The 57,671-nt window shown below is 27.0% G+C and carries 56 protein-coding genes (1 of these 56 running past the window's edge); 43 read left to right on the top strand and 13 right to left on the bottom strand.

What is annotated here, in order from left to right:
* Positions 1–6: the 3' end of a group II intron reverse transcriptase/maturase gene (ltrA, locus tag B0174_RS07850; protein ID WP_165790402.1), read on the top strand. The gene continues 1,461 nt to the left of window position 1, outside the view; 6 of the gene's 1,467 nt are visible here — the last part of the coding sequence; its start codon lies off the left edge, out of view; it ends in the stop codon at positions 4–6.
* Between the two features lie 99 nt (positions 7–105).
* Here the strand turns inward: ltrA and B0174_RS07845 are convergent, their stop codons facing one another.
* Positions 106–708, bottom strand: a complete 603-nt coding sequence (locus tag B0174_RS07845) for an RraA family protein (protein WP_108559401.1) — start codon at positions 706–708, stop codon at positions 106–108.
* 67 nt (positions 709–775) lie between these two features.
* Positions 776–1,165 (bottom strand): hypothetical protein, encoded by a 390-nt coding sequence (locus B0174_RS07840; RefSeq protein ID WP_108559399.1) that lies wholly within the window; start codon positions 1,163–1,165, stop codon positions 776–778.
* Between the two features lie 103 nt (positions 1,166–1,268).
* On the opposite strand from B0174_RS07840, the gene B0174_RS07835 reads away from it, so the two are divergent.
* The 8 genes from B0174_RS07835 (at position 1,269) to B0174_RS07800 (ending at position 11,273) form a co-directional block, all read left to right on the top strand.
* Positions 1,269–1,532: a hypothetical protein gene (locus B0174_RS07835; protein ID WP_108559397.1), complete on the top strand. Its 264-nt coding sequence runs from the start codon at positions 1,269–1,271 to the stop codon at positions 1,530–1,532.
* A 50-nt stretch (positions 1,533–1,582) separates the two neighbouring features.
* Positions 1,583–3,424 (top strand): TonB-dependent receptor plug domain-containing protein, encoded by a 1,842-nt coding sequence (locus tag B0174_RS07830; protein ID WP_108559395.1) that lies wholly within the window; start codon positions 1,583–1,585, stop codon positions 3,422–3,424.
* The gene (locus B0174_RS07825; RefSeq protein WP_108559393.1) at positions 3,424–3,882 is read left to right on the top strand and encodes a hypothetical protein; all 459 of its coding nucleotides are present in this window, start codon (positions 3,424–3,426) and stop codon (positions 3,880–3,882) included. The genes B0174_RS07830 and B0174_RS07825 overlap by 1 nt, the downstream gene beginning before the upstream one ends.
* Complete coding sequence (locus B0174_RS07820) at positions 3,882–5,789, top strand: EAL domain-containing protein (RefSeq protein ID WP_108559391.1); 1,908 nt, start codon at positions 3,882–3,884, stop codon at positions 5,787–5,789. The genes B0174_RS07825 and B0174_RS07820 overlap by 1 nt, the downstream gene beginning before the upstream one ends.
* Before the next feature lie 81 nt (positions 5,790–5,870).
* Positions 5,871–7,574: an acetolactate synthase large subunit gene (locus B0174_RS07815; protein ID WP_108559389.1), complete on the top strand. Its 1,704-nt coding sequence runs from the start codon at positions 5,871–5,873 to the stop codon at positions 7,572–7,574.
* A complete protein-coding gene (gene ilvN / locus B0174_RS07810) occupies positions 7,574–8,071 on the top strand; it encodes an acetolactate synthase small subunit (protein ID WP_108559387.1) in 498 nt (165 codons plus the stop codon). The genes B0174_RS07815 and ilvN overlap by 1 nt, the downstream gene beginning before the upstream one ends.
* Positions 8,072–8,110: 39 nt before the next feature.
* Positions 8,111–9,058: a UDP-3-O-(3-hydroxymyristoyl)glucosamine N-acyltransferase gene (gene lpxD / locus B0174_RS07805; RefSeq protein WP_108559385.1), complete on the top strand. Its 948-nt coding sequence runs from the start codon at positions 8,111–8,113 to the stop codon at positions 9,056–9,058.
* Positions 9,059–9,092: 34 nt separating this feature from the next.
* Positions 9,093–11,273 carry an FtsK/SpoIIIE family DNA translocase gene (locus B0174_RS07800; RefSeq protein WP_407641251.1) on the top strand — a complete coding sequence of 727 codons (2,181 nt, stop codon included), beginning with the start codon at positions 9,093–9,095 and terminating at the stop codon, positions 11,271–11,273.
* An 89-nt stretch (positions 11,274–11,362) separates the two neighbouring features.
* Here B0174_RS07800 and B0174_RS07795 read toward each other — a convergent pair whose 3' ends face one another.
* Positions 11,363–12,592 carry a benzoate/H(+) symporter BenE family transporter gene (locus tag B0174_RS07795; RefSeq protein WP_108559380.1) on the bottom strand — a complete coding sequence of 410 codons (1,230 nt, stop codon included), beginning with the start codon at positions 12,590–12,592 and terminating at the stop codon, positions 11,363–11,365.
* Between the two features lie 185 nt (positions 12,593–12,777).
* Between B0174_RS07795 and hpf the strand changes: the two genes are divergently transcribed.
* From hpf to B0174_RS07715, 16 genes are all read left to right on the top strand, one after another.
* A complete protein-coding gene (gene hpf, locus B0174_RS07790; RefSeq protein ID WP_108559378.1) occupies positions 12,778–13,320 on the top strand; it encodes a ribosome hibernation-promoting factor, HPF/YfiA family in 543 nt (180 codons plus the stop codon).
* An 87-nt stretch (positions 13,321–13,407) separates the two neighbouring features.
* Positions 13,408–14,886 carry a ribosome biogenesis GTPase Der gene (der, locus tag B0174_RS07785; RefSeq protein WP_108559471.1) on the top strand — a complete coding sequence of 493 codons (1,479 nt, stop codon included), beginning with the start codon at positions 13,408–13,410 and terminating at the stop codon, positions 14,884–14,886.
* 23 nt (positions 14,887–14,909) lie between these two features.
* Positions 14,910–16,481 carry a SulP family inorganic anion transporter gene (locus tag B0174_RS07780; RefSeq protein WP_108559376.1) on the top strand — a complete coding sequence of 524 codons (1,572 nt, stop codon included), beginning with the start codon at positions 14,910–14,912 and terminating at the stop codon, positions 16,479–16,481.
* Complete coding sequence (locus tag B0174_RS07775) at positions 16,474–17,106, top strand: uroporphyrinogen-III synthase (RefSeq protein WP_108559374.1); 633 nt, start codon at positions 16,474–16,476, stop codon at positions 17,104–17,106. Before B0174_RS07780 ends, B0174_RS07775 begins: the two co-directional genes overlap by 8 nt.
* A gap of 231 nt (positions 17,107–17,337) precedes the next feature.
* Positions 17,338–18,603, top strand: a complete 1,266-nt coding sequence (purD, locus tag B0174_RS07770; RefSeq protein ID WP_108559372.1) for a phosphoribosylamine--glycine ligase — start codon at positions 17,338–17,340, stop codon at positions 18,601–18,603.
* 6 nt (positions 18,604–18,609) lie between these two features.
* A complete protein-coding gene (locus B0174_RS07765) occupies positions 18,610–19,047 on the top strand; it encodes an RDD family protein (RefSeq protein ID WP_108559370.1) in 438 nt (145 codons plus the stop codon).
* Positions 19,040–21,160, top strand: coding sequence for an LPS-assembly protein LptD (locus tag B0174_RS07760; RefSeq protein WP_108559367.1), 2,121 nt, complete (start codon positions 19,040–19,042; stop codon positions 21,158–21,160). The genes B0174_RS07765 and B0174_RS07760 overlap by 8 nt, the downstream gene beginning before the upstream one ends.
* Positions 21,160–21,810, top strand: a complete 651-nt coding sequence (locus B0174_RS07755) for a phosphoribosyltransferase (protein ID WP_108559365.1) — start codon at positions 21,160–21,162, stop codon at positions 21,808–21,810. The genes B0174_RS07760 and B0174_RS07755 overlap by 1 nt, the downstream gene beginning before the upstream one ends.
* Positions 21,811–21,815: 5 nt before the next feature.
* Entirely contained in the window at positions 21,816–23,990 is a 2,175-nt protein-coding gene (locus B0174_RS07750; protein ID WP_108559363.1) for a polyribonucleotide nucleotidyltransferase, read from the top strand.
* Positions 23,991–24,180: 190 nt separating this feature from the next.
* Complete coding sequence (locus B0174_RS07745; protein ID WP_108559361.1) at positions 24,181–24,549, top strand: response regulator; 369 nt, start codon at positions 24,181–24,183, stop codon at positions 24,547–24,549.
* A 14-nt stretch (positions 24,550–24,563) separates the two neighbouring features.
* Positions 24,564–26,654: a chemotaxis protein CheA gene (locus B0174_RS07740; protein WP_108559359.1), complete on the top strand. Its 2,091-nt coding sequence runs from the start codon at positions 24,564–24,566 to the stop codon at positions 26,652–26,654.
* A gap of 3 nt (positions 26,655–26,657) precedes the next feature.
* Complete coding sequence (locus B0174_RS07735) at positions 26,658–27,503, top strand: CheR family methyltransferase (RefSeq protein ID WP_108559357.1); 846 nt, start codon at positions 26,658–26,660, stop codon at positions 27,501–27,503.
* Entirely contained in the window at positions 27,500–28,177 is a 678-nt protein-coding gene (locus B0174_RS07730; RefSeq protein ID WP_108559355.1) for a chemotaxis protein CheD, read from the top strand. Before B0174_RS07735 ends, B0174_RS07730 begins: the two co-directional genes overlap by 4 nt.
* 25 nt (positions 28,178–28,202) lie before the next feature.
* Positions 28,203–29,276 carry a protein-glutamate methylesterase/protein-glutamine glutaminase gene (locus B0174_RS07725; protein ID WP_108559352.1) on the top strand — a complete coding sequence of 358 codons (1,074 nt, stop codon included), beginning with the start codon at positions 28,203–28,205 and terminating at the stop codon, positions 29,274–29,276.
* Positions 29,277–29,391: 115 nt separating this feature from the next.
* Complete coding sequence (locus tag B0174_RS07720) at positions 29,392–30,444, top strand: tyrosine-type recombinase/integrase (protein WP_108559350.1); 1,053 nt, start codon at positions 29,392–29,394, stop codon at positions 30,442–30,444.
* A gap of 69 nt (positions 30,445–30,513) precedes the next feature.
* A complete protein-coding gene (locus tag B0174_RS07715) occupies positions 30,514–30,867 on the top strand; it encodes a sirohydrochlorin chelatase (protein WP_108559348.1) in 354 nt (117 codons plus the stop codon).
* Positions 30,868–30,881: 14 nt separating this feature from the next.
* On the opposite strand, the gene B0174_RS07710 is transcribed toward B0174_RS07715, so the two are convergent.
* Genes B0174_RS07710 through prmC form a run of 4 tightly spaced genes read right to left on the bottom strand, consistent with a single transcriptional unit; the run spans position 30,882 to position 34,502 of the window.
* Positions 30,882–31,151, bottom strand: a complete 270-nt coding sequence (locus B0174_RS07710) for a hypothetical protein (protein ID WP_108559346.1) — start codon at positions 31,149–31,151, stop codon at positions 30,882–30,884.
* Between the two features lie 16 nt (positions 31,152–31,167).
* The gene (locus tag B0174_RS07705; RefSeq protein WP_108559344.1) at positions 31,168–31,641 is read right to left on the bottom strand and encodes a hypothetical protein; all 474 of its coding nucleotides are present in this window, start codon (positions 31,639–31,641) and stop codon (positions 31,168–31,170) included.
* 51 nt (positions 31,642–31,692) lie between these two features.
* Positions 31,693–33,660 (bottom strand): M3 family metallopeptidase, encoded by a 1,968-nt coding sequence (locus B0174_RS07700; protein WP_108559342.1) that lies wholly within the window; start codon positions 33,658–33,660, stop codon positions 31,693–31,695.
* A 14-nt stretch (positions 33,661–33,674) separates the two neighbouring features.
* On the bottom strand, positions 33,675–34,502 hold the full coding sequence (prmC, locus tag B0174_RS07695; protein WP_108559340.1) for a peptide chain release factor N(5)-glutamine methyltransferase: 828 nt from the start codon (positions 34,500–34,502) through the stop codon (positions 33,675–33,677).
* Positions 34,503–34,835: 333 nt separating this feature from the next.
* Here prmC and B0174_RS07690 point away from each other — a divergent pair, with 333 nt between their 5' ends.
* Complete coding sequence (locus B0174_RS07690; protein WP_108559338.1) at positions 34,836–35,963, top strand: Fic family protein; 1,128 nt, start codon at positions 34,836–34,838, stop codon at positions 35,961–35,963.
* Positions 35,964–36,163: 200 nt separating this feature from the next.
* Here the strand turns inward: B0174_RS07690 and B0174_RS07685 are convergent, their stop codons facing one another.
* From B0174_RS07685 to hemW, 4 genes are all read right to left on the bottom strand, one after another.
* Positions 36,164–37,471: an ATP-binding protein gene (locus B0174_RS07685; RefSeq protein WP_108559336.1), complete on the bottom strand. Its 1,308-nt coding sequence runs from the start codon at positions 37,469–37,471 to the stop codon at positions 36,164–36,166.
* 51 nt (positions 37,472–37,522) lie between these two features.
* On the bottom strand, positions 37,523–38,170 hold the full coding sequence (locus B0174_RS07680) for a WYL domain-containing protein (protein WP_228156436.1): 648 nt from the start codon (positions 38,168–38,170) through the stop codon (positions 37,523–37,525).
* Between the two features lie 72 nt (positions 38,171–38,242).
* On the bottom strand, positions 38,243–38,422 hold the full coding sequence (locus B0174_RS12380) for an HTH domain-containing protein (RefSeq protein ID WP_228156435.1): 180 nt from the start codon (positions 38,420–38,422) through the stop codon (positions 38,243–38,245).
* A 696-nt stretch (positions 38,423–39,118) separates the two neighbouring features.
* Positions 39,119–40,186 (bottom strand): radical SAM family heme chaperone HemW, encoded by a 1,068-nt coding sequence (gene hemW, locus B0174_RS07675; protein ID WP_108559334.1) that lies wholly within the window; start codon positions 40,184–40,186, stop codon positions 39,119–39,121.
* Positions 40,187–40,241: 55 nt separating this feature from the next.
* Here hemW and B0174_RS07670 point away from each other — a divergent pair, with 55 nt between their 5' ends.
* Genes B0174_RS07670 through folP form a run of 5 tightly spaced genes read left to right on the top strand, consistent with a single transcriptional unit; the run spans position 40,242 to position 44,303 of the window.
* A complete protein-coding gene (locus tag B0174_RS07670; RefSeq protein ID WP_108559332.1) occupies positions 40,242–40,739 on the top strand; it encodes an RNA pyrophosphohydrolase in 498 nt (165 codons plus the stop codon).
* A gap of 16 nt (positions 40,740–40,755) precedes the next feature.
* Complete coding sequence (locus B0174_RS07665; RefSeq protein WP_108559330.1) at positions 40,756–41,967, top strand: aspartate kinase; 1,212 nt, start codon at positions 40,756–40,758, stop codon at positions 41,965–41,967.
* 2 nt (positions 41,968–41,969) lie between these two features.
* Complete coding sequence (locus tag B0174_RS07660) at positions 41,970–42,521, top strand: HobA family DNA replication regulator (RefSeq protein ID WP_108559328.1); 552 nt, start codon at positions 41,970–41,972, stop codon at positions 42,519–42,521.
* A gap of 4 nt (positions 42,522–42,525) precedes the next feature.
* Positions 42,526–43,152: a DNA polymerase III subunit delta' gene (locus B0174_RS07655; protein WP_205663510.1), complete on the top strand. Its 627-nt coding sequence runs from the start codon at positions 42,526–42,528 to the stop codon at positions 43,150–43,152.
* An 11-nt stretch (positions 43,153–43,163) separates the two neighbouring features.
* Positions 43,164–44,303 carry a dihydropteroate synthase gene (gene folP, locus B0174_RS07650; protein WP_108559324.1) on the top strand — a complete coding sequence of 380 codons (1,140 nt, stop codon included), beginning with the start codon at positions 43,164–43,166 and terminating at the stop codon, positions 44,301–44,303.
* A 14-nt stretch (positions 44,304–44,317) separates the two neighbouring features.
* Here the strand turns inward: folP and B0174_RS07645 are convergent, their stop codons facing one another.
* Positions 44,318–45,148, bottom strand: a complete 831-nt coding sequence (locus B0174_RS07645) for a prephenate dehydrogenase (protein WP_108559322.1) — start codon at positions 45,146–45,148, stop codon at positions 44,318–44,320.
* A 100-nt stretch (positions 45,149–45,248) separates the two neighbouring features.
* On the opposite strand from B0174_RS07645, the gene bamA reads away from it, so the two are divergent.
* The 6 genes from bamA to B0174_RS07615 are packed head-to-tail and all read left to right on the top strand — an operon-like array spanning position 45,249 to position 53,122.
* Positions 45,249–47,504 carry an outer membrane protein assembly factor BamA gene (gene bamA, locus B0174_RS07640; RefSeq protein WP_228156434.1) on the top strand — a complete coding sequence of 752 codons (2,256 nt, stop codon included), beginning with the start codon at positions 45,249–45,251 and terminating at the stop codon, positions 47,502–47,504.
* The gene (locus B0174_RS07635; protein ID WP_108559318.1) at positions 47,504–48,577 is read left to right on the top strand and encodes a dehypoxanthine futalosine cyclase; all 1,074 of its coding nucleotides are present in this window, start codon (positions 47,504–47,506) and stop codon (positions 48,575–48,577) included. Before bamA ends, B0174_RS07635 begins: the two co-directional genes overlap by 1 nt.
* Before the next feature lie 59 nt (positions 48,578–48,636).
* Complete coding sequence (locus B0174_RS07630; RefSeq protein WP_205663509.1) at positions 48,637–49,875, top strand: M16 family metallopeptidase; 1,239 nt, start codon at positions 48,637–48,639, stop codon at positions 49,873–49,875.
* A gap of 2 nt (positions 49,876–49,877) precedes the next feature.
* Positions 49,878–51,179 (top strand): glutamate--tRNA ligase, encoded by a 1,302-nt coding sequence (gltX, locus tag B0174_RS07625; RefSeq protein WP_108559314.1) that lies wholly within the window; start codon positions 49,878–49,880, stop codon positions 51,177–51,179.
* On the top strand, positions 51,176–51,448 hold the full coding sequence (locus tag B0174_RS07620; RefSeq protein WP_108559312.1) for a YggT family protein: 273 nt from the start codon (positions 51,176–51,178) through the stop codon (positions 51,446–51,448). Before gltX ends, B0174_RS07620 begins: the two co-directional genes overlap by 4 nt.
* Before the next feature lie 15 nt (positions 51,449–51,463).
* Entirely contained in the window at positions 51,464–53,122 is a 1,659-nt protein-coding gene (locus tag B0174_RS07615; RefSeq protein ID WP_108559310.1) for a lytic transglycosylase domain-containing protein, read from the top strand.
* Here the strand turns inward: B0174_RS07615 and B0174_RS07610 are convergent.
* The gene (locus tag B0174_RS07610; RefSeq protein WP_108559308.1) at positions 53,091–53,570 is read right to left on the bottom strand and encodes a hypothetical protein; all 480 of its coding nucleotides are present in this window, start codon (positions 53,568–53,570) and stop codon (positions 53,091–53,093) included. The two genes, B0174_RS07615 and B0174_RS07610, sit on opposite strands and share 32 nt — an antisense overlap.
* A gap of 370 nt (positions 53,571–53,940) precedes the next feature.
* Between B0174_RS07610 and B0174_RS07605 the strand changes: the two genes are divergently transcribed.
* From B0174_RS07605 to B0174_RS07580, 6 genes are all read left to right on the top strand, one after another.
* The gene (locus B0174_RS07605; RefSeq protein ID WP_108559306.1) at positions 53,941–55,224 is read left to right on the top strand and encodes a type II toxin-antitoxin system HipA family toxin; all 1,284 of its coding nucleotides are present in this window, start codon (positions 53,941–53,943) and stop codon (positions 55,222–55,224) included.
* Positions 55,221–55,616: a hypothetical protein gene (locus B0174_RS07600; protein ID WP_108559303.1), complete on the top strand. Its 396-nt coding sequence runs from the start codon at positions 55,221–55,223 to the stop codon at positions 55,614–55,616. Before B0174_RS07605 ends, B0174_RS07600 begins: the two co-directional genes overlap by 4 nt.
* Positions 55,617–55,894: 278 nt before the next feature.
* Entirely contained in the window at positions 55,895–56,200 is a 306-nt protein-coding gene (locus tag B0174_RS07595; RefSeq protein ID WP_108559301.1) for a type II toxin-antitoxin system Phd/YefM family antitoxin, read from the top strand.
* Positions 56,201–56,302: 102 nt separating this feature from the next.
* On the top strand, positions 56,303–56,539 hold the full coding sequence (locus tag B0174_RS12450) for an HNH endonuclease signature motif containing protein (protein WP_407641250.1): 237 nt from the start codon (positions 56,303–56,305) through the stop codon (positions 56,537–56,539).
* Positions 56,539–56,829 (top strand): hypothetical protein, encoded by a 291-nt coding sequence (locus B0174_RS07585; RefSeq protein ID WP_108559299.1) that lies wholly within the window; start codon positions 56,539–56,541, stop codon positions 56,827–56,829. The genes B0174_RS12450 and B0174_RS07585 overlap by 1 nt, the downstream gene beginning before the upstream one ends.
* Positions 56,830–57,204: 375 nt before the next feature.
* Entirely contained in the window at positions 57,205–57,555 is a 351-nt protein-coding gene (locus B0174_RS07580; protein ID WP_108559297.1) for a hypothetical protein, read from the top strand.
* The last annotated feature ends 116 nt before the right edge of the window (positions 57,556–57,671 follow it).

Raw genomic sequence — 57,671 nt, 5'->3', positions numbered from 1 at the left:
GTTTAGTTCAGTGCTTGAGCCGTATGCGGGGAAAGTCGCAAGTACGGTTCTTAGGAGAGAATGTCACTGTGAAGTGATGTTCTTATCCGACATTTTATTAAAAACCTACTCATAAAAAGAGTCTATATTTTTCTTATGTCTATCCGCCCATTCTTCAAAACTCATGGCAGCTTCTTTTTGAACTTTTTCTTTGCACTCTTTATATATTTCTTCGGCTCTATCTTTTGGAATAACTGCGATTCCTTCTTCATCTGCAACTATAATATCACCTGGATTTACTTTTATTCCACCTGCTGTTATTGTGGTATTTACAGCAACTGCTTCTTTTTTTGTTCCTGGCATTGCTAAAACACCACGGGCAAACATTGGAATTTTTCCTTCTCTGATTTCTGCAATATCACGCACAACTCCATCTATTACAAAACCTACAATTCCTCGCTTAAAAGCAATGGTAGCTACATTTCCACCTATAACTGCGTAATCCATTGTATTTGATTGTGCAACGATTATAGAACCAGCTGGCGCTTCATATATTGCTCTATGAAGTGCTAAGTTTTCACCTGCAACCATATTTACTGTAAATGCAGGTCCTGAAATTCTAGGAATATTTTGCCATAGCTCTTTCATTCCTGCATCCATAAAACTTTCTCTTTTTAAAACTCCAGCATAATCACAAGGTGAAATTTCACTAAATTTTTGATAATCCATATATTTTCCTTACTATTTATAAAAATTATTATACTAAATTATAATTGAATAATAAAAAAATCAAAAATTACTCCCCAAAATTAGCAAAAGCACCTTCAATACTTGGAATATTTTTGTAGTTAGTTTTTGTTAGTCGTACATTGCTTGTTTTAAGATCACAAATTGCTATTCTAAAATTAGAACCCATAAATGGCTCAACTACACAAATAATTTTATCTTCAATCTGTCTTGTTGCATAAATAGTGCCTTGTAGAGTTCTGAAAAAATATTTTGGATAAGTTAATGGTGTTATTTCAACAATATCTATTGTTTCTTGATTTTCAAAAGTTTTCATTGTTTTCATAGCATCATCATAAGTTTCAAATTGAATACACCATTCATCAAAATATTTATTAAAATTTTCTAAATCTTCATCCAGAAATCCACCAGCTATTGATTGTAAAGCAAAAATTGACACGAAAAACACCTTCATATATACAAATTTTAGAAGTTCATTTTAACATATTTAGCTTTTAGATTCATTATTTGTTATAATGCTTTCAAAAAATCAAAGGTATGTAATGAGCGTAATTTTCGAAGCAAGAATAAAAAACAGAGGTGAAGCTCCTCACGATTGGTATATAGAATTAACAGATACTGTTAAAAATAAAAAAGAAATATGTGATGATGTAGAAGATTTTGCAAAAAAAATAGAAGAACTTGGATCTGCATACAATGGACAAATTGATGAAGTAAAATGGTTTCAAGATGATAATATAACTCAAGAACAATATTCTGAAGTAAATGCAGGTATGCGAAAACATCAAGAGGAATTAAATAAATAATTAATTATTATTTGATTACAATGCGTAAAATATTTCTTTTATAGGCAGTTATGAAACTACTCATTTTATTATTTATCATTTTTTATACTTCACTATTTTCAAGTAATTTAGATTATTTGTTACAAGAATATGACACGGTTAATCAAAAATCATTACAAACGGTAGATGAAAAACTAGGTCATGTTTTTCTTTACTCTCAAAAAGATATAAAATTAATGCAATATCAAAAGTTAAATGATATTTTAAAAGAACTTCCTCTTTTGAATCTAAATAAAAATAGATATGGTTTATCATCTCTATCTTTGGCTGGAACAAAAACTACTGTTAGTGGATTTTTTAGAGTTTTTATTAATGACCATGAAATAAGTTCTCTTTACAATCAAAGTGCTGCTGTATCTTGGGGTGATTTGCCTTTGGATTTTATTGATTATGTGGAAATTTATTATGGAGAAAGCTCTTTTTCTCTTGGAAGTGAAACCGGAATTTATTTTATTAGACTTTATACAAAAAAAGGTGTAAAAGAAAATGGAAGTGAAATAAACCTAAAAGGCTCGTCAAAAGGTTCATCAACTGAAAGCTTTACAAATGCAGGAACTTTTGAAAATGGCTGGACTTATTTATTTTATGGAAATAACCAAAAAGAAAAAGAGACAAGAAAATATAAAAATGATAAATTATTAAATGATGGAAATAGAAGATATTTATATTTAGATATTAGCAATGAAAATACAGATATAAATATGGCTTATACCGATTTAAAAAAAGATACTTATATGGGATTATCTTATGATGCAGTTCCTGAAGATGGAGAAATTGCTACAAAAGATTTTTTTATTGATGTTACTAATTATTTTTTAAATGACAAATCACTAAAAACAAATATTTCAGTTGATGTTAATAATCTTGATAATTCAGAAACAAATCAAGAAGGAATGTCGTTTTTACCCGTTCGTAGAATCAAAAGTTTTGATAAAAATTTAAAATTTACTAAAGTAAAAGCCAGTGTAAGCAAATCTTTTGAATATAAAAATAATAATTTCCTAGCAGGATTAAGTGCTTCTGAGAAAAAATATACACAAGGCAATAATGCAAATAATGATTTTGATAAAGAGGATATAACTTCAGTAGTATTTCAAGATGATTACAGTCTAACTGATAATTTAGTTTTAATAGGAAATGCAAAATTTGATAAATATAAAAGAAGTGGATTTTTAGAAGATATTTCAGAAGAACTTTATAGAATTGGCGCTATTTATACTCCTTTTGAGCATTTTGGATTAAAAACTTTTTATACAAAAACATATTTACCACCTTCATTTTTTGATGTAGATTATGCTTTTTTAGATAGAAATTTAGATGTTCAAAATTATAAAATATTTACCATAGAGGGAGTTTATACAACTCAAAAATCAAAAATAGGTGTTACTTATCATAATGTGGAAATAGATGATTTTATTTATTTAGAGCCAACTATTGGTTTTATGAATATTGACCATAGAATTAAAACATCAGGATATATATATAATTATGAGTATCTTTTAGAAAATGCAAATAAAATCCAAATAAACTACTTTACAACAACTTTAAGTGAGACTTTAAATAACTCAAATAAAGGTGGTTATGTAAAATATATGGGAGAATATGATAAGTTTGAATATTTTACTTCTGTTTTATATAGAAATTCTTATACTTATAAAAACTTAGATATAGATTCCTCTTTTGATTTATCATTAGGACTTGCATACAATATAAATAAAAATTTAAAAATTAGTTTAAAAGGTGAAAATCTTTTTAATGATTCAACTGAATCGTTATATTCTGATTCAGGAAATGATTTTGCTTTTAATGATTATGAAAGAAGTGCTACTCTTTCATTGAAATGGAAATTTTAATGAAATTTATAATATTTTTAATAACGCTTATTTCTTTTTTAAATGCTGATCAATATACTTTTTTACTTAATAAATATGACAAAGAACTAGAACTTGAAGCAAAAATAATATCAAATATTGCAACAGCTTCAATAAAAGGTGAAATAAAACTTTATATTCCTGAAATATCAAGCATTGAAAATGATGTTTATTCTAAATTTTTTACTTTAACAAATAGTTGTGAAAATGCCAATTTTGTTTTTATAAAAAGAAATGTAGATTTAGATTTTTATTGTAAAAATGATAATAATAAACTATTTTTTACAAATAATTATGAAAAACTCTTAAATAATGATAGATATTTAGGTGCATTTTTTTGGAATAAAAGTAGACCGAATATCACATTTATAAAAGCAAGGTTAGAAAAACAAAAAATTGAGTTATCAAAAGATTATGATAAATTTGTGGAAGACTTTTAATGAGAAAAATCTTATTTACTAAAAATCCAATTTATCTGATTTTTATAGTTTTATTTATATCTATTGTTTTTTCATTATTACTTTATGGAACAATTAAATTAGAAAAAAACATAACTCAAAAAATGATAGAAGTATCAACTTTTGATGTTATTTCAATAGCAAATAATAATGCTTCCTCAATTGAAAAATCTTTACAAACAAGCCAAAAAGCTTATTCAAAAGAGTTGGAGTTAAATCCTAAATTAAGAACTCAAATTGAAGAAAATCTAAGTTTATTATTGACTTCAAATATTAAATATGCCTACTTAATTTATAAAGATGCAAGAGGAATTTTTAGATTTTTAGCAGATGGTGCAAAAGAAAATGAAAAGGCTTTTTTAAATCAAAAATTTGATATTGATAATTCAAGATGGTTAGAAATTTTTGAAACAAAAAAATCACTTATTATTGAGCATGGGTTTTCTCATCAGTTATCAATTACATATTTAGTACCTATTTTAAGAAATAACGAAGTTGAACTCGTTTTGGCAATTGATTTTTCTATAAAAAAGATTGAAGAAATAAATAAAATACTTAACTGGATTCAATATACAATTATTACAATTATTTTTATAGTAATAGGATTTTTGATTCTTTTATTGATTCAAACTTTTAAATATCTAGCTATTAAAAAAAGTGCTTATACTGATAAGCTAACCGGTGTTTATAATAGAAATTATCTACAAGACACAGAAAATTTTATAAATTTAAATGAGTACATTTTAGCAACTTTAGATATAGATTATTTCAAAGCTGTAAATGACACTTATGGTCATGATATTGGAGATAAAATATTAAGCCAAACTGCTCAAATAATTACTTCAACAGTTAGAATAAACGAAGATATTATCATTAGATATGGAGGAGAAGAGTTTGTAATTTTGGCAAAAATTAATCGAAACGATAATTTAAGTGCTTTAAATGTAATAGAAAGAATTTTTAAAAATATCCAAAATACTCAGTTTTATATAAATAATCAAGAGTTCATAAATGTAACTGTTTCTATTGGTGTAAATCTTGTTCCACATAAATCAAGAAGCTTTTCAGATGCCTTTAAATTAGCTGATTTAGCCTTATATGATGCAAAAAATAAAGGTAGAAATAATATAGAAATTTATGATGAAATAAAAAATAAAAATACAGAATCAACTCTTTCAATAAATGAAATAAAAGATGCCATAGAAAAAAAACAAGTTGTTTGTTTTTATCAAGAAATAATAGATGCAAAAACTGAAGAAATTTCTTATTATGAAGCACTTCTTCGAATTATAGATAAAAATGGAAATATAGTTTTACCAGAAAAAATTCTTCCAATCATAAAAGGTACTTTTATTTTAAGAAATATTACAAAAACTATTTTAAAAATTTGTTATAAAAAACTTAGAGAAGAAAAAGATATAAAAATAAATTTAAATTTAAATCCTAAAGATATTATTGATAACTCAATTCTTCAACTTTTAAAGAATTTTGCTTTAGAAGAGAATATTTCTAGTAGATTAGGATTAGAAATAGTTGAAAGTGAAGATTTAATAAATTGTAAAGAAGCAAAAGATAATTTATTAATGTTGAAAGGTTTAGGTTATAAAATTTTTATTGATGATTTTGGAAGTGGATATTCAAATTTTATATATTTAACTGAAATAAAATCAGATTATATAAAAATTGATGGAAATATTATAAGTAAAATTTTAGAAGATAAAATATCTTTTCTTTTAGTAAAAAGTATTATAGATTTTGCAAAAGAAGCTGATATTAAAGTTATTGCTTTATATGTAAATAGTAAAGAAATTTTTGAATTAATGAAATTATTGGGTGTCGATTATGCTCAAGGTTACTATTTTTCAACTCCTCAAGAGATAAAAGTATAAAATTTACTACATTATCAAACCCAAGTTTAATTATATTTTTAGTAAAATAAAGACTTATTTTTAGAAAAACGGAGAATTATTATGAGAATGACTGGCGCAAAAATGGTTGTAGAATCATTACATCAAGAAGGGGTTGAAGTAGTATTTGGATACCCTGGAGGCGCTATTATGAACGTCTACGATGAAATATATAAACAAAATTATTTTCAACACATTCTGAATAGACATGAACAAGCTTCAATAATTGCAGCAGAGGGATATGCAAGAGCAACAGGAAAAGTTGGGGTTTCAATTGTAACTTCAGGTCCTGGATTTACAAACGCAGTAACAGGTTTAGCCGATGCTTATATGGATTCTATTCCTTTGGTTGTAATTTCAGGGCAAGTTCCAACAACGATTATTGGTTCTGATGGTTTTCAAGAAATTGATGCTGTTGGAATTTCAAGACCTTGTACAAAACACAATTATTTAGTTAATAGACTTGAAGATTTACCAAGAATCATTAAAGAGGCGTTTCATATAGCAAGCACTGGAAGACCAGGACCTGTACATGTTGATATTCCAAAAGACATTACAGCAGAAATGGGCGATTTTATTTATCCTAGTGAAGTTAATATGCCAACATATAAACCAACTGTTAATTACAATAAAAAACAGTTAAAAAGAGCGATGGAAGCTATTTCAAATGCAAAAAAACCTTTACTTTATGTTGGTGGTGGAGCTGTTTTATCAAACTGTGCATTTGAAATTAGAGAATTAGCAAAAAAATTAAATATTCCTGCTGTTGAAACATTAATGGCAAGAGGTGTAATGGGTGATGAAAATCCATTATTCTTTGGAATGTTAGGAATGCATGGAGAATTTTCTGCAAATATGGCAGCTCATGAAACAGATTTATTAATCTCATTGGGTGCAAGATTTGATGATAGAGTAACTGGAAGACTTGATGAATTTGCTTCTAAAGCAAAAGTAATTCATGTTGATATAGATCCTACATCAATTGCTAAACTTGTAGTTCCAGATTATCCAATAGTTGGAGATTTAAAAGTTACAGTAAAAGCTATGATTGAAGCAATAGAAAATGGTGAAAATGAGTTTAATGATTATACAAATTGGGTTGAATTATTAAGAGATTATAGAGAAAAAGAGCCTTTAAGATATATCGATTCAAATGAAGTTATCAAACCTCAATGGCCAATTCAAAGAGTTGGGCATCTTTTAGGAGCAAGAGCTGTTATTTCAACTGATGTTGGACAACATCAAATGTGGACAGCACAATTTTATCCATTTTCATATCCAAGACAATGGATTACAAGTGGTGGTTTAGGAACTATGGGATTTGGATTACCCGCTGCAATGGGTGTTGCACGAGCTTTAAAAGGAACAGATAAAGTTTCAATCAACTTCACAGGTGATGGTTCTATTTTGATGAATATTCAAGAACTTATGACTTGTGTTGAGTATGAATTACCTGTTATTAACATCATTTTAAATAACAACTATTTAGGAATGGTAAGACAATGGCAAACAATGTTTTATGGGAATAGATTATCTGAAACAGATTTATCAGCTCAACCAAATTTCAAAATGCTTGTGGAGGCTTTTGGAGGATTAGGTTATAGAGTTACAACAAAAGAAGAGTTTGATATTGCTTTAAAAGACGCTGTTGAGAAAAAAAGACCTGCAATGATTGAAGTTGTAGTTGCTAGAAATGAAGAGGTATTGCCAATGGTTCCAAATGGTCATGCATTAAATGAAATGACATTAATCGAAGGAGGAAAATAATGAACAATTTTAACCATTATTACGATTCAGAAATATCAAGACAAGTAATTTCAGTTATTGTTTTAAACGAACACAATGTTTTATCAAGAATTGTTGGATTATTTTCAGCACGAGGTTATAATATCGATTCTTTAACAGTTGCACCAATTACAGAGAGTCAATATTCAAGAATGACAATTGTAACAACTGGTGATAAAAGAGTAATTGATCAAATTGTTAAACAATTAAATAAATTAATTCCAGTATTAAGAGTAAATGAACATAAAAATGTAATTGAAAAAGATACAGTTTTAATGAAATTTTCAATTGATAATAACTTATCAGATATTGATGTAATTGCACGAGCATATCATGGTAGTATCCAAAATGTAACTGATGATTCTATTATTGTAAGCGCCACTGATTCAAGTGCTAGAATTATGAATTTTATAAAAGTTATGCAAAAATTCAATCCACTTGAAGTTGTAAGAAGTGGAATTGTAGCAATGGAAAGATAGAAGACTAATCTTCTATCTTTTTTATAATAAGGATAAAAAATGACTCTTAAAGAGATTGCTAATTTTATTGGTATAGATTGCCAAAACGAAAAAGAAATTACAGGTTTAAACACTTTATTAGATTCAAATGAAAATCAACTTACTTTTTTAGAAAATAAAAAATATATTAACGATTTAAAAAATACAAAAGCAGCCGCTGTTTTAGTTACACATGAAAATGTAAATGAAGTTCCAGATGGTGTAGTTGCATTAGTTTGTGATCAACCATATTTGAATTTAGCGAAAATAAGTAAACTTTTTGCTCCAAATGTTGTTGAAATATATGGCGCTGAACCTTTAATTGGTAGTGAAACAACTATTATGCCAAATGTTTATGTGGGAAAAAATTCTGTTATTGGAAATAACTGTACTATTATGGCTGGAGCTTTTATAGGCGATAATGTAAAAATAGGGAATAACACTATTATTTATCCAAATGTTACTGTTTATAGGGATTGTACAATAGGAAATGATTGTATTATTCATGCAGGAACAGTAATAGGAAGTGATGGTTTTGGATTTGCTAATACAAAAGATGGAAAATACATTAAAATCTATCAAAATGGAAATGTAACTATTGGAAATGATGTAGAAATTGGTGCAAATACGGCAATAGATAGAGCTGTATTTAAATCAACAATTATTGAAGATGGTGTACGACTTGATAATTTAGTTCATATTGCACATAATTGCAAAATTGGTCGAGGTTCAATATTAGTTGGACAAGTTGGACTTGCAGGTTCTACTATTTTAAATGCGTATGTTGTAATGGGCGGACAAAGTGCAACAGCTGGACATTTAGAAATTGCACCATTTACTACAATTGCAGCTCGTGGTGGAGTTACAAAAAGTATAACTGAGCCTAAAAAATCGTGGGCAGGTTTTCCTTTATTTGAGCATAAGCAATGGCTTAAATTACAAGCAAAAATATCAAATTTATTAAAATAAAGGCTTTATCATAGCAAAAAAAATCATATCATTAATCTTTTTATTTATAATTATTTATTTCCAATTTTCCACTTTTGAAAGTGCTCAAGATGTAGTTGGAAATGTTGGGTATGTTTTTTCAGATTATTCACATAAATATTTTGGATATTTATCTTATGTTAGTTTATTTTTATTTATCTACATTTTATATATTATAAATTTTAAAAATATAAAAGAAAGAGATTTAGTTTTAAATATATTAGTCGTATTTTTATTACTTTTTGTATCTTTGATTTTACAAGCATTACTTATTGAAAACCCTTATTTAAGGGGAGAAATTGGTAATATTTTAGTTGATAGTTTAAGTCCAATAATAGGACGAGCTGGACTTTATTTTTTCGTTTTAGTTGGATTTATAATTTCTGTTATAGTGTTGTTTGAGAATTCAGATTTTGAATTAGAAGATTTGCATAAACTTAAAAATAAAATAAAACTGAGAAATAGTCTAAATATTAAAAAAATAGAAAATAAAAATAGAGAAAAAAGAAATGAAGAGATTAATCAAACTGTTTATAAAAATATAGAAAAAAAATTAGATAAAAATATTTTAGAAATAAAAGCAATAGAATCTAATGCTAAAAAAATTGTTCCTTTGGTTTTAAGAAAAGAAGAAACAAAAAAAGAAGAAGAATCTTTTGACAACTCGTTATTTGATGAAAAATATGTAGAAAAAACAAATGCTGAATCACACAATTTAATAGTTGAAGAGTTAGAAGAAAATAAAAAACTATTAGACCAAATAGAATTAGGAAAAACTGAAAAACCAAAAAACTTTAAATTACCTCCAAGTTCATTTTTTCAAGATTCACCAAAAGACAATAAATCAAAGGTTTCAGAAGCTTTTATTGACCAAAAAATCGCAGATTTACTTGATAAATTAGCGATGTTTAAAATCGATGGAGATGTTGTACGAACTTATACAGGTCCCGTTGTTACAACTTTTGAGTTTAAACCAGCACCAAATGTAAAAGTTTCAAAAATTTTAGGTCTTCAAGATGACTTAGCAATGGCGCTTAAGGCTCAAACAATTAGGATTCAAGCTCCAATTCCTGGAAAAGATGTTGTAGGAATTGAAGTTCCAAATGAAGATACGCAAACGATTTATCTAAAAGAATTACTTGATAGTGAGATTTTCCAGAATTCAAAATCTCCACTTACAATGATTTTAGGAAAAGATATTGTTGGTAAACCATTTATTACAGACCTTAAAAAACTTCCTCACTTATTAATTGCAGGAACAACGGGTTCTGGAAAATCAGTTGGAATAAATTCAATGATTTTATCATTGCTTTATAAAAATTCACCAGATAATTTAAGACTGGTAATGATTGATCCAAAAATGCTTGAGTTTTCAATGTATAACGATATTCCTCATCTTTTAACTCCTGTTATTACAAAAGCAGGTGATGCGATAAATGCCTTAGCAAATATGGTTTCAGAAATGGAGAGACGATACACTTTAATGTCAAAAACTAAAACTAAAAATATTGAAAACTACAATGACAAAGCAAAAGTAGAGGGGTATGATACTATGCCTTATATTGTGGTTGTAATTGATGAGTTAGCCGATTTAATGATGACAAGTGGAAAAGATGTTGAGTATTCAATTGCAAGACTTGCACAAATGGCAAGAGCATCGGGAATTCACTTAATAGTAGCAACTCAAAGACCATCTGTTGATGTTGTAACGGGACTTATAAAAGCCAATTTACCAAGTAGATTATCTTATAAAGTAGGGCAAAGAATAGATTCTAAAATCATTTTGGATTCTATGGGAGCTGAGTCTTTATTAGGAAAAGGAGATATGTTATTTACACCTCCTGGAATGTCTGGACTTGTGCGAATTCACGCACCCTGGTCGACAGAAACAGAAATTGAAAAAGTTGTAGATTTCTTAAAAGAACAAAGAGTTGTTGAGTATGATATGAATTTTATAAAAGATAGGACTTCAAGTGTAAATTCAAGTAGTTCAAATACAACTACAAATATTGAATTTGATGAGTTATACGAAGATGCGAAAGAGATTGTTTTAACTGAGAAAAAAACTTCTATTTCATATATTCAAAGAAGACTGAGAATTGGTTATAACCGAGCAGCAACAATAGTAGAACAGCTAGAACAATCAGGTATTTTATCAGAAGTTAATGCCAAAGGAAATAGAGAAATTCTTATTTAAGTAGGATGTTACTTTTTATTTACACTAAGTATTTATTTTTGTTGAAGAGATTATGAAATAACTTTATTTCATAATCTCAGAATACAAAATTAATTTCTTTTAAATTTACCATTTAAAATAAGATAAGAAATTAATCCTAAAACAAGTCCCCAAAATGCTCCACCAATCCCAAATAAATTAATATTTGCAGCAGTTGCAAGAAAAGTAATTAAAGCAGCCTCTCTTGTATTACTATCACTTATTGCATTTGCAAGGCTTCCAGCAATAGTACTTAACAAAGCAAGACCTGCTAATGTACTAATAAATGCTGTTGGAAAAGCTGTAAATAAAGCTGCAAGTGTAACACCAAAAATACCCACCAAAATATAAAATACACCTGCTGCAACACCTGCAATCCATCTTTTTGATGGATCTTCATGAGATTCTTTACCAGTACAAATTGCAGCAGTGATTGCTGCTAGATTAAAAGCATGAGAACCAAAAGGTGCCATTAAAAATGAACCTAAACCAGTAATTGCAAGAATAGGTTTTGCACTTGTTTTAAAACCATCATTTTTAAGTATCAATAAACCAGGCATATATTGTCCTGTTAAAGTAATTAAAAATAAAGGCAAGGCAACACTTAATGTTGCATTTATTGAAAAAGCAGGTTCAGTAAAAATTGGATATGCTAATTTAAGTTCAAATCCAGAAAAATCAATCTGTGATTGAAGCACTAAGAAAATAAATCCAAAGGTTAAAACACTTACAATTGCGTATCTTGCAGAAAATCGTTTAGCAAAAAGATAAACAAAAAACATTGATATTGCCAAACTTGGATCAATGGTCATATTTGAAAAAGCAGAAATACCAAATTGTAATAAAATACCTGCTAATAAACCAGAAGCGATACTAACAGGAATTAAACGAATTAATTTTCCAAAATAACCTGTGATTCCTAATATTACGAATGCTAATGCTGAAAGTAAATATGCACCAATGGCTTCAGCATAAGGAACAGCTACAAGAGCAGTAATCAAAAATGCAGCAGCAGGTGTAGACCATGCAGTAATAATTGGTTCTTTTGTATACCAACTTAGTAGTATCCCTGTAATTCCAACACCTATAGAAATAGACCAAACCCATGAAGCGGTTAGTTCAGGACTAAGTCCAGCCATTTGTGCAGCTTGAAAAATTAAAATAAAAGTTCCACCATAATTAACAATAACTGATATTAATCCAGCGATTATTGGAGGTAAAATATTTGAATAATTATTAAAAAAAGATTTATGCAACTTTTCTTTTGTTTGATTTTCTTGAACAGTTGATATTTTATTCATTTAAATACTCCTAGATTTTATATTCTGAAAGTATAAAAGAATAAGATTATTTTTACAATCCATTAATTGCTACTTTAAAATTATACTTTTGATATTGTTTCTATACAAAAAAACCGATTTAGCGGAGCTTCTTGTATTTTATCTTTTTTATGGTAGAATTATAAATAACAATTAAGGAGTACACTATGAATACAGGTATTGTAGGAAGACACGTAGATTTAACAGATTCAATTAAAGATTACATTAATAGCTCAGTAGAAGTTTTTAAAAAATATAACCTAGACATTATTTCTGTGAATGCAATTATTTCTCAAGATGAAAAACATGGTAAAAAAGCTTTCTCTTTTGAATTCACATTAAATATAGCTCATTTAGATACTATTGTTGTAAAACAAAAAGATAAAGATTTATATGCAGCTATCGACATTGCAGTTGATAGAGTATCAAAAGTATTAAGAAGACATCATGATAAAATTGCAGCTCATAAAGCTACAAAATTAACTGAAATTGAATCTTCTGAAATTCAAGATAATATCGCTCTTGAACTAGAAAAATTTGAGGATGAAATTGCTCCTGTAAGATTAACATCTTATAAACCAATGGATATTGAAGAAGCATTAGAAGAATTAAAAGCATCTGATGCTTTATTCAAAGTTTTCTATGACAAAGATGATGTTATGAGAGTTCTTTATAAAAGTTCAGTTCAAGGTAAATTTGGATTATATTAAAAAAAGCTTTTGTTAGTGAAAAGGTATTAGCCATTTATGCTAATACCTTTTTTAGTTTATGATAAAAAATTAGGATTAAAAAAATTTATGGATAAAACATTAAAAAAAATTGCTCTAATAGGGCAACCAAATGTAGGAAAATCTTCACTTTTTAATAGAATTGCAAATAAAAGAATTGCAATTGTATCAGATATAGCAGGAACTACAAGAGATATTAGAAAACATGAAATAGAAATATTAGATAGAAAAGCATTAATGTTAGATACAGGTGGTATTGATGAAACAAATGATGCAATATTTTCAAATGTAAAAAGAAAAGCTATTGAGACGGCAAAAGAGGCTGATATAATACTTTTTATGGTTGATGGTAAAAATATACCTGATGATAAGGATAAAGAATTATTTTATGAGCTTCAAAGATTAGGAAAAGAATTAGCTTTAGTTGTAAATAAAATTGATAATGATAAAGAATTAGAAAGATTATGGGAATTTTTTGAGTTTGGAATAGGTGAAGAGAATCTTTTTGGAGTTTCTGTTTCTCATAATAGAGGAACAAAAAATCTATTTGATTGGATTTATCAACATCTTCCAGTTAATCTTGAAACTGTAGCTTTAGAAGAAGCTGAAGCTATTAAAAAAGAAAAAGAAGCTAACTTTGATTTTGATGATGAAGATTATTCAAGTGAAGAAGAGGGTGATTTTGTACCAAATTTAGAAAATCCACTTGAAAATCTAATAATTGATAATAATATTAGAGTTGCTATCATTGGAAAAGTGAATGTAGGAAAATCTTCTATTTTAAATGCTATTGTTGGTATGGAAAGATCAGTGGTTTCTCCCGTTGCCGGTACTACAATTGATCCAGTTGATGAATCTTTTGAATATCAAGATAAAAATGTAACATTTGTTGATACAGCTGGGTTAAGAAGAAGAGGAAGCATTGAGGGAATTGAAAAATTTGCCTTAATGAGAACAAAAGAGATGTTAGAAAAAGCAAATATGGCTTTGGTTATTTTAGATGCATCAAAAGAACTTTCTGATTTAGATGAAAAAATTGCAGGACTTGTTGATGAATATGGACTTGCTACTATTATTGTTCTAAATAAATGGGACGAAAATATGGAAACTTTTGAGAAAATGCAAGAGGAAATCAGAAGAAGATTTAGATTTTTATCTTATGCTCCAATTATGGCAGTTTCTGCAAAAACGGGAAGAAGTATTGAAAGATTAAAAGATAAAATTATAGAAATTTTCAATAATTATACACAAAGAATTCCAACTTCAAAATTACATAGAGTAATAGAAGAAGCTGTAATGAGACACTCACTTCCAAGTCCAAATGGTGCATATTTAAGAATTTATTATACAACTCAATTTGATATAAAACCACCAAGAATTGCGTTAGTTATGAATAAACCAAATCTTTTACACTTTACATATAAAAGATATTTAATTAATTATTTAAGAGATAATTTCAATTTTGAGGGAACTCCAATTCATGTTATTGCTCGTGGGAAACATGATAAAATGGGTGATGAAGAATATTTAGAAAGAGATACTAAATAACCTTAACTTTTTAGGAGTTTTCCTTGACTAGAGTAAAAAATGATATATTTGCAGGTGTAACAGCTGCTGTTGTTGCTCTTCCTTTAGCCTTAGCTTTTGGAGTTGCCAGTGGAGCTGGAGCAATTGCAGGTTTATATGGTGCAATTATATTAGGTTTTTTTGCTGCTGCTTTTGGTGGAACTCCTACTCAAATTTCAGGACCAACAGGTCCTATGACAGTTATTGTAGCTACTACAATAGCCACATTCCCAAATGATTTTTCTACAGTGATGACAGTTGTTTTTTTAGCAGGAATTATGCAAATATCTTTTGGAATAGTTGGAATTGGAAAATGGATAAAATATATTCCATATCCTGTAATTTCAGGTTTTATGTGTGGTATTGGTGTAATTATAATAATTTTACAAATAAACCATTTTTTAGGTGTTGAGGGTTATAGTTCTATTGTTTATACATTAACTCATCTTTTAGATACGATAAATAAACTAAATTATGAAGCAATTATTATTGCAACTATTACTTTATCAATAATGTTTTTAACTCCTAAAAAAATATCAGAAATCGTGCCTTCTGCATTAATCTCTTTAGTTTTCATGACTTATTTTTCAATTTTTATGGATTTTAAAATCACAACAATAGGAGCAATTCCTATGGGATTGCCTGAATTTATTTTTCCTATTTCTTTTGATATTTTAAAATTAAGCACGATTTTAACTCTTGCAATTACTTTAGCTCTTTTAGGAACTATTGATTCACTGTTAACATCAGTTGTTGCAGATTCTAAAACAAAAACAAAACATGATTCTAAAAAAGAGTTAATAGGTCAGGGTTTAGGAAATATGGTTTGTTCATTTTTTGGAGCAATTCCAGGAGCAGGGGCAACCATGAGAACGGTTATAAATATAAATAGTGGCGCAACTACAAAACTATCTGGAATAGTACATTCTATTACACTTTTGATAATTGTACTTTTTTTAGCGCCACTTGCTTCAAAAATTCCACTTGCTGTTTTATCAGGAATTTTAATAAAAGTTGGTTTTGATATTTTAGATTATAAGTTTTTAAAAGTGTTAAATAAAGTATCAAAACAAGATTTGATTATTATGTTAACTGTATTTTTACTTACTATATTTGTTGATTTAATTATGGCTGTTGGTGTTGGTATTACAATTTCTTCAATAATAGCTGTTTATCAAATTTCTAAAAATACTCAAATAAAAATAAGACGCTCAAAAGTAGCTTTTGATATAGATATTGAAAACCATGATGTTGAAATTATAAAAGTAACTGGTTCTTTATTTTTTGGAACAGCATCTGCTTTAGATATTAGATTAGAAAAAGTAAAAAATAGTAAAAAAATAATAATAGATTGTTTAGATGTCTCTTTTTTAGATATATCTGCAATTTTTACACTGGAAGAGATAATCGAAAAATTTAAAAGTAAAGATTTAGAAATAATATTAGTTTTAAAATATAGACATAAAAGAAAAGTTTTAACAGTTGATACAGATAATGTATTTAAAAATATAAAAATTTATAATGATCTTGATGACGCAATAAATTACACCCAAAAGTATGAGTTAAATAATGGCTAAAATATATCTTTTAAGTAATCAAAAATATCCAGATGTGGAAAATTTAGAAGTTTTTCAAATAGAGTATATTAAATCAAATATAGATTTATCAAAATATGATGCATTAGTTTTTACTTCAAAAAATGCTGTTTATTCTTTAGAAACATTTAATAAAGAATGGAAAAATAAAGATTGTTATGTAATAGCTCCTAAAACATCTCAAATAATAGAGAGTTTAGGTGGAAAAGTTGTTTTTACAGGTATTACTTCCCATGGAAACGAATTTGCACAAGAATTAATATCAGTATTAAAAAATAAAAAAGTTCTTTATATAAAAGCTTCAAAAACTGTATCAAATTTAGTAGAAATATTAAAAGAAAATGGAATTATTTTAGATGAATTGATAGCTTACGAAACATCTTGTAAAAAATCAACTAAAGTCTTAGAAGATAATTCTATATTTATTTTTACATCACCCTCAAGCGTAGAATGTTTTTTTAATCAATACTCTTGGAAAGATTCTTATAAAGCAATTGTTATTGGAAAAACTACAGCTTTATATTTGCCAAAAGAAGTCGAATATATAATTAGTTCTACTACATCAATAGATGAGTGTGTAAATCTAGCAATGCAATCTTTTTTTTAAACTCAAATTTAAACATCTTTAGATAAAATAAGATAATCTAAGTAGTTCGGGATTTCCATTGTTGTGGGTCCGATAATATATTTTAGTGCGTGGTTGTAGATTTACGGTGTGTAGCGATTCATTGCGTTTTTGCTCCTAAAATATTTCTCCCGTGTGCGAATTGTGGCTTTTAGGGCCATTTTAATGGTTAACGGCTACTCGGATTTTTTAAATTTTAAACAAGGAATTATCGTGAATATATTGATACTTGGTAATGGTGGTAGAGAATACTCTATTGGATTAGCAATATACAAAGAAAATGCTCATAATCTATTTTTTATGCCAGGAAATGGTGCAACTGACAGATTGGGAACAAATATAAATATTAAAGATTATAATCAATTAGCTCTTTGGGCAAAAGATAATTCTATTGATTTAACAATTGTAGGACCAGAAGCTCCATTAGTAGATGGTGTTGTTGATATATTTAAAGCAAATAGCTTAACTATTTTTGGACCAAGTGCCGCAGCAGCTGCTCTTGAGGGTTCAAAAGTTTATATGAAAAATATATTAAAAAGATATAACATACCAACAGCAGCGTTTATAGAGACTTCAAATGAAAAAGAAGCACATGAATTTATAGATACAATGAATTTACCAATAGTTGTAAAAGCAGATGGTTTATGTGGTGGGAAAGGTGTAATTATTGCCCAATCTAAACAAGAAGCAAAAGAAGCAGCATCTGATATGTTATCAGGTACTTCTTTTGGTGATGCTGGAACTTCAATAGTAGTTGAAGAGTATTTAGATGGTTATGAATTATCAGTTTTTGCTATTTGTGATGGTGAAAATTATAAAGTATTACCAGCTGCTCAAGATCATAAAAGAATAGGTGATGGTGATACTGGACCAAATACTGGTGGAATGGGTGCGTATGCTCCAACACCTTTAGTAAATGATGATATTTATAAAAAAATAGAAGAAAGAGTAATAATTCCAACACTTGAGGGAATGAAAAAAGAGGGTGCTCCTTTTGAGGGTGTTTTATTTATTGGAGTGATGGTTGTAAAAGGTGAACCAATTATTTTAGAATATAATGTAAGATTTGGAGATCCTGAGTGTGAAATTTTAATGCCTTTATTAGAAACTCCTGTTTCTGAACTATTTTATAAGGGTGCAACTAAACAACTTGATAAATTAGATATTAAAATCAAAAATGAGTTTAGTGTTGGTGTTGTGATGGCAAGTGGAAATTATCCTTATGGTTCTAGTACTCCTGCTGAAATTATAGTTGATAAAATAGTGGATGAAGATTTATTAAATAACTCTCATATTTCTTATGCTGGTGTTGAAAAGATTGATGGTAAATTAATGGCAACGGGTGGAAGAGTTTTAGTTTGTGTTGGATTTGGGAAAAGTATAAAAGAAGCAAGAGATAGAGCTTATGCTTTATGTGGACAAGTTCATTTTGCTGGTAAAAAATGTAGATCTGATATTGCATATCAAGCTTTAAAGTAGAAATTAATGCAAAATAACAGCGATAATCTTCAGTTAGCTTCAATGCGTTCACGAGCATTGGCTTATGTAATTGATGATTTTTTAGTAACTATAATTATTATGATGATTTTTTGGGGAGATATTCTTTCTGTAAGTCATGATATGGATGCTTTAATGTATTTATTAAAAGCAGAATTGGCATTTCCGTTGATTATGTTGAAAATTATATATCAAACTTTTTTTGTTTGGTATTATGGAGCAACAATTGGAAAAATAGTTGTAAAAATAAGAGTTATAGATGCAAATGAATGGGGAAGAGTTTCTATGTTTTCATCTTTTTTAAGAGCAGTCGGAAGAATTTTCTCAGAAATGTTTTTTTATATAGGTTTTCTAATAGGATTTTTTAATAATGGAAGAAAAACTTTTCATGATATTACAGGTAGATCGTTGGTTGTAAATGCATAGAAAAATAATATCTTCATTACTTATTACTTCAAGTCTAATTTACGCTCAAGAATTAAAAAACGAAAAATTTCAATTAGTTGCTAAAACTGTTGATGCTATTGAAAATATAATTACTGCAAGTGGTGATGTTGTTATTTATTCACCAACTTATTATTTAAGTGCAAATAAAGTTATTTATAATAAAGAAAATGAAACTTTTGAACTTTTTGATAATGTTTTAGTAATCAAAGATAATAATATTCAAACACAAAGTGATTATGCTTTTGTTGATTTAAAGAAAGATTCTTCTACTCAAAATCCAATGTTTTTACAAGAACAAAGTAGTAAAATTTGGATAAATTCAAAAACTTCAAATAAAGAAAAAGAAGAGATAGATCTTGATAGTTCGATTATTTCGTCATGTGATTGTTTAGACCCTGTTTGGAGTATTAGAGCTTCAAGTGCAAATTATGATACAGAAGCAAAATGGATAAATGCTTATAATACAAGAATTTATGTAAAAGATGTTCCTGTATTTTATAGCCCTTATTTAGGATTTCCAACAGATACGACAAGAAGAACAGGTCTTTTACTTCCTACTATTGGTTATTCAGGTGGAGAAGGATTATTTTATTCTCAACCTATATATTTTGCTCCTGCATATAATTATGATATAGAAGTAATACCTCAAGTTCGAACAAATAGAGGATATGGAGCATATACATATTATAGATATGCTGATTCTCCTAATTCTTTATTAGAGATGAAAGTAGGTACCTTTAGAGAAAATGAAGATTATTTTGTAAAAAATAATTTAGAAAACCAACAGCATTATGGTTTTGATTTAGATTATAAAAGAAGAGATATTTTCTCAGATAACAATTCTCAAGATGGATTATATACTTCACTTACTTATTTTAATGATATAGAATATATTACTATAGAAGATAATGATGAATTGACTTCTACGGATAAAAAAGTAGAATCTAAAATTAATTATTTCTATGATAATTCTGAATATTATAGTGGTGTTTATGGTAGATATTATATTGATGGTTCAAAAAAATCAAATGATGAAACTTTACAAGAATTACCTCAATTACAATTTCACTCTTACAATAAAGAATTATTTATTGATAAATTAATTTATTCATTAGATACAAAAGTTATGAATTATACGAGAAAAGAAGGTCTAACTGCAAATGTATATGAAATAAGTTTACCTTTAAGTTATAGTGAACATTTAATTGATGATTATATATATGCTTTTATAGAAAATAAAACAATTATAGATAAATATGATTATGATAACTTTAATAGTCCAAGATATAAAGATGGAACTTTAGTTCAAAATAGAACTTCAGTAGGAATTGGAAGTGATTTAATTAAGCCTTATGAAAATTATTTACATACACTTAATTTAAAAGCAGAATATATTGTTCCAAAAAACCTTGAAGAAGATGGTGATTTATATAAAATTACTACACAAACAGGTTCTTTAAAAGAGCAAGAACTTAAAGCTTTTCCTATTACACAAGAAGAAAAGAATATCAAATTATCAGCTAATCAATCTTTATATGATAACAATACTTTAAAACAATGGATTAATCATAAAATTTCACAATCAATTTTATATGATTCGCTAAATGAACCAAAATTAGAAGATTTAGAGAATTATATTAGACTTAATCATGATTATGGAAGTATCAGTGGAAAAGTTATTTACAATGTTGAAGACCAAGAAGTTGTTGAAAATAATGCAGATTCAAATTTTATTTATAATGATTTATCTTTAACTCTTGGTTATTACAAAACGAAAAAAACAGAAAATATTTTTAATGATAGAGAAGATTTAGAATCATATAGAGTTGTAACTTCATATAAAATTGCTAAAGATTATAAACTTTCATATTATGAAAATTATAATTTACTTGATAATATTAGAAGTAAACAAGGTATTAGTTTTAATATAAATGACACTTGTTGGAATATGGATATAAGATATGAAAATGAAGTTGTACCTTCTTCTAGACTAAATTATGAAGCAATAGATCAAAAAATTATATTTGTAAATGTTTTATTAAAACCACTAGGTGGAATTAAACAAAAATATAAAATGGAAGACAATAATTAATGAATCCAGATAGAATATATTTTAAAAATAGAGAAGTTGCTGCTTATAGATTATTAGATGTTTTACCAATTGATAGTATGAGATTGGAAGATTGGACTGTAATATCAAGTTCATATGGTGGATTTGAAATAGCAAAAATTATAGCAAATGCACTTAATAGTAAATATGATATGATGTTTTCAGGAAAAATTTATGCTCCAAATAATGAAGATTGTGAAATAGCCGTTGTAACAGAGCATGAAGAGGTTTTAATTCACGAAGAATTAATAAAAGCCTTTGATATTAGTTTGGATTATGTTTATTCAAAATCTAAACAAGTGTATGAAGAATCTATTGTTAAAACTGTAAATAAGTTTAGACATGGAGAAAAGATTCAAGAGTTTGAGAATAAAAATGTATTGATTGTTGATGAGGGAATTAATACAGGTTTAACAATGATGGCTTGTATAAAAACAGCTATTAATTTAAAAGCTAAGTCTATTTCAGTAGCAACTCCAATTTTACCAACAGCTAGTATTCCTACCATAGAATCAATTGCAGATGATTTATATTTTATTAAAAAATTAGATCATTTCGTAGAAATTGATTTTTATTATGATAGTTTAGAAGATGTTAGTTTTGAAGATTTAGAGAAAATAATTAAAGGATAAAAAGTATGTCAACAGTTTGTGAATTTGAATTAAATGGAAAACAAGAGGTTTTTGAATTTGGAAAAGTAGCTAAACAAGCTAATGGTTCAGTGTTAGCAAGAATAGGAAATGCAGTTGTATTAGCTACGGTTGTTAGTGAATTTGATAATCCAGTAAGTGAAGATTTCACTCCATTAACTGTTCAATATATAGAAAAAACTTATGCAGCTGCAAAATTACCAGGTGGTTTTATCAAAAGAGAAGGAAAACCTAGTGATTTTGAAACTTTAACTTCAAGAGTTATTGATAGAAGTTTAAGACCATTATTTCCAAAAGGTTATGTTTATCCTACAACTATTACAGTTATGGTTTTAAGTGCTGATAAAAATGTTGATTTACAAGCTTTGGCTTTAAATGCTGCAAATGCTGCTTTATATACTTCAAATATTCCTATTAAAAAGTCTGTTTGTGGTGTAAGAGTTGGAAGAATTGAAAATAATTATGTTATTAATCCAACACCTGAACAAATGGAAAATTCTACTTTAGATTTATATGTAGCTGGTTCAAAAGATGAATTATTAATGATTGAAATGAAAACTATTTCTTCAAGCCAAATGGTTGAAGTTGATATTGAAGCATTTACTAAAATTCATAATGCAAACGAAATGAATGAAGATACTTTAGTTGAAGCTATTGCTTTTGCTCAAGATGCTTTAAAAGAAGCAAATTTAACTTATGAAAAAGGTTTTGAAACTTCTTGTAAAGAAAAAACAGAAGTTGAATTAATTCAATTTACAATTGAAGAATCAGTTATAAATTATGTAAGAGATACTTTCTCAAACGAAATCAAAGAAGCTATAAAAAAATTAGCAAAAAGTGAAAGAGCAACTCAATTAAAAGATGTTGCAAAAATGATTTCTAAAAATGATTATTGTGCTACAAATGAGTTAACTTTATCTACAATTTATGAAGCAGTTTCAGTTGTAAAAAGAGAAATCGTAAGAAATATGATTGTAAATGATAAAATCAGAGCTGATGGAAGAGGTCTTAAAGATGTGAGACCAATTGATATTGAAATCAATATTTTACCATCTGCACACTCTTCTTGTTTATTTACAAGAGGTGAAACTCAAGCATTAGTTGTGGGAACAATTGCAGGTCCAAAAGATGGACAAATGTACGAGATTTTGGCTGATAAAGGAACTTCTGTAGATAGATTTATGGTTCATTATAATTTTCCAGGTTTCTCAGTTGGTGAAGCAAAACCTATGTTTGGAGTAGGGAGAAGAGAATTAGGTCATGGAAATTTAGGTAAAAAAGCATTAGAGCCTACAATTGATGATGATTATAGTGATACAGTAAGATTAGTTTCTGAAATTCTTGAATCAAATGGTTCTTCATCAATGGCAACTGTTTGTGGTGGTTCTTTAGCACTAAAAGCAGCAGGTGTTCCTATTTCTGATTTAGTAGCAGGTGTTGCTATGGGTATGGTTGTTGAAGGAAATAATTATTCAGTTTTAACTGATATTATGGGATTAGAAGACCATGATGGTGATATGGATTTTAAAGTTGCAGGTACTACAAAAGGAATCACAGCTTTACAAATGGATATTAAATTAGGTGGAATTGAATTATCTGTTTTAAAAGAAGCATTACTTCAAGCAAAAGATGGAAGAATTCATATTTTAGCTTTAATGGAAGAATCAGCACTTGATATTGTTCCAAGTAGTGCATTACCTTTAGTTGAGCAATTTGCAATTGATCCTAGCAAAATAATGGTAATTATTGGAAAAGCAGGGGCAACTATAAAAGAAATTATTGAGAAATTCACAGTTTCAATTGATTTAGACAGAGATAGTGGAACTGTAAAAGTAAGTGGTGGAAATAAACAAAATGTTATAGATGCTTGTGAACATATCAAAACTATTTCAAATAATGCACCAGCAAGAAAAGAGTTTGTTAAAAATATAGATTTCGAAAAATTATATGCTATTGATGAAGTAGTTTTAGGAAAAGTTGAAAGAGTTGTTGATTTTGGTGCATTTATTTTGTTGCCAAAAGGCGGTGAAGGACTTTTACATATTTCTAAAATTTCAAAAGAAAGAGTAACTAATGTATCTGATATATTATCAGTTGGTCAAGAAATTGATGTAAAAGTTTTAAAAGTTACAAAAGACAGAATAGAATTATCTTCAAACTAATACTATAATTTTTTCTAATGTAAAGAAATTTTATCTTTACATTAGAACTTTCCTTAAATAACAAATTAACTACGAATTCCCTATATAATCTATAAACTTACGAACTTTTCATCTACTCTAATCCTAAATTAATATTTTTTTCGTTAGTATAGTAAAAATAATTTTTTTAAGAAAACTAAGGGGTTTTAATATGGCTAAGCTTTTAATAGTAGATGATTCTACAATGCTAAGAGATATGCTAAACTATGCACTAAACGAGGGTGGTTATACTGATGTAACTGAAGCCGTTGATGGTGTTGATGGTTTAGCAAAAGCTAAGGCTGCAGATTTTGATTTAATAATTACTGATGTTAATATGCCAAATATGGATGGATTAACACTAATCGGTGAACTAAGAAAAATATCACAATATTCAAAAAAGCCAATTTTAGTATTAACTACTGAAAGAAGTGATGAAATGAAAGCAAGAGGAAAAGCAGCCGGTGCTACTGGTTGGATTGTAAAACCATTTGTACCAGATCAATTGTTAAAAGCAGTAAATATAGTTTTAAGTAGATAAATTAAGGAGTTTTCATGTCGTTTGATATTTCCAAATATAGAGAAATGTTTCTTGAAGAGGCTGAAGAGCTCTTTGAATCAGCAGATAATGTTTTATTAGTAGCTGAAAATAATGGTTCATTAACAGATGAGGAGATGGGACAACTTTTTAGAGATGTTCATACTCTAAAAGGAAGTGGTGCATCTGTTGAATTGGCATTATTTGCTGAGTTTACCCATGATGTTGAAAATCTAATGGATAAATTAAGAAATCATAAAATTGAGTTTATTCCTGAAATGGCTGAAACACTTATTGATGGACTTGATGTTATGAAAGAGCTTTTAGACCTTGAAGTGGCAAATAAATTAGATAGAGAAACTTTTACAAAAATGACTACTTCATTACTGGAAGAACTTCGAGCTTATTCAAATGGAACTGTAGTTAAAAATGTCGAGACTAAAGTTGAAGTTGTAAAACCAGCTGAAACTCCAAAAATTGAAGTTAAAAAAGAAGCACCAGTAGTTTTAGATAGTGATAATTATGGTTTTTTTGATGATGATTTAAATGAGCAAAGAGATAATAAAAATAAAGCTTATGGAATATTTGCTGATGATGAAATCGATGAAGTTCATAAAAACTATGGCTTTTATGATGATGAATTGGAAACTATTTCTAATAATACAAAGGACAGTGATTTTAAAATTGAAGAAAAAGAAAATTTTGGTTTTTTTGATGAAATGCCAGAAATCAATGCAAATTCAGTAATGGAAAGTAATGATATTAAAGAAGAAAAAGCTATATCTAAAATAGAAGTAGAGGATACTGTTAGTGAAGAAAAAGTAATAGTTAGAAAACCTAGACAAAAAGAAGAAGATGAAGCAGGTGATCCTTCTAAAAAATCTATTCCTAATAATAACAACAGTATTAGAGTAAATCTAGATAAAATTGATTTATTAATGAATAATGTTGGTGATTTAGTAATTACTAATGCCATGTTAACTCAATTTTCATCTACTATTGAAGAAACAAAAACTAGAAATTCAGTACTTGAAAGATTAGAATTATTAGAAAGACATATTAGAGATATGCAAGATTCAATTATGAGTATTAGAATGGTTCCTATGGATTCTATTTATTCTAAATTTCCAAAAGTTGTAAGAGATATATCAAAAAAACTTGGGAAAAAAGTTGAATTTAAACACTATGGAGATAATGTTGAAATTGATAAAGCAATGATTGAAGGATTAACAGATCCATTAATGCATATTATCAGAAATTCACTTGACCATGGAATTGAAACAGCAGCTGAAAGAGAGCTTACAAAAAAACCTGAAGTTGGTTCTATTAGTATCTCAGCTGAACAAGCAAATGGTCAAATGATTATTACAATTGAAGATGATGGAAAAGGTATTAATTTTGAAAAAGTAGCACAAAAAGCTCTTGAACAAGGTCAAATTGATGAAAATCAATATAATACAATGACTGATAATGAAAAAGCTTTATTAATTTTTGGAGCAGGTGTTTCAACAGCAGACCAAATTACTGATATTTCAGGACGAGGTGTTGGAATGGATGTTGTTAAAACTAATATTCATAAATTAGGTGGAGCTATTAAATTAGATACTCATGAAGGAATTGGAACAACTATTACTATCATGCTACCTCTTACTCTTGCTATTTTAGATGGATTAGATATAAAAGTTGGAAATCAAAAATATATTTTACCTTTAAGTTCAATTGTTGAATCATTGCAACCAACTTCTGAAATGATTAAGAAAATTGGAGATGGAACTCAAGATTTATTAATGTTAAGAGAAGAGTTTATTCCGGTTGTTAAATTACATCAATTATTTGGTCTTGAAAAAAGTTTTGCAAAACTTGAAGATGGTATGTTAATTGTTGTAAAATCTGGTAATACAAAAGTTGCATTATCAATAGATGAGTTTTTAAATCAACATCAAGTTGTAGTAAAACCTTTAGATAAAAACTTTAGAAGTGTTCAAGGAATTGGAGCTGCAACAGTAAGAGGTGATGGAAGCATTGGTCTTATTTTGGATGTTGTTGGTATTATTAATGCTCAATTAAAAGTTGAGAGAGATATGAGTATAGCTAAAAAAGCATCTTAACATATGAAATATACGACTCAAGATGTACATAATAAAGTAAAAAAACTTCTTTATTCTCTAACAGGAATTACCCTTTCAGAGAATAAAGATATTATGATTTCAAATAGAATTGATAAACTGAAAAGAAATTGTGGTTTTTCAGGTGATATTATGGAGCTTTTAAACTCTATAGAACAAGGAAATAATGTAACAGAATTTATAAATTCTTTTACAACTAATAAAACGCATTTTTTCAGAGAAGATTTTCATTTTATTGATTTAAAAGATAGAGTTTTACCCATGTTTGCTGCTAGTGGAGAAAAGATAAATATGTATTGTTCAGCTTCTTCAACAGGAGAAGAACCTTATTCTATGGCAATGACTGTATTAAAAGCAAAAGAAGATTTAAATAAAAATATTAATGCTTCTATAATAGCAACTGATATTGATACAAATGTCTTACAATACGGTGCAAATGGTATTTATAGATATTCTAAATCTTCAAAAGAGTTTCCTGAATGGATAAAACCACAAAAATATTTTAAACGAAGAGTTCAAAAGAATCTTGCTGGTGAAGAAGTATTAATAAAAGTTAATGATGATTTGAAAAAGATGATTAATTTTCAAGTTATGAATTTAAATGATAGTTCATATCCATTTTCAAAAAATCAGTTTGATGTGATTTTTTGTAGAAATGTATTAATATATTTTTCAGTTGAAGATCAAAACGAAATTTTAAAAAAATTGTTTAAATATCTTAAAATCGGTGGAACACTTTATCTTGGACATTCAGAAAATCCTCAAGATTTAGTTAATTATGTTAAAAGAGTAGGTCAAAATATTTTTCTAAAAGAAAAGGAAATCATATGATTGTAATAGGTCATAAAGATGGAAGCATAGAAAAAACTTCAGCTGTAAGATTTACTCAAAAAACAAAAGGTTTTCCAACACATACGATAATAGGTGGGGAATTTGCAGTTGGTAATGATGTTGAGCAAATTGCTTTTAAAACATTATTAGGTTCATGTGTAGCTATTATGTTTTATGACAAAGTTACAAAAATAAAAGGAATGAATCATTTTTTATTACCAAAAACAAATAATACAAACGATGATATGAAATATGGATTGTATTCTGTGGAAGCAATGCTTAATGAAATGTATAAATTAGGTTGTAGTAAAGGGAATATGGTAGCTAAAATATCAGGTGGCGCTGATATTATGCAAATAAATTTATCTTCTCAATCTATTGGGTTTAGAAATGTTGAATTTGCTAAGGATTTTTGTAAATCAGAAGGATTTAAATTAATTAGTGAACACACTCGTGGCGAACATGGAAGATTAATTTTATTAGCTAATGAATTTGAAACATTTATTAAAGTTACACAAAAATCTGAAACTGATAGTAAAATTTTAACAGATGAGAAATTTTTACAACAAGAAATTACAAAAGCACCTGTTATCAAAGAATACTCAGGAGCTGTGGAATTATTTGGTATTGATAATAAAGAGGCAGAGCCTCAAATGGAAATTGAACTTTTCTAAAAAATTAAGTAGGGTGGTAAGATAAGTGTATACTGTTTTAGTAATAGATGATTCGCCATCAATGCGAAGAATCATCAAAGATATGATAAATTCTATTGATGAATTTGAAGTTGTTTGCGTGGCAACTGATGCTTATGATGCAAGAGAAAAGATCAAAGAATATGAACCTGACTTAGTTACAATTGATATAAATATGCCAAAAATGGATGGAGTTACTTTTTTAAGAAACTTAATGCGACTTCATCCAATGCCAGCTGTTGTAATTTCAGGTGAGGGTGTTAGAGGAAATGATATTTTTGATGATGGTGCAGTTGGATTCATTCCTAAGCCTGAAAATGGTGAAACAATGCAATCTTTTCAAGAAAGAATAAAAGATACTTTACTTAATTTAACATTTTTATTAAAAAGGTATACTTTAAAAAAACCTCAAGCATCAAGAAAAACTTCAACGCAATCTCTAAATATTGAGTATAAAATACATCCAGATGAAGTTATTCCATTAAAAGCAGCAACATTTCCTGGAATGAAATTAATTGCAATTGGTTCATCAACTGGTGGTGTTGAGTCACTTTTGCGAGTTTTTAAAAGATTACCAGGAAACTTACCTCCAATTTTAATCACGCAACATATTCCTTATGGGTTTTCAAGTTCTTTTGCTCAAAGATTAAATGATCATTCGGAAGTTGAAGTTTGTGAAGCAAAAGATGGAATGATTTTAGAAAAAGGTCATGGATATTTAGCTCCTGGAAATATGCATTTAACTATCGAAAAATTTGGAAATGAGTACAAAACAAAACTTTTAGATACAAAAAAAGTAAGTCAACATAAACCAAGTGTTGATGTTTTATTCAGATCTGTTAATAATACTGTTGGAAGTGCTGCAATGGCTGTGATGATGACAGGTATGGGAGATGATGGGACAATTGCCATGAAAGAACTTTTTGATAATGGCGCATATACTGTTGCTCAAAATGAAGAAAGCTGCGTTGTTTTTGGTATGCCTATGAAAGCTATACAAGCAGGAGCTGTAAAAGATATAATTCATTTAGATGAAATAGCTGATTATATCATTGAATTTTCAAAAGGGAAAAAGAGATAATGTTATATTCTCTTTTTTTATAATACTTAGTATTGAAAACTATAATTTTCAAACTAATATAAATATATCTTTTGCTATAATCTACTTTGTAATAAGTTCTTAAATAGGAATAAATATGAGATATGAATTGGATTTTAATAATACCTTTGAGAAAACCCTTCTTTTTTGGATTGAAAGATTTATAAGAAATAAATTAACAACTCTTTCAAATAGACAAGTTAATGATAAACAAAAACTAGCTGCAATAATTCAATCATTAGTAAAAGGAACAAAATCTATTGATGAATTAAGTATTATCGTAAAAGAGGCTAGAAATATAGGTTTAGCTGGAGTTAATACATATTTTAATCCCCTATTTAAGCTATACAATTTTACTTTAAATTTGGGATTAGCTTCTATGAAAGAAATAGATGAAGAGTTATTGAGTGATTTTTTAGCCAGTGAAACAAGTGCTTTGTCTGATGCTTCAAAAAAGAATCATAGAATTGCATTATTAGCCCTATTTTCTTATATAGATAAACAAAATGAAAATGAAGATGGAACTTCTTATTTATTTAAAATAGAGCTAAAAAATTGGGGTGGATTAAGTGGTAAAAGTGGTACAAAACTCCCCTCTTTTATGAATAAAGTTGAAATTGATAAATTTTTAAATGCTATTGATACTTTTGAATTTACTGAAAATATTGCATATAGAAATAGACTTATTTTAAAAATCATTATTTATACAGGTATTAGGGTTAGTGAAATACTAAATCTTAAAATAAAAGATATGTTTAAAGAAGAAAATGTTTATTTATTACAAATAAAAGGAAAAGGAAATAAACCAAGAGTTGTGATGATTAAAAGCTCTATTATTGAAAATGATTTGCAACATTGGTTAGATATGAGAGTTTGTAATAGTGATTTATTAGTTTGTAATCAAAAAGGTGAGAGATTAACTCAAGCTTATGTTAGCAGAATTGTTGAAAATATTTTAATAAGTGCTGGTATTAGAAAAGAAAAAAATGGAGCACATATGTTAAGACATAGTTTTGCAACTTTACTTTATGCAAAACATCATGATTTGATTTTAGTTCAAGAAGCGCTAGGACATGCAGATATTAATACTTCAAGAATTTATACGCACTTTGATAAAGATAGATTATATAAAACAACTGAAATTTTTTAATTATTATGAAAAAGTAAAAGTAAAATAAAAAAGAAAAATTGTAAAATAAAATAAAAAGGATTTTAATAAGTGGAAGCTTTAGTTATTATAGCTCATGGGAGCAAAGTTAAAAGTTCAAATGATGAAATTGTTGATATTGTTTCAAAAATAAAGAGTAACATAACTACTGAATTATTAGTTTCTCATGCATTTTTAGAGCTTTGTGAACCATCAATTTCTGTGGCAATAAACGAAGCAATTAAACAGAATTGCAAAAAAATAAAAATATTTCCATACTTTTTAGCTGCTGGAAAACATGTTCAAGAAGATATTCCTTCTGAAATTCAAAGATTTAAAGATTTATATCCTGAAATAGATTTTATTCTTTTACCACACATTGGAAAATGTAATGGTATTGAAAATTTGATAATATCAAATTTATAATTTTTATAAAATTGCTACCAAAAAGATTCTGTACTCTCTTTGGTAGTAGAATTTAATTCTAAATATATATTTTTAGTATAATCTATGTATAAGTTATAATCCCCTATAGAAATAGACTCTTCAATATCTCTTTTATTAAAATATAATTCATCATCACTTCTAAAACTTGATAAATAATATTCAACTAAAGAAGGTGCCATATTATCTATGGCACTATGTAATAATTCGAAGTTTTTAACTCCAAAGGTATTAAATAAAGAGTCTTTATCTACTTGTGTAATCATAAATACTATTTATCTTTTAGTGATTAAAACCATTTAATAAAGAAGCCATTCTATTTAAATCAATTTTATTACTATTGCTCTCTTCTTTAGGTTCTTCTTTTTTCAAATTATCTAACAAACTATTTGGACTTGTTGAATTACTTGTATTATTACTAAAAATATCATCTTTTTTCTCTTCTATTTTTGAAGTTTCAGGAGTAACTGAAGTCGAAGAATTTACACTTGGAGTAGTTGAAGATTTTTTATTTAAAATACTTTCAATTTTACCTAACATTGTGCTTATATTTGATTTATCTTTTTGAGTATGATCTTTTAACTCATCAACATTTTTTTCTAAATCTTCTTTTGTTGATTCTAATTCAAGCACTTCATCTTCTAATTCATTAATTCTATTTTTTAAACTTGTATTATCACCTTGAAGTTCTTCATATGCCTTAATTAATGTACTTAAAGCTTCATTTAGTTTTAAAATTGTTTCTGCGTTTGTCATGTTATTAAATCCTTGTTGATATAATTATTAAGAGCAGTATTATTACAAAAGTTAGCTAATAATTCCATCAATTTTTAGTAAAGAATCTATATTTGGTTCTCTTTGTGTAAAATTGAAAAATAATTTGTCCATATCATAAGAACCACCTTGGCTTAAAATCGTATCTCTGTATTTAATTCCAAGCTCTTTATTAAAAATATTTCCTGAATCTATAAACATATAAAAAGCATCCGCACTTAAAACTTCAGCCCATTTATATGAATAATATCCAGCCGCATATCCACCTGAAAAAATATGTGAAAATCCATTTTGAAATTTGTTATATTTTGGAGGAATCATTACAGCAAATTCATCTCTAATTGTATTTAATAAATCTTGTATTTCATCTTCTGTTTTGTATAACTTTTGATATAGTTTAAAATCAAACAAAGCAAATTCAACTTGTCTAAGAGTTGCTAATGATGACTGGAAATTTTTAGCTTTTATAATTTTATCTATTGCCTCATCATCTAATACTTCTTTTGTTTTATAATGTTTAGCAAAAAGTTTTAAAACATCTTTATCGTAAGAAAAATATTCTAAAAACTGCGATGGAAACTCAACTGTATCCCAAGCAACACCTGAAATTCCACTTACAAATGGTTCTTCAATTTTACTTAATAAATGATGTAAAGCATGACCCATTTCATGAAATAGTGTTACTACATCTGAATGTCTTAAAAGAGATGGAGTTTCATTTGTAGATTGAGGGAAATTTCCTACAATAAAAGCTGTTGGCAGTTTTATTTCACCATTTGAAGTTCTATAGTGTGAATGCCAGTTATTCATCCATGCGCCACCTCTTTTGTCTTTTCTTGCTTCTAAATCAATATAAATTCTTGCAATTGTTTTATCATTTTCACTTAAATCATAAACTTTAACTTTTTCATCCCAAGCAGTCGTATTTGCTTTTGTAAATTTGATATTAAACATTTGATGTAAGAAATCAAAAAAACCATTTAAAACTGATTGTTGTTCAAAATATGGTCTAAAATACTCTTCATCAAAATCATATTGAGCAATTTTAAGTTTTTCAGAATAATATGACATATCATAAGATTGAAAATCTATAATTCCATCTTTTGCAGCTATTTGTTTTATTTCTTCTAACTCTTCTTTTGCTCTATTTTTAGCTTTATGTCCTAATTCTTCTAAAAATGAAATAACATCTTCTTCTTTTGAAGCCATTTTTGTAGCTAATGAATAGTGTGAATAAGAATCAAAACCTAAAATTTTAACTTTTTCATTTTTCAAAGCCAAAATTTCTTCAATAATTTTTCCATTTTGTGGAGCTTTTGTACAATAAGCTTTATAAATTTCTTCTCTTTTTTCTCTTGAAGTTCCATAAGTTATATAAGCTAAATATGATGGCATTTGAAGTGTAAATTTATATTTAGTAATTCCATTTTCTTCAAACTTTGCTAATTCCAAATCAGAAGCTGGAATCTCTTTTACATCTTCAAAATTATCAATAACCATTTCAAACTCATTTGTTGCATTTAAAAGGTTTTGTGAAAATTTGTGTGATAGTTCACTAAGTCTTAAACTTATCTCTTCTAGTCTTTTCTTTTTGTTATTTTCTAGGTGACAACCTGATAATTTAAAGTCTCTTATTTCGTTTTCTAAAACTTTATTTTGTATATTACTTAAAGTGCTTTGTTTTTTAGACTGTATATCTTTTAAAGCCATATAAATATTCTCATTTTGAGAAATATCTGTTTCGTATTTTGAGATTACAGGGATACATTCTTCATATACTTTTGTAGTTATTTCTGAATTTTTTACAGAATCAATATGAAATATTGGAGTTAAAAAATCGTTAGTATTCTCCCCTATTTCTTGAAATGGTAAAACAAAATTTTTATAAGTTTTATTTTCTATTTTTAATAAATCATCTATTTTTTTTCTATTTTCATCTAATAAATTTTCTAATATTTCTTTTGAGTTTTCTAAATTTTCTAAGTTAAATTCTGTAAACATTTTTCTTCCTTTTTTTATTTTTTAAATTTTAGAGTAAATCCTCTATCAAAACTTTCATAATCTTTATAAAAACTATAGTTATCTACACTAAACTCTTTGAAATAGTTTTCCAAAGGAGCTTTTTGATCAAATCCCATTTCACAAAGTAAATAAGGAATTTTTTTTTCAGCAGTTTGTTTTATAATATCTTTTAAAAGTTCATCTCCCACAACCCCTCCAAATAAAGCATTTGATGGTTCATATTTTACATTTGTTGGAAGTTTATAATTATTTGCGATATATGGAGGATTTGATATTGTCATAAAAATATCATCTTCATCTATATTTTCATATAAATTACTTAATCTAAATTCTATTTTTTCTTCAACTCCATGTTTTATAGCATTTTCTTTTGCTAAAGCTAATGCTTTAGGATTTATATCAACTGCAATAATTCTTATATTTTTAACCAATAATGCCAACATTATAGATATTATTCCACTTCCTGTTCCTATTTCTAAAACTTTTAATGGCTCTTTTTTATCTTTTAAAAGCTCAACAGCATTTTCAACTAAAATCTCAGTTTCAGGTCGAGGAATCAAAACACCATCTTTTACAATAAACATCTCTCCATAAAATGAAGCTTTATTTATAATGTATTCTAGTGGATAATTTGTAGCTCTTTTTTTTACTAAAACAGCAAGTTCTTTCTCTTTTTCAAATTCTACATTGTAGTTTAAATGCAGCCAAATTGTATTTTTACCCAAAAGATGTAACATCAAAATTTCAACTTCTTTTGCTGGAATATGAGTTACAAGTTTTAGTTCATTTGTATATTTTCTTATCGTATCTTTTATTGTCATTTAGTTTTTACCTTTTAAAAGTTTGGATTATATTATAAGTTTAATATAAACTACGAATTTATGGAGCAGTATAAAACTATGTGTCGATTTTGTGCTTAAAAATCTAAAATAATTTATTGGGTATATATTTATAATAAACTATTTGTGTAAAAGCAGAAGATTTATTCCTAAGGATATAGTTCCCTTTAATATTAATGCAACATATAAGATTTCAGACAACTACTTTCAAATTCCAAATGTGTGATATTACAAATTTTACGCATAATATATTGTGCGATAATATTGCCTTTAAGCACAAAATCTATTATAATAAAGTAAAAAAAGGTATTTTAAATGAAAAAAAAATGGATATGGGAATTTGATAATTATCCTAATTTTACATATGATAAAGAAGAACTAGATTCTTTGATACAAGATATTGTGTTCCTACAAGGTTCTTTATCAAGTACTGTATCTTTTGTATCAAAAGAAATACTAGAAGAAAAGCTCAAAGATTCTTATGCTGATGAAGTAATAAATAGTTCTGCTATTGAAGGTGAGTTTCTAAATAGAGATAGTGTAAGAAAATCTATCGCTAAAAAGCTAGGCTTTGATAGATATGCAAATACTGATTATGTAACTGATGGATTAGTTAATATATTAATTGACGCATGTACAAACTATGAAAAAGATTTAGATATTGAAAGAATTTTTGCATGGCATGCATCTGTATTTCCAACAGGTCGAAATAATAAAGGTGAAATAATTAATATAGGTCTTACTAGAGGTCATTATGAAATGATAATTGGTGGTGGAGGTCCTAAAGAAGTTATATATTATCAAGCTCCACCACATGATGAACTTTTTGATTATTTAGTTGAATTCTTTGATTGGTTTAATAAAACAGAAGACTCAATAATAAAAGCAGCAATCGCTCACCTATGGTTTTTAATAATACATCCCTTAGATGATGGTAATGGAAGAATTTCAAGAACTATATGTAAATATGTACTAGCCCGTGTTGAAAAATCATATTATTCAAAAATATACTCTATTTCAAAAACTATATATGAAAATAAAAAAACTTACTACGAAGTTCTTGAACAAACAACAGGATTTAGAATAAAAGAAAATCCACTTGATATTACAGCTTGGTTAAAATTCTTTTTACAAACATTACTAAAATCATTGCAAGAAGCCCAAATAGGACTTCAATATATTAAAGAGAAAACTAGTTTTTGGGATAAGCATAGAGATAAAGAATTAAATTCAAGACAAATAAAAGTATTAAATAAAATCCTTGATTCAGGATTTAAAAACTTTGAAGGTGGATTAACTAAGAAAAAATATGTTGCAATTTCAAAAGCTTCACCTTCAACAGCGACTAATGATTTAAAACAATTACTTGAACTAGGATGTATAAAACAAACTCCTGCAACAACAGGACGAGGAACTAGTTATTTTGTAGATATCGATTGCTAGAGATGAAATTAATAGCAATTATTGAAGATATTAATTTGAATCCAAGCTAAGTAATTTGCAAAAAATGCTCACACTTGAACACTTTTTAAATAAAACTGGAAAAACAGTTTTATTTAAGTTAAGGATATTTTTTAAATTTAATATACTTCAGGAAAAACAATTCTGGAGTAATAATGGAAAGGGTATCCATGAGAAATTATCTAAATATCTTTCACAGATAAAAGCTTATATTCAATCTCATGACCTTTATATTCTTGAACTAATTTTTGAGATTTTAAAACTAAATCATTATAACTTAGTCGTTTTTCATTCAGTTTTACTTCACAAATTAAAAGTTTTTTATCAATATTATCAATAGCAACTATATCTATTTCGTTTTGATTATTTCGCTCCCAATATGAACCAATAGTTGTAAAAGTTTGTTTCTCTTTTAAAAGTTCAACAAATAGTTTTTCAAGGAATTTTCCTTTAAAAGTTGAAATATCTCTATAAATAATCTCTTTTAATCTATCAAAATTTTCAGCTTCAATAAGTGATTGATATTTAAAAATAAACCTAAACCAAAAAGCTAAAAAGTTATCTACTATTTCATATTTTTGAACTTTTGAGTTTGGTTTTGCATTTATCGGTTTAATTGATTTTATGATGTTATAGTCATTTTCAAGTCGTGATAAATGTCCTGAAATGTTTTTTTCTAAAATAGATTCTATTTCACTTCTTGAAGTTTTAGAATCAGAGATAAGTGCAAGAATTGAAAAATATGTTCCATATTCTTTTCCAAACTCTTCAATAAGTCTATTTTTACCCTCTTCTAAAAACATTGAGTTTGGGTCAATTATTGTATCTATCATTGATTTTAAATCAAAACTACTGTTTAAAATAAATAGTTCGATATATTTTGCAACACCACCAGTTAATAAATAAAAATCAAGTAAATTCTCATTTGAATATGAATTATAATCTTTTAAAATCTCTTTTAAAACACTAACTTTCAAAGGTTTTAAATCTATTTTAAAATCACATCTTCCGAATAACGGTTCTTTATTATCTTCATAGATTTTTTTCATTAGTGAGTAAACAGAACCACAAGTTATAAGATGAATATTTGTTTTATCTTTATTTAAATCCCAAAGTTTTTGCATAGATGAATAAATTGATTCATTTATTCTAAAAAACTCTTGAAACTCATCAATTATAAGTGTAAATGATTTTGTTTTACCAAGCTCTAAAATATATTCAAAAAGTTCTTCAAATTTTGTAAGTTTTCCAAAAATCTTAACTTCTAATTTATCAACTATTTCGTTGCAGAACTCTTCACAAAGTAGTTGTTCATTTTTTTTAGAAACAAAAAAATATAAAACCTTTTCATTTGAATAGTTTTGTAAAGCAAGAGTCGTTTTTCCAACTCTTCTTCTACCTATTAACATTGTCATTATTGATTTTTGTGATTTTAAACCATCTGCTTTTTTTAGAACTTCTAATTCTTTTTCTCTATTGTAAAACTTCATTATAAAAACCTTTGTTATGATAACCTGTGTTATTATAACAAAATTAGCTTATTATATCTCTTTCAAATACCCTTGAACTCTTTCTTTTACCATATCAGCTAACCATTGAGGCTCAAGAACTTTTATATATGGTATATACCAAAAGATTAAAGGTATTATTTCCATTTCATTTGTAATATTTATTTCTATTTCTATTGAGCCATCTCTATCTTCACCCATAATAGTTTGACCTCTTAGTGGCTTTCTTTCAAAGTATTTTCTAATACTTTTATCTACAAACAATCTTACAACAAATTGTTCATCAAGATTAAACCAAACAGAGTTAGCGTATCTTAATCTATCTTCTACAATTTGAGGTATCTCAAAGTTTGCTTCCAAATTTTGTATATTTTTAATACTTTTAAGATGATACTTTTTGAATACTTCTTTTACCCCTATATAAAGAGCCAATAAATACCAAAAACCATCAAAGAAAGCTAGTTTTAGAGGTTTTACATGAAAGTTATGTTTTTCATAATCAAAAGTTATTTCAACTTTTTCTTTAATTGCTTTTTCTATTTGTTCAAATAAAGCAATATTTTTTTCTTCTAAATATTCACCATTGATATTTGTAAAAATTGGATGTTCAAGCTGTTGAGAAACTTGTGATAAAAGTGAGTGAGCTTTTGAATAAAATATTCCTCCAGCACCCTTTGCCATTTCATCTAAAATACCAAGAATTAATTTTTCATTTGAAGCTAGATTATCTTCTTGTAGTTTTGGGTCTATTTTCTAAGTTCGCCCCTCTTTTATAGCTCCAAAACTATTTAATACTTCATACAAATCTCTTTGAATTGTTTTTGTACTAACATCTAACTCTTTTGATAATTCAGTTATTGTCATACCATGAACATTGTTTTTTAACATTTCATAAATTTGATTTATTCTATTGGAGTGGCAACATAAATTCATACTCAGAATTAAAAGATTCTGAGATAAAATAATCTATCATTAAGAGATAGGACAAAAAGATCTGAACATTCTCTTCCAAAACCTCTTACTTTTGGAACACGAAGTATTTATATTAATTTTCCCTGTTCCACAAAGTGTTCAAAAAGTAAAAACTACAAAGTTTCACAAATATTAAGGGATTATGGAACAAATAAAGAGACCTATCAAATCAGATATTTAAAGCTTTATTTAATCTACCTTCAAAAAATATAATCAATTTCAAATAGACACTACAGGTGGCTTGAAAATAAATAGATAATATTTATAGCCTTATTTTTAAACTTTTCCAAACCTTAATATAGGCTTGAAAAAACCCAAAAGGGAAAACCTCTCTAGGAGGTTTTTTTGATTTAATGCAAAAATCGGTCGAAACCGGACAGTAATGTCGGAGTAAGGCCCGACGCAAAAACGGAGTCCAGCCAATTCACTAATTTTCGTTATGTTTTACATGAAAGAATTATATATAAATAGTTTTCACTTATCAATACATACCTAATAAATCCATAATTTTGTTATTGTATAAGTATAACAGAATAAATTTTAGTGTGTCGATTTTATGTCAAATACTTTTTGTAAAAAGTGCGACTTTTTAAGCTTATTTAAAAATAAACCAACAAATCAAACTTATATTTTCAAATTATAAGTTTGATTAATAGATTAATCCAAAATATATAAGGCTAATTCATCTGAAAGTAGAAAATTTTTATTAAAAATCCTATTTTCTTTTATATAAACTTTGTCATATTGAATCAAATCATCTATTTTTTTCATTTCTTCTTCATTAAAAAGTGATATTTCAACTCCATTTAAACTTCTAAATCCAAGTAAGATTTTTTCTGTTTTAACATCATTTTCATCTATCTTTTCCAACTCATATTCTAATGGATTTTTTATATATTCCTCTAAACTTTTAGATGGATAATATCTATGTTGATTCACATATCCAACAGCACCAGCTCCTACTCCTAAATACTCTTTATGTTGCCAATATCCATAGTTGTGTTTTGATTCTGATTCTTTATTTTTTGCGAAATTTGAAATCTCATATTGATGAAAACCTTGTTTATTTATATAATCAAAAATCTCATAAGATAACTCTTCATCATCAATTTTTACGCTAGATCTATCAAAGAATTTTGTACCTTCTTCAATGGTTAAAGAATACGCGCTAAGATGAGTAATTGGTAACGAAAAAGCTGTATCGAAATCCTTCTTTAAGCTTTCCATAGTATCATTTTGTACACCATATATTATATCGCAGTTAATACCTTTATAACCTATACTATTTGCATTTTGTATAGCTTTTATAGCACTATTACTATTATGAGCTCGACCAAGAAATTTCAGCTTATCATTATCAAAACTTTGAACTCCAAAACTTACTCTATTTACGCCTAGTTTTTTCATGTTTTCAAGCCATTCATAGGATGCTGAATTTGGATTTGCTTCGCTTGTAATTTCTGTAAATTCTTCTAAATGTGGTTTTATCATTTCAAATATTTCTTCATATTCAGAAGGCTTAATTGTTGAGGGAGTTCCTCCACCTATGAAAACAGTTTCTATTTTTTTATTATGTTTAATTACATAATTTTCAAGGTCATTTTTTAGTTGTTTTTTTAATGCATTCATATATTCATGTTTTAGGTGAAATCTATCTGTGTATGAATTAAAAGCGCAGTAAAAACATTTACTATCGCAAAAGGGAATGTGTATATATAAAAGCAATTTTTAATCCTAGTTTTTGTAAAATATCTGGCTAATTATAAGGGAATATATATTTATGACTGATAAAAATGAAATCACAATTAACAACGAGAAAAAAAAATTTAGACCTAATGTAGCAGCAATTGTACTATCAGCAAAATATCCTCATATATGCGAAATATTTATAGCTTCAAGAACTGATGTGGAGAATGCTTGGCAATTTCCTCAAGGTGGTATTGATGAGGGAGAATCATCAAAAGAAGCATTATTTAGAGAATTAGAAGAAGAAATCGGAACAAGAGATGTTGAAATTATAGCTGAATACCCAAGTTGGGTATCTTATGAATTTCCAGCAGCTATTGCAAAAAGGATGTATCCTTACGATGGACAAAGACAAAAATATTATTTAGTGAAACTGAAAAAAGGCGCTAAAATAAATATTAATACAGAAATTCCTGAATTTAGCGAATATAAATTCGTGCCTACTAAAAATATTTATGATTATATAACTTTTTTTAAAAGAACTGTTTATAAACAAGTTCTACATTATTTTAAAACTGAGGGTTATATTTAAAAAGGATAAAAATTAGATGTTAAAAGTACTTAAGTTTGGTGGAACAAGTGTTGGTACACTTGATAGAATTCAAAATGTTGCAAATATCATTAAAAAAATAAAAGACGAAGGTCATGATGTTATTGCTGTTGTATCTGCGATGAGTGGAGAAACTAATAAATTAATAGAATATGCTGAATATTATTCAAAAACTCCTAAAGCAGATGAAATTGATATGCTTTTAAGTTCTGGTGAGAGAGTAACTTCTGCACTTTTATCAATTGCTTTAAATGAAATGGGTTATAAAGCCATGTCAATGAGTGGAAGACAAGCTGGAATCATTACAGATAATGCTCACACAAAAGCAAGAATTGAATCAATTGATACAACACAAATGAAAGAAGCAATAAAAGAAGGAAATATTATTGTTGTTGCTGGTTTTCAAGGCGTGGCACAAGATACATTAAGAGTTTCAACTCTTGGTCGTGGTGGAAGTGATTTAACAGCTGTTGCAATTGCAGGTGCTATTGAAGCAGATGTTTGTGAGATTTATACAGATGTTGATGGTATTTATACAACAGACCCTAGAATTGAACCAAAAGCAAAAAAATTAGAAATGATTTCTTATGATGAAATGTTAGAATTAGCATCTTTAGGTGCAAAAGTTTTACAAAATAGATCAGTAGAAATGGCAAAAAAATTAAATGTAAATTTAGTATCAAGAAGCAGCTTTACGCCAGAAGTTGAAGGTACATTAATAACAAAGGAAGAAAATATTATGGAAAAACCAATTGTAAGTGGAATTGCTTTAGATAAAAATCAAATCAGAGTTGGAATGTATGGAGTTACTGATAAACCAGGAATTGCAGCTTCAATTTTTACTTCACTTGCAGATGCAAATATAAATGTTGATATGATTGTTCAAACAGTTGGTGTTGATGGTAAAACAGATTTAGATTTTACTATTCCAACAACAGATTTGTTAATTTGTAAAAATGTTATGGAAAAGTTTAAAACTCAAGCTGAAAAAATTGATTATAATGAAGCTATTTGTAAAGTATCAATTGTTGGTGTTGGTATGAAGTCTCATACAGGAGTTGCATCAAAAGCTTTCACAGCACTTGCTAATGAAAATATTAATATTAGAATTATTTCAACAAGTGAAATCAAAATTTCTATGATTATTGATTTAAAATACGCAGAATTAGCCGTACGAGCATTACATGATGCTTATAATTTGGATAAATAGTAGTGCAAGAATTTTTAAATTGGACTGTCGACACAATTAGGGAAGATAGATTAATATCTCCTTGGTTGGAAGAAAAAAAATATGAATGGACACCGTTGGTGTCTAAAAATATTCATAATCTTCTAGAAAGAGGTTTTTCAATAATTGTAGTAACTGACAAAGAAAGAGAATGGTTCTTAGAATATATTTTGGGAAATATAAATTCTACAAAATTAAATAGACCTTTTTTACCATATTATGATTTTAAATCATTTTATAGATATATTGATACTATTAAATCTGATGAAGATATTTCATATATAAAAGATATGTTAAGTATTTCTTTTCCAAATGGATATTGTTTTTGGTATATTGGAAGAAGTCAAGATGTAAGAGCAGTTATCCCAAAAGTATCTAAAAACTCTTTTTTATGGCTATTTGATGAAGAAAAACAAGATGCTTTTAATCTAAAATCAAGTGATGAAGCTTTAGATATGAAACTTTTACAAATGTTTAGATTATATAATAAATCAGTAAGTGCTTCTTTATTTGCTGAAATAAATGTAGAAAATTAATTTGATGAATTTTATAGATTATTCAACTATTTTAATAGTTAATGATATTGAAACAACTTTAAGTGAGTTATTACCAAATTATCCTGCGCACTCGACAAGAATTATTAAAAATGAAGAAAAAGAAGAGTTTTTATTACTTCAAGCAACTTTAGCTATTAAAGAAGCTTATATTGCAACAAGTGAAAAGAAATATATTTTTTTATGTGGAACAACTTTTAGAAAAGAGGCTCAAAACTCTTTATTAAAAATATTAGAAGAACCTCCTAAAAATGTTATATTTATAATTATTACAAATTCAAAATCATCTTTACTTCCAACAATTTATTCAAGATTGGCATACAAAAATCTTAAAAAATCTATCTTAAAAAAAGAATCAATATTAGATTTAAATAAATTAGATTTAAAAGATATTTATAATTTTTTAAAAGAGAATCAGAAAATTTCTAAAAGTGAAGCAAAAGAGATTGTTGAAACAATTTTAATAAAAGTAAATAAACAAAAAATCAAATTATCTCACAAAGAACTTGATTTCTTTTCAAAATCAATAAAACTAATTGAATTAAATTCAAGACCAATAAATGTAATAACTACCCTACTTTTATCAATTGCAAATCAAAAAAATAAACATTAAAAAGGTTTTATATGCAAACATATAAAATATCAATAAGTGACACAAAGAAGTTTTATGAGAGTTTAGGTTGTGATAGTGGAGGAATTTCAATTCTTTCAAAAAAATCAAAACTTCATACTTTATATATAAAAAATATGCATGTTGGTGCTGCAAATATTTTAAAACAAGATGCCTTATCAATTGGAGCTGAGTTAGCAGTTCCAAGTGGTGTAATAATTGCTCAAGATAAATATGTAGATGCTGTATTAATAGGAACTACAAAACATTTTGAAACATTAGCTAGAAAAGAGTTAGCTCAGCCTTTTGGTTTAAAAGAGTTGGCTAAATCTTTAAAAGATTATGTAAAAGAGCAAAACTACAAAACAAAAATTATGGGTGTTTTAAATGCAAATGAAGACTCATTTTTTAAAAATAGTAGATTTGATAATTCTCAAGCTTCTTTTCTAATTGAAAAAATGATTGAAGATGGTGCAAACATTATTGATATTGGTGCTGTTTCTTCAAAACCTGGAAGTATTGCAGTTGATGAAAATATTGAGTTATTAAGAATAAAAGATATAGTTGACACTATTTATAAAAACAAATACTATGAAAAAGTTGATTTTTCAATAGATTCTTATTCTCCAAAAGTAATTGATTATGTTTTAAATAAAGGTTTTAAAATTATAAATGATATTACAGGATTACAAAATGATGAAGTTTGCAAAATAGCTTCAAAATATAATGCACAAGTTGTGATAATGCATATGCAAAATAATCCACAAACCATGCAAAAAGAACCTTTTTATGAAAATGTGATTTTAGAAATAAATGAATATTTTAAGAACCAAATACAAAAAGCTCAAAGTTTTGGAATAAAAGATATTGTTTTAGATGTTGGAATTGGATTTGGAAAAACTTTGGAACATAATCTTTTATTATTAAAAAATCTAGAACATTTTAAACATTTTGGATATGAATTATTAATAGGTGCAAGTAGAAAATCAATGATAAATGAAATAATCCCAACTTCAATAGAAGATAGACTTTCTGGAACTTTAGCTATTCATTTGCAATCAATAAAAAATGGTGCTTCAATTATTAGATGCCATGATGTAAAAGAACACTATCAAGCAATAAAAGTTTTTGAAGCAATTAACAGTATAAACTAAAAGAGATACTATATTTATAGTATCTCATGAAGAGTGTTTGCTTTTTTCATCCACTCTTCTAATAATTCGTAATTATCTTCTTCAAGCATTTTTTTTGCATTTTGAAGTTGATTCTCAAATAAATCAATAGAAGCTAAAAGATTTTTTTTATTTTGTTTAAAAATATCTCCCCACATTCTAGGGCTTGATTTTGCAATTCTACTCATATCTTTAAATCCACCAGCAGCAAGGGCTATAATTGATTTTGGATCTTCATGACTCATAACTGTATTTGCCAAAGAAAAAGATAAAATATGAGGTAAATGTGACATAAAACATGCATGAATATCATGTTGATTACTATCCATTACAACTATTCTCATTCCAATTGCTTGGAAAATTTTAAAAGCTTTATTTACATGTAAATTGCCATTGTCTTCTAAATCACAAAAAACAACTGTTTTTCCCTCATATAAATCATCAATAGCAGCTTTTGGACCTGATTTTTCAGTTCCAGTCATTGGATGAGCAGCTATAAAATTTTGTCTAATTTTTTTTGGAATACTTTTTACAATATATTCTTTTGTAGAACCCATATCAATTATAGTTGTATTTTCGTTTATATCTAAAAAATCTGGAAACATTCCAATTATTGCATCAACAGGAATTGCCAATATAATAACATCTGAAACTTTTTTTAGTGTTTCTAAATCTACCAATTCATCAACTAAATTTAAATCTAAAATATCTTTTTTATTTTTTTCACTATTTGTAAAACCATAAACTTTGTTAGCAATTCCATATCTTTTTACAGCTTTTGCTAAAGAACCACCCATTAGTCCTAAACCAATAATTCCTATATTCAAAATATAACCCTTCTAATAATTTGAAATAAAATTATATCTTAATATTTATATAAACTATATTTAGCTATATTATTGACCTATAATGAAATTAAGGACAGTTGTGAAAAATAAAGTCGTACTATTTTCTTTAGCTTGTGCAGCAGCACTAAGCGCAGATACAATAAAATCAATAGAATATAAAGATGTAAATAAGTTATCTCCGGAAATTTTAAATGAAACTTTGTCAATGAAAGTTGGTGAAGAACTAAATAAAGATAAGTTAAATGATGCTGTACTTAAGTTTTATAAGTATGGTTATTTTGATGATATTGCAGTTTCAAGTGAAAATGGTATTTTGAAATTTATATTTAAAGAAAAACCTTCTATTTCAAATGTTGATATAAAAGGTTATAAATCAAGACCTGAAGATTTGGATGCTGTTAGAAGTGCCATAAATTTAAAAAAAGGTGCTATGTATACTGAAAAAAGAGTAAAAGAAGCAAAAGAAAAGCTTCTTAGTATGCTAGCTAGTGAAGGATTTATAAATTCTGTTGTAGAAACTGAAATTGAAAGAATCAATGACCAATCTTTAAAAGTTACTTTTAATGTAAATAAAGGTGATGAAATAATCATTAAAAAAGCAAATTATCATGGTGCAAATAAATTAGAACAAGATGATTTTGATCATGTAACTGCTAATAAAGAAATAGAGTTTGCTTCTTGGTGGTTTGGGCAAAATGATGGTGAAGTAAAAATTGATCAATTAAAATATGATGCAAAAAGAATTAATGAATTATATTATGAAAAAGGTTATTTAGATGCACAAGTAAAAGAACCCTTTTTAGATATAGATTTTGCATCAAATCAAGCAAAATTAGATTTTTTTATAGCTGAGGGTGAAAAATATACTACTAGTGGTATAAAAATATATTTAGATTCTTCTATTGTTGATCCACAAACTATTTATCCTAAATTAAAATTAATTGTTGGAAATACATTTAATATAAAAAAACTAAGACAAGATCAAGAGTACATAAGAACTCAAGTAGCTGATAAAGGTTATGCTTTTGTTGATGTTAAATTTGATTTAATAAAAGATGAAAAAAATCAAAAAGTTGATGTTGTTTATAATGTAATTCCAGGTAAAAAAGTTTATATAAATGATGTAAAAATATCTGGAAATACAAAAACTCTTGATAGAGTTGTAAGAAGAGATGTTTATTTAGCTCCTGGAGATTTATATAATCTAACTGATTTCAAAAGTTCAACTAATAAATTAAAAAGATCAAGATTCTTTGAAAGTGTTAATATTGAAGAAAAAAGAGTTAGTGACGAAAAACTTGATATTGTTGTAAAAGTTACAGAAGCAGCAACTGGTTCATTAATGTTAGGTGGAGGATATGGTTCTTACGATAAAATGATGGTAAATGGATCTATTACTGAAGTTAACATGTTTGGTTCAGGTCTAGGATTAGGTTTAAGTGCTGATTTATCTGCAAGAAGTAATAGATTTGAGTTAAGTTTAAAAAATCCAGCTATTAATGATAGTGATTATAATGGTGAAGTTGAAGTTCATAGTACAAAAGCTGAAATTAATAGAGATAAATATGATTCAAATATAGATACAAAAGGTTTCTCTGTTGCTATTGGAAAACAATTAGTTAGAGATTTATATGCAGGAGCTAGATATAGACTAGATTTTGTAAGTGAAGATTATGATTATTCTTCAGATTTTTTAGCAACAAGAGATAGAACAAAAGAAATTTATGAATCTCAAGATTATATTTCAAGTTCAATTACTCCATATTTAAATTTTGATAATACAGATGATTTCTACTTTCCAAGAGAAGGTATGAAACTTGGAACATCACTTGAATATGCAGGTGTTGGTGGAGATTCTAAATATTTAAAATCAACTACTTATGGAAAATATTTCTATTCACTTGAAGATTTAGCAGAATTAGATTGGGTTTTAAGACTTAAAACACAAATGAAAATTTTAGTTGATAATGGACAAATTAATCAAGGAGATTCTTTATATCTTGGAGGTGCAAAAACTCTAAGAGGATATAAATCTTATGCATTCCCTCAAAATGAAACAGGTTATAAAACAGATCCATATAAAAATTTATGGGCAAATTCAGCTGAAATGAGTTTTCCTTTAATTCCAAGTGCAAAAATGAGATGGGGAGTATTCTATGATTATGGAATGATTGGTCAAGACTCTTTTGGTGATATTAAAAGATCTGGAACAGGAGCTTTACTTGAGTGGATTTCACCTATGGGACCTTTACAGTTAATATTTGCAAAAGCTCTTGATAATGAACCAGGTGATCAAACATCTTCATTTGAGTTCTCTTTAGGTTCTAGTTTTTAATGGTTAAAAGAATGAATATTGATAAAAGTAAGAGATTAACAAATAGTGATGCACTTAATTTAATAAAAAATGCTTCATTATTAGAACTTGGGATATTAGCAAGTGAAAAAAAATCCGAACTTCATCCTGATAAAACAACATCTTTTATTGTTGATAGAAATATCAATTATACAAATGTTTGTTGGGTTGATTGTAAGTTTTGTGCCTTTTTTAGACATGGGAAAGATGAAGATTCTTATGTTTTAAAATTTGATGAAATTGATCAAAAAATAGATGAACTTTTGGAAATTGGTGGAACTCAAATTCTTTTTCAAGGTGGAGTTCATCCAAAGTTAAAAATTGAATATTATGAAGAATTAGTTGAACATATTCATAATAAATATCCTCAAATAACTATTCATGGATTTTCTGCAATTGAAATAAAGTATATTTCAAAAATTTCAAAAATTTCTATTTTAGAAGTTTTAAAAAGACTTCAAGCAAAAGGTCTAAGTTCAGTTCCAGGAGCTGGTGCTGAAATTTTAAGTGATAGAGTAAGAGATATTATTGCACCAAATAAAATGGATAGTGCTGAATGGATTGAAGTTCATGAATTAGCTCATTCAATTGGTATGAAAACGACAGCCACAATGATGTTTGGAACAGTTGAAACTGATGAAGAAATTATCGAGCATTGGGAATTACTTAGAAATCTTCAAGATAAAACAGGTGGATTTAGAGCCTTTATTATGTGGTCTTTTCAAGGAAACAATACTTTATTAAAAGCAGAAATTCCAGATATTAAACCACAATCTTCAAATAGATATTTAAGATTATTAGCAGTTGCAAGACTTTATTTGGATAATTTTAAAAATATGCAAAGTTCATGGGTAACTCAAGGTTCTTATGTTGGACAATTAGCTTTAAAATTTGGAGCAAATGATTTAGGAAGTACAATGATGGAAGAAAATGTTGTAAAAGCAGCAGGTGCATCAAACAGAATGAATCAAGATGAAATGATTAGACTTATAAAAGATATAGGCGAAAATCCTGCAAAAAGAAATACAGCTTATGAGATTTTAGAAAGGTTCTAAATCTAATGAAAATAAAATATTATTTTTTAATTATTCTCTTAATATTACAAGGAAGTTTAATGAGTGCTACAATAAAGCATATTGATATAAAAGGTGTTCAAATACCTGTAATTTTTGAAGAACAAAAAGCTTTACCGATTTTAAATCTTCAGTTAGTTTTTCAAAATTCAGGATATATTCAAGATAAAAATAAAAGTGGTTTAGTAAGTCTTTCTTCAAAACTTTTAAATGAAGGAACAAAAGAATTAGGAGCTACTAAATTTGCTCAAGAATTAGAAGAAAATGCTATTTCTTTGGCTACTTCAAATGGTTTTGAAACTTTTGTTATTGAGTTATCAAATTTAAAAGAGCAATCAAAAAAAGGAATTGAACTTTTAACAACACTTTTAAAATCTCCAAATTATACACAAGATACTTTAGATAAATTAAAAACTATGCAAACAGGTTCATTAAAAAGAAAAGAAAATGATTTTGATTATGTTGCTAATAATCAACTAAAATCAGTACTTTTTAAAGGAACAGCTCTTGAAAATTCAGCTTCTGGAACGATTGAATCTATTTCTAAAATAGAATTAAAGGACATAGAAAACTTTATAACTCAAACTATTTGTTTAGAAAATTTAATTATTGTTGCAGGCGGAGATTTTGAATTAAAAGAGTTTGAAAAATTAGTAAAACCTCTTTTAGAAACACTAAATGTTGGTAAAAAAGCTCAATTAGAAGAAGTAAATTTTACTTCTAAAAAAGAAGAAAAAGTATTAATAAAAGATACTCAACAAGCTTATATTTATTTTGGAAGTTCATTTAATATTAGTTCTAAAGATGAAGAAAATTATAAAGCAAAAGTTGCTTCATTTATTTTAGGTGGTTCTGGTTTTGGTTCAAGACTTATGGAAGAAATACGAGTTAAAAGAGGATTAGCTTATAGTGCTTATGGTTCAATTTCTATAAATAAATCTCATTCTTATTTTAACGGTTATTTACAAACAAAAAATGAAACCGCAGATGAAGCTAAAAAATTAGTTGGTGAATTAATTGAAGATTTTGTTAAAAATGGTGTAACGAATGACGAATTAATAGCAGCAAAAAACTTTTTAACTGGAAGTGAACCATTAAGAAGTGAAATATTGTCTCAAAGACTAAATAGTGCTTTTACTTTATATTATAGAGGATTAGAGCCTAATTATTCACAAAAAGAATTAGAAAAAATTCAAAATTTAGAATTAGCTGATTTAAATAATTATATAAAATCTCACAATGAGATTAACAATTTAACATTCTCAATAGTAAGGAAATAATTTTGTTAAGATTTGCCCCAAGTCCAACAGGAGATATGCATATTGGTAACTTACGAGTTGCTATTTTTAATTATATTGTATCAAAACAATTAAATGAAGATTTGATTATTAGAATTGAAGATACAGATGTTGAACGAAATATTGAGGGAAAAGATAAAGAAATTTTAGAAATTCTTAATCTTTTTTCAATTGAATATAAAAGTGTTGTTCATCAAAGTGATTCTTTAAAATATCACCAAAAAATGGCGCTTCAACTGATGACTCAAAAAAAAGCTTTTGCTTGTTTTTGCTCTGATTCAAAATTAGATGAATTAAGAGAACAATCTATAAAAGATGGAAAACCATTTAGATATGATGGTTTTTGTGAAACTTTATCTGACGAAACAGTTTTAAATACAAATGCACCTTTTACAGTTAGAATAAAAAAACCAGAATCAAATATTAAATTTACTGATTTATTAAAAGGAAATTTTGATTATGCACCTTTTGATGTTGATTCATTTATTATTTTAAGACAAGATAAAACGCCTACTTATAACTATGCTTGTTCAGTTGATGATATGATTATGGATATTTCAATTGTAATTCGTGGTGAAGATCATGTTTCGAATACTCCAAAACAAATTCATATAAGAAACTCTTTAGGTTATACAAAAGAGATTAAATATGTTCATCTTCCAATTATCTTAAATGCTCAAACTGGTAAAAAAATGTCAAAAAGAGATGATGCTAGTTCAGTAAAATGGCTAATTGAAGAAGGTTTTTTACCAAGTGCTATTGCAAATTATTTAGTTTTAATGGGAAATAAAACTCCAACTGAAATATTTAGCTTAGAAGAAGCAATTGAGTGGTTTAAAATTGAAAATATTTCAAGAAGTTCTGCAAAGTTTGATATTGATAAATTAAGATTTATAAATAGAAAACATCTTCAAACTATTGATGAATTAAGACTTTCTAAAATCCTAGGGTTTGTTGATGCTGATATTGGGAAACTTGGAAAATTATTTTTAGAAGAAGCTAGTACGATAAAAGAGATAAAAGAAAAAATTGCTCCAATTTTTGCACCTAAAACTTCTTGTGAAGGTTTTGAAGAAGAATTTTCTAAATTAAAAAATTGTTTAGAAAAAGCGCCATTTTTTGATGATTTTGAAGAATTAAAAAAGTATGTTTCAGAGCAAACAGAGTTAAAAGGTAAAAATTTATTTAAGCCATTAAGATATATTTTAACAGGTGCTGATAATGGACCTAATATTTCTGATATTTATCCTTTAGTTAAAAATTATTTAGGAGAAATTATAAAATGATAGATGCACTTTTAAGTTCGATATTTACTGTTGTTTTAAGTGTTATATTTTTATATAAATGGGTTATTATTATTTCAGCAATTTTATCATGGGTTAGACCAGATCCTTATAATCCTATAGTTCAAATGCTTTATAGATTAACAGAACCAGCTTATGCACTTATTAGAAAATATATTCCAACTGTTTTTGGTGGAATGGATTTAGCACCTATTATTTTGATTTTTGCTTTAATATTTTTAGAAACTTTCTTAAAAAATATCCTATTTTAAAATCATTCTTAGTATATGAAAAAACTCGTATTTAGTATTTATTTAATTTTTTTATTTAATATATCTGTTAGTGCTTCAACAAACACTACAGATATGTTTAAAAAAGATTTTAAAGTTACAATAGAATGGCTTGAACAAAAACCTAAATCTACTGCTAAAGATTTCTTTATTCTTCAATATTTAGAACAAGATGATACTTCAATTGAAGATGCAAAAGTAGCTTATGATATGGCAAATGAATCAAATTCTAATGTTAAGAAAGCTTATAATAAAAAATTTAAAACTTTACCACCAGAAGAATTAAGATGTTATCGTGCGACAATTGAACAACTAAAAAAAGAAGATTCTAAATGTATTGCATTAGGATTATCTTTAAATGAAGCTACTGAAATTTCAAAAAATGATTTACATTTTTTTATTACTAAACTTGATGCCTACCCTACTTTAAAAAAAGATTTACAAATAATTGCATCAGATAATCCTTTTAATTCTTTGATAAATTCAGATATGGATAGATTTTCTCGACTATTTTTTGATTTAAATAAAGAGTATAGAAATAAGTTTTTTAATAAATCTTTAAATCAAGAATTAATAAATAAAATTATTAAAAGTAAAAACTTTGAGAGATTTCTTAGATATGTGATTTATGATAAAAGCTTAGTTAATTTACAAAAATCTTTATTATCAGTGGAAAATAATCCTCAAATGAATTCTGAAAATTTGTTTTCATTAGGAATTAATGCAGTAAATAATGACAATTTAAATGTTGCATTAAAATTTTTCAATGAAGCAAATCAAAAAACATATTTAAGAACATCAAAAGACAAATGCTTATTTTGGATTTATTTATTAACTCAAAACCAACTATATCTTGAAGAATTAGCTCTAAGTTGGGATAATAATATTTATTCATTATATGCAAAAGAATTACTCAATTTAGAAATCGATAATATTGAGTATTCTATTCCATTAAAAAATACAAAATCATCATTTAATATATATGATCCTTTTGAATGGATGAAAGTTTTAGATGATACAAAAAAGAATTTTGATGAATCTAAACTTCAAAAATATGAAGATTTATTTTCAGATGAAAATACTCTAGCTCATCATGCCTTTGTTTTAGAAAGATTTAATAAATATAAAAAACAATATTTCATTACACCTTATAGGAATATAGTAAAAAATTATGATGTAGACAAACAAGTATTAATTTATTCAATAGCCAGACAAGAAAGTCATTTTATACCTTCATCTATCTCATTTTCATCTGCTCAAGGCGTAATGCAAATCATGCCATTTTTATCATCTGATATAGCCAAAAAACTAAATGAAGATTATAATATTTATGAACAATTTATTCCAAGTATGAATATAAGATATGGAAGTTTTCATTTAGATGATTTAGTGAAACAATTTAATAACAATCCTTTATTTATTGCTTATGCATACAATGGTGGAGCAGGATATACAAGGTCTCAATTAAAAAAAGGTTTATTTAAAACAAGAGCTAAATATGAACCTTTTTTAAGTATGGAATTAATTTCTTTTGCTGAAACACGAGAATATGGGAAGAAAGTATTAGCTAATTATTATATTTATAATAATTATCTAAATAATGAAAATAAAATAGATTTCTCAACTATTTTTCAAAGCTTAATTGAGCTGAACTAGAAGCTTCATTTTTTAATTTAATAGTTAAATTATAAACATCTTGGCTTTTAAATTTTACTAAATAATATTTTCCCCAATTATTTTTTAACATTAAACTTTTGAAGTTTTCATTATCTTTATCAACTTTCTCAAATGAAGTTGGTTCTATTTCATTTAGTAAAAATGAGTAATTATTTTCAAAAATATCTTGTGATTCTTTATTTGTAAAATAAACTGAAACTAGAAATAATTCTTCATTTGTATCAGAAATTTTCTTATCTACTTTGTTTAAATAAGTTGCCCAAAATATAACATCAACTTCATTATCTTTTAATATATCTGTTTTTTTAGTGTATTGAACACCTTTTGTTTCGATTTCATCTTTTTCAAAATACTTAAATGCATTATTTTTTGAACTACAAGAAACAAAAAAAAGTGAAATAAACATAAGCAACAATATTTTATACATAAACTCTCCAAGGCTTTAAATAGTAATTATTGTACATTAAAATAACTTTAACACTAATTTACCAAGCCATCGAATTTAGCTAGTTAATGTGCCGTTTTTGTGTCACCATATTTTTAAGGTCAAATATTACCTGGAGTGGTAACCTTATTTCAGACAAAGAATTTAAATAATTCTACATTAAAATAAAATGAATAAGTTTTACAACAGTAAAGAAATATTTGGATGCAGATACTTTAAAATCATTAAATGAAGTGGAATTAAAATTACTAGATAAATAAACTTTAATAAAAAAATTTATATACTAAAATTATGTATATTTTACTATAAAAGTACTATAATATACAAATATATAGTATATTAAGGAAGCTAAATGATTTATGTTAAAGCATGGGGAAATGATGTTGGACAGCTTGTAGAACACAAAGGTATTGTTAAATTTAAATATTTACAAACTAACAACCTTGATTTCTCCCCTGTCAAGATGCCAGTAACAAGTCAAAATGTATACAATTTTTCTCACCTTAAATATCAATATGGATTACCTGGTTTAATTAGTGATCATCTACCTGGTAGCTATGGTATGAATTACATGGATCGCTTTATTTATGAGCATCTAAAAAGAAGGCCTACGACTATGGAAAGATTACAGTTTTTGGGTAGCCATACATTAGGTGCTTTAGAATTTCATCCATCTTTATACGAAACAGATAATTATAAAGAAATATTAAATGTCTCACAATTATATGCTGAGTCAAAAAAGCTTTTAATTGAAGATTATGAAAACAATCATAATTCTAAGCTAACATTAAAAACACTTATTGCTGTTTCAAATTCTGCTGGTGGTGGAGCAAGAGCAAAAGCGATGGTAGGTTTTAATCCCAAAGATAAAACTATAAGTTTAACAAGAAAACAAGGAAATTTTCCTAAAGGATATTATCCTGTTATCATTAAATATGATGATCGCGATATATCAATGTACCCAACATTAGGGAAAAAGTATAAAGAAGCTTCTATTCCTACTAAATTAGAGTATTTGTATCATTTATTTGCAAAAGAATCTGGTATTACTATGAGTACTTGTGAGTTATTAGAACACGATGGCCGTTCTCATTTTGTAACATATAGATTCGATAGACGGAATAATGAAAGATTTCATATGCACTCCTTATCAGGTATGATGCATCAAAATCCTCAGGAGACATATAATGATTATATGGATATGTTTAGAATTGCTCAGAAACTCAATTTACATCAAGTTCATAAAGAACAAATGGTAAAGATTATTCTATTCAATGCAATTTTTGGAAACAGAGATGATCATTCCCGTAACTTTTCATTTTTAATGAATAGCGAAGGGAAATGGGCCTTTGCCCCAGCGTATGACCTAACATATACGAGCAATGGATATCATCAAATGCTATTAGGTAACTATTCCCTTAATCGTGCTACATTTGAGCAATTAAAAGATGTTTTTAAACCATATAATATTAGTGAATCATTTTTGAAAGAGAATATTCAAATGATGATAGAGATTAAGCACACAAAATTAGTAAAAGACTGCCTTAGTTATGGCATTCCTGAGGCATTTGCAAATCAAATATTGGATGAGACAAATATTGTAGATGAATTGTTCAGTAAAGGAGATAAACTATGAAAGAATTAGATTTCAGTTTAGCATCAACAGAAGAAATTATCAAAGAATTGGCACGAAGAGCAAAACAAAAGCGTAAGCAAAATATGCATCATTATGGGGACCAAAAATCTTTTGCAAAACACATAGGAATGAGCTATCGTAGCTATCAACAGTTTGAAATAAATGGAAAGATTACACTAGAAAAGTTTATTGATGTATTAAGAGGATTAGATGCCTTAGAAGAGAGTGAAGAGCTTTTAAAAATTAACGATGAGACCTTATTTGATAAGAAGAGTCCTCAAGAAAAGACATACTCGTCTCTCCTCTTTAAAAAAGAGATAAGTAAAAAAGAATTTGATGGGAATGATGACAATAATATGGTGAATATCCCTTATGTTTTTAATCAGAAGTGAAGAGACATATCAAGGTCGGATAAGAAACACTAAAGAGACTCCATTAATACTATTTAGTTTATATTCAAGAACTTTTCTGAGGGGACTGTTCAAACTGTGTCTGCATCTAGTATTTCCTAAAATTCTATCATAAATTTAATGTTATAATAAGCTATTATCGATTGGTGCAAAAGCCACTCCTTTGATTTCCTATAAAAACAAAATTGCACATATATTTAAAGATACATTTAAAAAGGTGTGTTAAAATACAGTTAATAATACATTGAAAAGGATATACAATGGTTTCATATACAGAAAAAGAGATGATTGGTATAACAGAACTAGGAAGAACGCTTAATAGTGTTGTTGAAAGTGTAGCATCTAATACTATTGAAAAGATTGCTATATTTAAAAGTAATAAACCAAAAGTTGTTATGATAGCTTTTGATGAATACCAAAGAATAAAAGAGTTGGCTGATAATTCTCTTGAATACCATGCAATAGCAGATATTATAGATGAAAGAATGCCAAATGGTAAACTTGAACATTCAATTTCTCATGATGAGTTAATAAAAGAACTTAGACAAAGAGGTAAAAATGTATGAGATTTTATATGATAAGAATATTCCAAATGATTTGATGCTGCTTTCTGATGAAGTGTTAGCAGAAGCTAGTTAGGTTTGCAACTATAATTACAAAAACAGGTCTTGATATTAGTCCATCAAGTAAAGAGGTGTATAGAGTTAGAAGTTGGAAGTATGGAATGTCATCACATTAAACCAAGAAGTCAAGGTGGATTAGATAACTATAACAATTTAGTATTAATTACTAAAGAAGTTCATAAGCTCATCCACTCCACGCAAATGGAAACAATTAACAAATATCTGAAATATGTACCTACTGATAAAGTTATCCTTGAAAATCTAAATAAACTTAGAATTTAATGGAAATAATCATTATAGAAATTGTTTTTATCTTTTTGTTATTCTTTTTGGAAATATTAAAAGAAAAAATAGATTATGTATATATGGAAATAATCACTCATCCAAAATTAGATAACAAATTGCATATATTTGGTGATTCGTTGTATATGATTGGAGGAAGTGTAACTGGTGCAGGAATTTATGAATATATTTTAAAAGAAAACTTCCTATTTTTTGTTTTATCTTATGGTATAATGTTTATACTAATTGGAGCATCTATAAGAAGTCACTATCAAAAGGAAAAAAAATGATACTAGAAATTTTAGGAACAATTTTACTTTTTATTGGTGGAATATTTGTGGTTGCACAAAATCGTTATAATAACGGTCAATCAAAATATTCTCAGAAAAAACACGGTTCAAACTAAAAAAAATAGCAAGACTTAGAGTTATAAGTTCTGTATATTCATATAAAATAACTTAACACACAAATAAAAATCCAATAATATAACTTACTGTTATTTTGAAATCCAATTAATTTTGGAGGATTTTTTATTGTCTAATTTAATATAAAAATAAAACTGTTGCCATAGAGGGTAAAACTTTATCCTCTATGGATAATAGTGCTTACTCTCTTGGTTAATCAATAGCACATAGTGCTTTTATACTAAGAAAGAGTAAAAAATAATGAAAAAATTAATAATAAATACAAAAAATGTTGGATATGTAAAAATATTCAAAGATGAAGTTAAAAACTCTCAAGTTTTTGAAGATTATAAAAATCTCACAAATGCAATAGTTGAAAGAGAAGGTACAAATGATGAGTTTGTGACTTTTAAAACTTTCAGAAATCCACAAGATTTTAGTACTACTTATTACAAAATAAGCCAATATAACAAATATTTCAATGACCATTGTGTAGATTTCGGTACATTTGATGACTTTGATGCAGCAGTAGAAGCTATGAAAATAGGTTTTGAAGAGCTATATCCAGGATTCACTGATGATGTATATGAAAATGGTTCTATGGAGAGGTAACATAAATTCATACTCAGAATTAAAAGATTCTGAGATAAAATAAATGAATAAAGGTTGCAAATGAGACAAAGTAAATATAGTCAAGAGTTTAAGGATTCAACAGTACAGTTGATTAT

The sequence above is a fragment of the Arcobacter caeni genome (genome assembly GCF_003063245.1).
Classification (GTDB): Bacteria; Campylobacterota; Campylobacteria; order Campylobacterales; family Arcobacteraceae; genus Aliarcobacter; species Aliarcobacter caeni.
This window is presented reverse-complemented; position numbering and strand designations above follow the sequence as displayed.

Excerpts from the sequence above, each read along its gene's own strand:
- B0174_RS07835 (WP_108559397.1), top strand. The coding sequence starts at position 1,269 with ATGAGCGTAATTTTCGAAGCAAGAATAAAAAACAGAGGTGAAGCTCCT.
- B0174_RS07635 (WP_108559318.1), top strand. The coding sequence starts at position 47,504 with ATGGTTAAAAGAATGAATATTGATAAAAGTAAGAGATTAACAAATAGT.
- B0174_RS07740 (WP_108559359.1), top strand. The coding sequence starts at position 24,564 with ATGTCGTTTGATATTTCCAAATATAGAGAAATGTTTCTTGAAGAGGCT.
- B0174_RS07630 (WP_205663509.1), top strand. The coding sequence starts at position 48,637 with ATGAGTGCTACAATAAAGCATATTGATATAAAAGGTGTTCAAATACCT.
- der (WP_108559471.1), top strand. The coding sequence starts at position 13,408 with ATGGATAAAACATTAAAAAAAATTGCTCTAATAGGGCAACCAAATGTA.
- B0174_RS07795 (WP_108559380.1), bottom strand. The coding sequence starts at position 12,592 with ATGAATAAAATATCAACTGTTCAAGAAAATCAAACAAAAGAAAAGTTG.
- B0174_RS07580 (WP_108559297.1), top strand. The coding sequence starts at position 57,205 with ATGAAAAAATTAATAATAAATACAAAAAATGTTGGATATGTAAAAATA.
- B0174_RS07760 (WP_108559367.1), top strand. The coding sequence starts at position 19,040 with ATGCATAGAAAAATAATATCTTCATTACTTATTACTTCAAGTCTAATT.
- B0174_RS07765 (WP_108559370.1), top strand. The coding sequence starts at position 18,610 with ATGCAAAATAACAGCGATAATCTTCAGTTAGCTTCAATGCGTTCACGA.
- B0174_RS07690 (WP_108559338.1), top strand. The coding sequence starts at position 34,836 with ATGAAAAAAAAATGGATATGGGAATTTGATAATTATCCTAATTTTACA.
- B0174_RS07745 (WP_108559361.1), top strand. The coding sequence starts at position 24,181 with ATGGCTAAGCTTTTAATAGTAGATGATTCTACAATGCTAAGAGATATG.
- B0174_RS07680 (WP_228156436.1), bottom strand. The coding sequence starts at position 38,170 with ATGGCAAAGGGTGCTGGAGGAATATTTTATTCAAAAGCTCACTCACTT.
- B0174_RS07655 (WP_205663510.1), top strand. The coding sequence starts at position 42,526 with ATGAATTTTATAGATTATTCAACTATTTTAATAGTTAATGATATTGAA.
- B0174_RS07775 (WP_108559374.1), top strand. The coding sequence starts at position 16,474 with ATGGCTAAAATATATCTTTTAAGTAATCAAAAATATCCAGATGTGGAA.
- lpxD (WP_108559385.1), top strand. The coding sequence starts at position 8,111 with ATGACTCTTAAAGAGATTGCTAATTTTATTGGTATAGATTGCCAAAAC.
- B0174_RS07605 (WP_108559306.1), top strand. The coding sequence starts at position 53,941 with ATGATTTATGTTAAAGCATGGGGAAATGATGTTGGACAGCTTGTAGAA.
- B0174_RS07665 (WP_108559330.1), top strand. The coding sequence starts at position 40,756 with ATGTTAAAAGTACTTAAGTTTGGTGGAACAAGTGTTGGTACACTTGAT.
- B0174_RS07830 (WP_108559395.1), top strand. The coding sequence starts at position 1,583 with ATGAAACTACTCATTTTATTATTTATCATTTTTTATACTTCACTATTT.
- B0174_RS07670 (WP_108559332.1), top strand. The coding sequence starts at position 40,242 with ATGACTGATAAAAATGAAATCACAATTAACAACGAGAAAAAAAAATTT.
- B0174_RS07610 (WP_108559308.1), bottom strand. The coding sequence starts at position 53,570 with ATGTATAAAATATTGTTGCTTATGTTTATTTCACTTTTTTTTGTTTCT.
- folP (WP_108559324.1), top strand. The coding sequence starts at position 43,164 with ATGCAAACATATAAAATATCAATAAGTGACACAAAGAAGTTTTATGAG.
- B0174_RS07595 (WP_108559301.1), top strand. The coding sequence starts at position 55,895 with ATGGTTTCATATACAGAAAAAGAGATGATTGGTATAACAGAACTAGGA.
- B0174_RS07820 (WP_108559391.1), top strand. The coding sequence starts at position 3,882 with ATGAGAAAAATCTTATTTACTAAAAATCCAATTTATCTGATTTTTATA.
- B0174_RS07615 (WP_108559310.1), top strand. The coding sequence starts at position 51,464 with ATGAAAAAACTCGTATTTAGTATTTATTTAATTTTTTTATTTAATATA.
- B0174_RS07720 (WP_108559350.1), top strand. The coding sequence starts at position 29,392 with ATGAGATATGAATTGGATTTTAATAATACCTTTGAGAAAACCCTTCTT.
- ilvN (WP_108559387.1), top strand. The coding sequence starts at position 7,574 with ATGAACAATTTTAACCATTATTACGATTCAGAAATATCAAGACAAGTA.
- B0174_RS07735 (WP_108559357.1), top strand. The coding sequence starts at position 26,658 with ATGAAATATACGACTCAAGATGTACATAATAAAGTAAAAAAACTTCTT.
- B0174_RS07620 (WP_108559312.1), top strand. The coding sequence starts at position 51,176 with ATGATAGATGCACTTTTAAGTTCGATATTTACTGTTGTTTTAAGTGTT.
- B0174_RS07825 (WP_108559393.1), top strand. The coding sequence starts at position 3,424 with ATGAAATTTATAATATTTTTAATAACGCTTATTTCTTTTTTAAATGCT.
- B0174_RS07730 (WP_108559355.1), top strand. The coding sequence starts at position 27,500 with ATGATTGTAATAGGTCATAAAGATGGAAGCATAGAAAAAACTTCAGCT.
- B0174_RS07700 (WP_108559342.1), bottom strand. The coding sequence starts at position 33,660 with ATGTTTACAGAATTTAACTTAGAAAATTTAGAAAACTCAAAAGAAATA.
- B0174_RS07755 (WP_108559365.1), top strand. The coding sequence starts at position 21,160 with ATGAATCCAGATAGAATATATTTTAAAAATAGAGAAGTTGCTGCTTAT.
- B0174_RS12380 (WP_228156435.1), bottom strand. The coding sequence starts at position 38,422 with ATGAATTTATGTTGCCACTCCAATAGAATAAATCAAATTTATGAAATG.
- B0174_RS07685 (WP_108559336.1), bottom strand. The coding sequence starts at position 37,471 with ATGAAGTTTTACAATAGAGAAAAAGAATTAGAAGTTCTAAAAAAAGCA.
- B0174_RS07710 (WP_108559346.1), bottom strand. The coding sequence starts at position 31,151 with ATGATTACACAAGTAGATAAAGACTCTTTATTTAATACCTTTGGAGTT.
- B0174_RS07705 (WP_108559344.1), bottom strand. The coding sequence starts at position 31,641 with ATGACAAACGCAGAAACAATTTTAAAACTAAATGAAGCTTTAAGTACA.
- B0174_RS07815 (WP_108559389.1), top strand. The coding sequence starts at position 5,871 with ATGAGAATGACTGGCGCAAAAATGGTTGTAGAATCATTACATCAAGAA.
- B0174_RS07750 (WP_108559363.1), top strand. The coding sequence starts at position 21,816 with ATGTCAACAGTTTGTGAATTTGAATTAAATGGAAAACAAGAGGTTTTT.
- B0174_RS07585 (WP_108559299.1), top strand. The coding sequence starts at position 56,539 with ATGGAAATAATCATTATAGAAATTGTTTTTATCTTTTTGTTATTCTTT.
- B0174_RS07600 (WP_108559303.1), top strand. The coding sequence starts at position 55,221 with ATGAAAGAATTAGATTTCAGTTTAGCATCAACAGAAGAAATTATCAAA.
- prmC (WP_108559340.1), bottom strand. The coding sequence starts at position 34,502 with ATGACAATAAAAGATACGATAAGAAAATATACAAATGAACTAAAACTT.
- B0174_RS07845 (WP_108559401.1), bottom strand. The coding sequence starts at position 708 with ATGGATTATCAAAAATTTAGTGAAATTTCACCTTGTGATTATGCTGGA.
- hpf (WP_108559378.1), top strand. The coding sequence starts at position 12,778 with ATGAATACAGGTATTGTAGGAAGACACGTAGATTTAACAGATTCAATT.